The organism is Phyllobacterium sp. 22552, from assembly GCF_052044585.1.
In the GTDB taxonomy this organism is placed as follows: Bacteria; Pseudomonadota; Alphaproteobacteria; order Rhizobiales; family Rhizobiaceae; genus Phyllobacterium; species Phyllobacterium ifriqiyense.
Genome location: NZ_JBQENG010000001.1, coordinates 169,047 through 224,967, shown reverse-complemented (window position 1 = coordinate 224,967; position 55,921 = coordinate 169,047). Strand labels below are relative to the sequence as shown.

At 51.1% G+C, this 55,921-nt stretch carries 60 protein-coding genes and 1 tRNA gene (2 of these 61 only partly in view); 30 read left to right on the top strand and 31 right to left on the bottom strand.

Translation table 11 applies throughout. The annotated features are described in order from the left end of the window. The 6 genes from ACTJI9_RS01170 to putA form a co-directional block, all read right to left on the bottom strand. Positions 1-568 carry the 5' portion of an alpha/beta hydrolase gene (locus ACTJI9_RS01170; protein ID WP_307279618.1) on the bottom strand. Its footprint begins 377 nt before the window's first position, so the window shows 568 of its 945 coding nt (coding positions 1-568); the start codon lies at positions 566-568; its stop codon lies off the left edge, out of view. A gap of 286 nt (positions 569-854) precedes the next feature. Further along, entirely contained in the window at positions 855-1,436 is a 582-nt protein-coding gene (locus ACTJI9_RS01165) for an NUDIX domain-containing protein (protein ID WP_115052385.1), read from the bottom strand. Between the two features lie 24 nt (positions 1,437-1,460). Next, on the bottom strand, positions 1,461-2,390 hold the full coding sequence (locus tag ACTJI9_RS01160; protein WP_307279624.1) for a cation diffusion facilitator family transporter: 930 nt from the start codon (positions 2,388-2,390) through the stop codon (positions 1,461-1,463). A 15-nt stretch (positions 2,391-2,405) separates the two neighbouring features. Then, positions 2,406-4,589: an anthranilate synthase gene (locus ACTJI9_RS01155; protein ID WP_440805501.1), complete on the bottom strand. Its 2,184-nt coding sequence runs from the start codon at positions 4,587-4,589 to the stop codon at positions 2,406-2,408. Positions 4,590-4,823: 234 nt separating this feature from the next. Beyond that, positions 4,824-6,503 (bottom strand): formate--tetrahydrofolate ligase, encoded by a 1,680-nt coding sequence (locus tag ACTJI9_RS01150; protein WP_336439691.1) that lies wholly within the window; start codon positions 6,501-6,503, stop codon positions 4,824-4,826. A gap of 85 nt (positions 6,504-6,588) precedes the next feature. Further along, complete coding sequence (gene putA, locus ACTJI9_RS01145; protein WP_440805499.1) at positions 6,589-9,678, bottom strand: bifunctional proline dehydrogenase/L-glutamate gamma-semialdehyde dehydrogenase PutA; 3,090 nt, start codon at positions 9,676-9,678, stop codon at positions 6,589-6,591. Between the two features lie 109 nt (positions 9,679-9,787). Between putA and ACTJI9_RS01140 the strand changes: the two genes are divergently transcribed. Beyond that, the gene (locus ACTJI9_RS01140; protein ID WP_115052381.1) at positions 9,788-10,249 is read left to right on the top strand and encodes an Lrp/AsnC ligand binding domain-containing protein; all 462 of its coding nucleotides are present in this window, start codon (positions 9,788-9,790) and stop codon (positions 10,247-10,249) included. Between the two features lie 44 nt (positions 10,250-10,293). Here ACTJI9_RS01140 and ACTJI9_RS01135 read toward each other — a convergent pair whose 3' ends face one another. After that, positions 10,294-11,433, bottom strand: coding sequence for a DUF2333 family protein (locus ACTJI9_RS01135; protein ID WP_440805496.1), 1,140 nt, complete (start codon positions 11,431-11,433; stop codon positions 10,294-10,296). A gap of 220 nt (positions 11,434-11,653) precedes the next feature. Here ACTJI9_RS01135 and ACTJI9_RS01130 point away from each other — a divergent pair, with 220 nt between their 5' ends. Continuing rightward, positions 11,654-12,418 carry a M12 family metallopeptidase gene (locus ACTJI9_RS01130; RefSeq protein ID WP_440805493.1) on the top strand — a complete coding sequence of 255 codons (765 nt, stop codon included), beginning with the start codon at positions 11,654-11,656 and terminating at the stop codon, positions 12,416-12,418. Positions 12,419-12,456: 38 nt separating this feature from the next. Further along, positions 12,457-12,792, top strand: a complete 336-nt coding sequence (locus ACTJI9_RS01125) for a hypothetical protein (protein WP_440805490.1) — start codon at positions 12,457-12,459, stop codon at positions 12,790-12,792. Between the two features lie 57 nt (positions 12,793-12,849). Here the strand turns inward: ACTJI9_RS01125 and ACTJI9_RS01120 are convergent, their stop codons facing one another. The 5 genes from ACTJI9_RS01120 to ACTJI9_RS01100 form a co-directional block, all read right to left on the bottom strand. Next, a complete protein-coding gene (locus ACTJI9_RS01120) occupies positions 12,850-14,133 on the bottom strand; it encodes a DUF6638 family protein (RefSeq protein ID WP_440805489.1) in 1,284 nt (427 codons plus the stop codon). Further along, entirely contained in the window at positions 14,133-16,043 is a 1,911-nt protein-coding gene (locus ACTJI9_RS01115) for an AAA family ATPase (RefSeq protein WP_307279647.1), read from the bottom strand. Before ACTJI9_RS01115 ends, ACTJI9_RS01120 begins: the two co-directional genes overlap by 1 nt. Positions 16,044-16,056: 13 nt before the next feature. Continuing rightward, positions 16,057-17,208, bottom strand: a complete 1,152-nt coding sequence (locus ACTJI9_RS01110) for a hypothetical protein (protein ID WP_115052375.1) — start codon at positions 17,206-17,208, stop codon at positions 16,057-16,059. 3 nt (positions 17,209-17,211) lie between these two features. After that, positions 17,212-18,300, bottom strand: coding sequence for a hypothetical protein (locus ACTJI9_RS01105; RefSeq protein ID WP_440805486.1), 1,089 nt, complete (start codon positions 18,298-18,300; stop codon positions 17,212-17,214). A 149-nt stretch (positions 18,301-18,449) separates the two neighbouring features. Then, complete coding sequence (locus ACTJI9_RS01100; RefSeq protein WP_337354446.1) at positions 18,450-19,031, bottom strand: thymidine kinase; 582 nt, start codon at positions 19,029-19,031, stop codon at positions 18,450-18,452. Between the two features lie 187 nt (positions 19,032-19,218). Between ACTJI9_RS01100 and ACTJI9_RS01095 the strand changes: the two genes are divergently transcribed. The 3 genes from ACTJI9_RS01095 to choV all read left to right on the top strand — a co-directional run bounded on the left by ACTJI9_RS01095 (position 19,219) and on the right by choV (position 22,135). Further along, positions 19,219-20,160 (top strand): choline ABC transporter substrate-binding protein, encoded by a 942-nt coding sequence (locus ACTJI9_RS01095; protein WP_115052372.1) that lies wholly within the window; start codon positions 19,219-19,221, stop codon positions 20,158-20,160. A 95-nt stretch (positions 20,161-20,255) separates the two neighbouring features. Then, positions 20,256-21,098 (top strand): choline ABC transporter permease subunit, encoded by an 843-nt coding sequence (gene choW / locus ACTJI9_RS01090; RefSeq protein WP_115052371.1) that lies wholly within the window; start codon positions 20,256-20,258, stop codon positions 21,096-21,098. Then, a complete protein-coding gene (gene choV, locus ACTJI9_RS01085) occupies positions 21,095-22,135 on the top strand; it encodes a choline ABC transporter ATP-binding protein (protein WP_337354445.1) in 1,041 nt (346 codons plus the stop codon). Before choW ends, choV begins: the two co-directional genes overlap by 4 nt. Positions 22,136-22,174: 39 nt before the next feature. Here the strand turns inward: choV and ACTJI9_RS01080 are convergent, their stop codons facing one another. The 6 genes from ACTJI9_RS01080 to ACTJI9_RS01055 form a co-directional block, all read right to left on the bottom strand. Further along, the gene (locus ACTJI9_RS01080) at positions 22,175-22,444 is read right to left on the bottom strand and encodes a hypothetical protein (protein ID WP_440805481.1); all 270 of its coding nucleotides are present in this window, start codon (positions 22,442-22,444) and stop codon (positions 22,175-22,177) included. Positions 22,445-22,496: 52 nt separating this feature from the next. Further along, positions 22,497-23,330 carry an ABC transporter ATP-binding protein gene (locus ACTJI9_RS01075; protein WP_115052369.1) on the bottom strand — a complete coding sequence of 278 codons (834 nt, stop codon included), beginning with the start codon at positions 23,328-23,330 and terminating at the stop codon, positions 22,497-22,499. After that, positions 23,327-24,184: an ABC transporter ATP-binding protein gene (locus tag ACTJI9_RS01070; RefSeq protein WP_115052368.1), complete on the bottom strand. Its 858-nt coding sequence runs from the start codon at positions 24,182-24,184 to the stop codon at positions 23,327-23,329. The genes ACTJI9_RS01075 and ACTJI9_RS01070 overlap by 4 nt, the downstream gene beginning before the upstream one ends. Positions 24,185-24,186: 2 nt before the next feature. After that, on the bottom strand, positions 24,187-25,098 hold the full coding sequence (locus tag ACTJI9_RS01065) for an ABC transporter permease subunit (protein WP_115052367.1): 912 nt from the start codon (positions 25,096-25,098) through the stop codon (positions 24,187-24,189). 11 nt (positions 25,099-25,109) lie between these two features. Then, a complete protein-coding gene (locus ACTJI9_RS01060) occupies positions 25,110-26,114 on the bottom strand; it encodes an ABC transporter permease subunit (RefSeq protein WP_115052366.1) in 1,005 nt (334 codons plus the stop codon). Positions 26,115-26,229: 115 nt separating this feature from the next. Further along, entirely contained in the window at positions 26,230-27,837 is a 1,608-nt protein-coding gene (locus ACTJI9_RS01055; protein WP_115052365.1) for an ABC transporter substrate-binding protein, read from the bottom strand. Between the two features lie 314 nt (positions 27,838-28,151). Here ACTJI9_RS01055 and ACTJI9_RS01050 point away from each other — a divergent pair, with 314 nt between their 5' ends. The 5 genes from ACTJI9_RS01050 (at position 28,152) to ACTJI9_RS01030 (ending at position 32,025) form a co-directional block, all read left to right on the top strand. Further along, complete coding sequence (locus ACTJI9_RS01050; protein WP_115052364.1) at positions 28,152-28,913, top strand: 3-hydroxyacyl-CoA dehydrogenase; 762 nt, start codon at positions 28,152-28,154, stop codon at positions 28,911-28,913. A 127-nt stretch (positions 28,914-29,040) separates the two neighbouring features. Continuing rightward, entirely contained in the window at positions 29,041-30,237 is a 1,197-nt protein-coding gene (locus ACTJI9_RS01045) for a hypothetical protein (protein WP_440805477.1), read from the top strand. Further along, on the top strand, positions 30,234-30,824 hold the full coding sequence (locus ACTJI9_RS01040) for a protein-S-isoprenylcysteine O-methyltransferase (protein WP_336439681.1): 591 nt from the start codon (positions 30,234-30,236) through the stop codon (positions 30,822-30,824). The genes ACTJI9_RS01045 and ACTJI9_RS01040 overlap by 4 nt, the downstream gene beginning before the upstream one ends. Further along, positions 30,754-31,524 (top strand): hypothetical protein, encoded by a 771-nt coding sequence (locus ACTJI9_RS01035; RefSeq protein ID WP_336439680.1) that lies wholly within the window; start codon positions 30,754-30,756, stop codon positions 31,522-31,524. The genes ACTJI9_RS01040 and ACTJI9_RS01035 overlap by 71 nt, the downstream gene beginning before the upstream one ends. 114 nt (positions 31,525-31,638) lie before the next feature. Continuing rightward, complete coding sequence (locus ACTJI9_RS01030) at positions 31,639-32,025, top strand: DUF930 domain-containing protein (RefSeq protein WP_115052360.1); 387 nt, start codon at positions 31,639-31,641, stop codon at positions 32,023-32,025. 56 nt (positions 32,026-32,081) lie between these two features. Here the strand turns inward: ACTJI9_RS01030 and ACTJI9_RS01025 are convergent, their stop codons facing one another. Then, entirely contained in the window at positions 32,082-33,008 is a 927-nt protein-coding gene (locus ACTJI9_RS01025; RefSeq protein WP_440805470.1) for a cell wall hydrolase, read from the bottom strand. Between the two features lie 239 nt (positions 33,009-33,247). Here ACTJI9_RS01025 and ACTJI9_RS01020 point away from each other — a divergent pair, with 239 nt between their 5' ends. The 3 genes from ACTJI9_RS01020 (at position 33,248) to ACTJI9_RS01010 (ending at position 35,150) form a co-directional block, all read left to right on the top strand. Beyond that, positions 33,248-33,439, top strand: coding sequence for a hypothetical protein (locus ACTJI9_RS01020; protein ID WP_115052358.1), 192 nt, complete (start codon positions 33,248-33,250; stop codon positions 33,437-33,439). A 95-nt stretch (positions 33,440-33,534) separates the two neighbouring features. Next, positions 33,535-34,314 carry a HugZ family pyridoxamine 5'-phosphate oxidase gene (locus ACTJI9_RS01015; protein ID WP_115052357.1) on the top strand — a complete coding sequence of 260 codons (780 nt, stop codon included), beginning with the start codon at positions 33,535-33,537 and terminating at the stop codon, positions 34,312-34,314. A 23-nt stretch (positions 34,315-34,337) separates the two neighbouring features. Next, positions 34,338-35,150 carry a TrmH family RNA methyltransferase gene (locus ACTJI9_RS01010; protein WP_354344553.1) on the top strand — a complete coding sequence of 271 codons (813 nt, stop codon included), beginning with the start codon at positions 34,338-34,340 and terminating at the stop codon, positions 35,148-35,150. Here the strand turns inward: ACTJI9_RS01010 and ACTJI9_RS01005 are convergent. Together ACTJI9_RS01005 and ACTJI9_RS01000 are read right to left on the bottom strand one after the other, a co-directional pair. Next, complete coding sequence (locus tag ACTJI9_RS01005) at positions 35,118-36,167, bottom strand: hypothetical protein (protein WP_337354442.1); 1,050 nt, start codon at positions 36,165-36,167, stop codon at positions 35,118-35,120. The genes ACTJI9_RS01010 and ACTJI9_RS01005 overlap by 33 nt on opposite strands. Positions 36,168-36,285: 118 nt before the next feature. Further along, complete coding sequence (locus tag ACTJI9_RS01000; protein ID WP_307286202.1) at positions 36,286-36,819, bottom strand: DUF1134 domain-containing protein; 534 nt, start codon at positions 36,817-36,819, stop codon at positions 36,286-36,288. Between the two features lie 331 nt (positions 36,820-37,150). On the opposite strand from ACTJI9_RS01000, the gene chpT reads away from it, so the two are divergent. The 4 genes from chpT (at position 37,151) to ACTJI9_RS00980 (ending at position 39,319) form a co-directional block, all read left to right on the top strand. Then, positions 37,151-37,780, top strand: coding sequence for a histidine phosphotransferase ChpT (gene chpT / locus ACTJI9_RS00995; protein WP_115052354.1), 630 nt, complete (start codon positions 37,151-37,153; stop codon positions 37,778-37,780). 133 nt (positions 37,781-37,913) lie between these two features. Next, on the top strand, positions 37,914-38,282 hold the full coding sequence (locus ACTJI9_RS00990; protein WP_115052353.1) for a response regulator: 369 nt from the start codon (positions 37,914-37,916) through the stop codon (positions 38,280-38,282). Then, positions 38,283-38,879, top strand: coding sequence for a YdeI/OmpD-associated family protein (locus ACTJI9_RS00985; RefSeq protein WP_336439677.1), 597 nt, complete (start codon positions 38,283-38,285; stop codon positions 38,877-38,879). It begins immediately after the preceding gene. Between the two features lie 53 nt (positions 38,880-38,932). After that, the gene (locus tag ACTJI9_RS00980) at positions 38,933-39,319 is read left to right on the top strand and encodes a cupin domain-containing protein (RefSeq protein WP_440805466.1); all 387 of its coding nucleotides are present in this window, start codon (positions 38,933-38,935) and stop codon (positions 39,317-39,319) included. Positions 39,320-39,389: 70 nt separating this feature from the next. Here ACTJI9_RS00980 and ctrA read toward each other — a convergent pair whose 3' ends face one another. Beyond that, complete coding sequence (gene ctrA, locus ACTJI9_RS00975) at positions 39,390-40,091, bottom strand: response regulator transcription factor CtrA (RefSeq protein WP_008124398.1); 702 nt, start codon at positions 40,089-40,091, stop codon at positions 39,390-39,392. A gap of 489 nt (positions 40,092-40,580) precedes the next feature. Here ctrA and ACTJI9_RS00970 point away from each other — a divergent pair, with 489 nt between their 5' ends. Next, positions 40,581-40,967 (top strand): flagellar export protein FliJ, encoded by a 387-nt coding sequence (locus ACTJI9_RS00970; RefSeq protein ID WP_440805463.1) that lies wholly within the window; start codon positions 40,581-40,583, stop codon positions 40,965-40,967. Between the two features lie 51 nt (positions 40,968-41,018). Here ACTJI9_RS00970 and ACTJI9_RS00965 read toward each other — a convergent pair whose 3' ends face one another. Next, the gene (locus ACTJI9_RS00965; protein ID WP_115052349.1) at positions 41,019-41,315 is read right to left on the bottom strand and encodes a GNAT family N-acetyltransferase; all 297 of its coding nucleotides are present in this window, start codon (positions 41,313-41,315) and stop codon (positions 41,019-41,021) included. Positions 41,316-41,346: 31 nt separating this feature from the next. Then, positions 41,347-43,464 (bottom strand): carboxy terminal-processing peptidase, encoded by a 2,118-nt coding sequence (locus ACTJI9_RS00960; RefSeq protein ID WP_440805460.1) that lies wholly within the window; start codon positions 43,462-43,464, stop codon positions 41,347-41,349. A gap of 174 nt (positions 43,465-43,638) precedes the next feature. Between ACTJI9_RS00960 and ACTJI9_RS00955 the strand changes: the two genes are divergently transcribed. Next, positions 43,639-44,091 (top strand): paraquat-inducible protein A, encoded by a 453-nt coding sequence (locus ACTJI9_RS00955; protein WP_115052347.1) that lies wholly within the window; start codon positions 43,639-43,641, stop codon positions 44,089-44,091. Positions 44,092-44,185: 94 nt separating this feature from the next. Here ACTJI9_RS00955 and sciP read toward each other — a convergent pair whose 3' ends face one another. Next, positions 44,186-44,461, bottom strand: a complete 276-nt coding sequence (gene sciP / locus ACTJI9_RS00950; protein ID WP_008124404.1) for a CtrA inhibitor SciP — start codon at positions 44,459-44,461, stop codon at positions 44,186-44,188. A gap of 302 nt (positions 44,462-44,763) precedes the next feature. Between sciP and mnmA the strand changes: the two genes are divergently transcribed. Then, positions 44,764-45,954 (top strand): tRNA 2-thiouridine(34) synthase MnmA, encoded by a 1,191-nt coding sequence (mnmA, locus tag ACTJI9_RS00945; RefSeq protein WP_307279708.1) that lies wholly within the window; start codon positions 44,764-44,766, stop codon positions 45,952-45,954. 30 nt (positions 45,955-45,984) lie between these two features. Here mnmA and ACTJI9_RS00940 read toward each other — a convergent pair whose 3' ends face one another. Continuing rightward, positions 45,985-47,109 carry a DegT/DnrJ/EryC1/StrS family aminotransferase gene (locus ACTJI9_RS00940; RefSeq protein WP_307286208.1) on the bottom strand — a complete coding sequence of 375 codons (1,125 nt, stop codon included), beginning with the start codon at positions 47,107-47,109 and terminating at the stop codon, positions 45,985-45,987. A 164-nt stretch (positions 47,110-47,273) separates the two neighbouring features. Further along, the gene (locus ACTJI9_RS00935; protein ID WP_115053217.1) at positions 47,274-48,236 is read right to left on the bottom strand and encodes a Gfo/Idh/MocA family protein; all 963 of its coding nucleotides are present in this window, start codon (positions 48,234-48,236) and stop codon (positions 47,274-47,276) included. A 356-nt stretch (positions 48,237-48,592) separates the two neighbouring features. Here ACTJI9_RS00935 and ACTJI9_RS00930 point away from each other — a divergent pair. Then, positions 48,593-48,669, top strand: a tRNA-Met gene (locus tag ACTJI9_RS00930). 258 nt (positions 48,670-48,927) lie between these two features. Here ACTJI9_RS00930 and ACTJI9_RS00925 read toward each other — a convergent pair. Together ACTJI9_RS00925 and ACTJI9_RS00920 are read right to left on the bottom strand one after the other, a co-directional pair. After that, a complete protein-coding gene (locus ACTJI9_RS00925; RefSeq protein ID WP_440805457.1) occupies positions 48,928-49,605 on the bottom strand; it encodes a hypothetical protein in 678 nt (225 codons plus the stop codon). A 6-nt stretch (positions 49,606-49,611) separates the two neighbouring features. Then, positions 49,612-50,454, bottom strand: coding sequence for an AbiJ-NTD4 domain-containing protein (locus tag ACTJI9_RS00920; RefSeq protein WP_440805454.1), 843 nt, complete (start codon positions 50,452-50,454; stop codon positions 49,612-49,614). 238 nt (positions 50,455-50,692) lie between these two features. Here ACTJI9_RS00920 and ACTJI9_RS00915 point away from each other — a divergent pair, with 238 nt between their 5' ends. The 8 genes from ACTJI9_RS00915 (at position 50,693) to ACTJI9_RS00880 (ending at position 55,229) form a co-directional block, all read left to right on the top strand. Next, positions 50,693-50,992: a hypothetical protein gene (locus ACTJI9_RS00915; protein ID WP_440805451.1), complete on the top strand. Its 300-nt coding sequence runs from the start codon at positions 50,693-50,695 to the stop codon at positions 50,990-50,992. A gap of 14 nt (positions 50,993-51,006) precedes the next feature. After that, positions 51,007-51,363 carry a hypothetical protein gene (locus ACTJI9_RS00910; protein WP_440805450.1) on the top strand — a complete coding sequence of 119 codons (357 nt, stop codon included), beginning with the start codon at positions 51,007-51,009 and terminating at the stop codon, positions 51,361-51,363. A 35-nt stretch (positions 51,364-51,398) separates the two neighbouring features. Further along, a complete protein-coding gene (locus tag ACTJI9_RS00905; RefSeq protein WP_440805448.1) occupies positions 51,399-51,959 on the top strand; it encodes a hypothetical protein in 561 nt (186 codons plus the stop codon). Between the two features lie 165 nt (positions 51,960-52,124). Next, the gene (locus ACTJI9_RS00900) at positions 52,125-52,487 is read left to right on the top strand and encodes a hypothetical protein (RefSeq protein ID WP_440805446.1); all 363 of its coding nucleotides are present in this window, start codon (positions 52,125-52,127) and stop codon (positions 52,485-52,487) included. Continuing rightward, positions 52,480-52,833: an immunity 53 family protein gene (locus tag ACTJI9_RS00895; protein WP_440805443.1), complete on the top strand. Its 354-nt coding sequence runs from the start codon at positions 52,480-52,482 to the stop codon at positions 52,831-52,833. Before ACTJI9_RS00900 ends, ACTJI9_RS00895 begins: the two co-directional genes overlap by 8 nt. Positions 52,834-53,021: 188 nt before the next feature. After that, positions 53,022-53,333: a DUF2695 domain-containing protein gene (locus tag ACTJI9_RS00890; protein WP_440805441.1), complete on the top strand. Its 312-nt coding sequence runs from the start codon at positions 53,022-53,024 to the stop codon at positions 53,331-53,333. Between the two features lie 1,055 nt (positions 53,334-54,388). Next, positions 54,389-54,670: a hypothetical protein gene (locus tag ACTJI9_RS00885; protein ID WP_440805438.1), complete on the top strand. Its 282-nt coding sequence runs from the start codon at positions 54,389-54,391 to the stop codon at positions 54,668-54,670. A gap of 136 nt (positions 54,671-54,806) precedes the next feature. Then, complete coding sequence (locus ACTJI9_RS00880; protein WP_440805436.1) at positions 54,807-55,229, top strand: hypothetical protein; 423 nt, start codon at positions 54,807-54,809, stop codon at positions 55,227-55,229. Positions 55,230-55,317: 88 nt separating this feature from the next. Here ACTJI9_RS00880 and ACTJI9_RS00875 read toward each other — a convergent pair whose 3' ends face one another. Beyond that, positions 55,318-55,539, bottom strand: coding sequence for a hypothetical protein (locus tag ACTJI9_RS00875; RefSeq protein ID WP_440805434.1), 222 nt, complete (start codon positions 55,537-55,539; stop codon positions 55,318-55,320). Positions 55,540-55,685: 146 nt separating this feature from the next. Further along, positions 55,686-55,921, bottom strand: partial view of an Imm50 family immunity protein gene (locus ACTJI9_RS00870; RefSeq protein WP_440805432.1) — the 3' portion only. It continues 151 nt past the right edge of the window; the window shows 236 of its 387 coding nt (coding positions 152-387); the start codon falls outside the window, past its right edge; its stop codon occupies positions 55,686-55,688.

Below are 55,921 nucleotides of genomic sequence, written 5' to 3'. Positions count from 1 at the left end.
AACCAGCAAAGGCTTCGGCTTCTGACCGAATATCCGTCTGGTCGAAGCTCACTGGCGACAATCGGCGATACCAGCGATTTGACCCATCTTGGACGACACGGCCGCGAACGGCGAGCAACAAAGCGTCCGGTGCAATTTTGGAGGCGAATGATACCAGGCTGGTTTCATCCTGACCCGAGCCGTGCAAAAGCACCATAGTATCGCCGCTCGGCGTTTCCGGGCGGTAGATACGATATTTAAAGGACATATCCTCATGAAGCGAACCTTCGTTCTGAAATTGAAGTTCGCCTTTCACTGCCTTTTTCAAAATACCTGTACCACCAGTTGCTAGGATGTTGATGGGCTTCAATTTTTCCGGAGCCTGGGAGACAACCTTGCCCTTTGTTGGGCAGGCATCCGCGACAACATTCTTGCCCGCATCAGGCTGGTTATCAATATTTGCAGATAAAATTTCGGGCTTGCCCGATTGCAGCTTGTCGCAATCAGCAGTGCTACGTGCATAGGAAGGCTGTGCCAGAACGATCATCGATAGACCAGCAACAAGTGCATAGAAATAAGGTTTACCCATAAGCTAATCCTAGTGTTTAAAGGTTAACTAAATTTGTAAACAGCCGCGGTCGTCCGCTGGCACTGCCATGCGTGTTGGCTATCAGTTCCAGCCTCGGAACTGATGCTTTACCAAATGAACTTGTCCCCAACTTCGCGCTTTTACGCTTAATCCTGTTCGGAGAATTCGCATTGCTGGAGGAGGTTTCAACCAGCGCGTCTTCTATGTCAATATAATTGTAACAAAATCATGACGGATTGAAATATTACGTGACGCAATGTTGCACGACTGCACCGAAAAAAGCCGGTCAGCGCGATAATTGCTTCAATTTGAGATGCTGGAGCAGGATGATTGTCTTGGCATCGACGATACGCTGTTCGGCAATCATCGTCATGGCTTCATCAAGCGTCACCTCTAGGACCTCAATGTCCTCGCCCTCGTGTTCATGTCCGCCACCGGCGGAAACTTTATCCGTAGGATCGTAGATTGCGATAAAGAATGCCAGACGCTCGGTCACGCTGCCCGGACTCATAAACAGATCAAAGACACGCTCAATATCGCGAAGCCGGTAGCCCAGTTCCTCTTCCGTTTCCTTGCGGGCAGTGGTTTCAGCATCATTGTCATCAAGCAGGCCAGCACAGGCTTCAATCAGCATCGGCTCCTGATGGACCACGAAAGCTGGCAGCCGAAATTGCCTTGTCAGCAAAATTGTTCCTCGTACCGGATCATAGGGCAAAACCACCGCCCCATTGCCACGATTATAAACTTCGCGAGTTTGTGTTTCGACAAGCCCGTCACGACGTAAAAAATTATACGTATATTTGGTGAGAGTTCCCCAATTATCTGAAAGAAGCTCGGTCGATTTAACGTGAACCCGGGGTGCATTCATGAGAATTTCAATCCTTTCAACGGATCAGGCAAAAGGAACGGCAGCCGTGCCGATGGGCAGTTTTGCCTCATCTTCTGGCTCGACATGGATCACGACGCTGGCTTCAGGAATGTGGTGCATCAAAGCGTTTTCTATACGGTCGCAAATAATGTGCGCATCTCGAACAGACATGTTTGCGTCCACAACAAGATGGAACTCAATGAAGGTCATACGCCCGGCCACGCGGGCCTTCAAATCATGAACCTCCAAGGCACCTCCAGCATTTGCCGATATGATATCGCGGATGCGCATGGTTTCATCCGTAGACACCCCGCCATCCATCAATCCTTGGACGGAATTGCTGATCACGCGCCAGCCCTGCCAGAGAATGTTCACGGCAACGATAACCGCCAACAGCGGATCGAGGATTGTCCATCCGGTCGCAACCGCACCAACGAGACCAATGAACACACCAAGCGATGTCACCACATCCGTCATAATATGCTTGCCGTCAGCAATCAGCGCCGGGGAGCGATGCTTGCGCCCGCTTCTAAGTAGCAGCGAAGCCCAAACCGCATTGATCAGTGAGGCCCCGCCATTGATGGCAAGACCTAGCCAAGGTTCATCCAAACTTCTGGGTGTTTCCCAAGCCACCCAAACTTCACGCAAGATGAGCAAGGCAGCCAGAATAATCAGCACCCCTTCGATAACGGCTGAAAAATATTCCGCTTTGTGATGACCATAGGGGTGATTCTGGTCAGCAGGCTTATGGCTAAGCAGAATTGCCCAGAATGCTGCCAAAGCGGCAACCACATTTACAATCGATTCCAATGCGTCAGAATAAAGCGCTACCGATCCCGTAACATGATAGGCGGCATATTTCAGACCGAGCACGGCGATGCCGATAAAAATCGACCAGAATGCCAACCGGCGAACTGTCGTCTCGCCGTTAACTGCCGAGCGTGTATCTATCATGCTGAATTTCTCGCTCTAAGCCGCTCGTTCCTTCGCACGGCGCGGTAAATGAGCCACGACGTTTTCGATCATGCGCATACCAGCATTGTGCCCCAGTGTCATGATCGATTCCGGATGGAATTGCACCGCTGCAATGGGTTCGTGCTTATGCTCGATAGCCATGATGACACCATCTTCTGTTTCAGCTGTCACGATGAAATCATCCGGGAGACGTACCGGATCGGCAAAAATTGAGTGGTAACGGCCCACCGTCACTTCCTTGGGCAGCCCCGAGAAAATCCTGCCTTGTTTGGTGATGCGAATGCGCGAGGGTTTTCCATGCACAGGCACGTGAAGCTGCCTCAGACTTCCGCCATAGGCTTCAGTTAAAGCCTGCAATCCAAGACAAACGCCGAATATTGGCAAGTTGCGTGCACGAGCTTTCTTGATTGTCGCCTTGCAGTCGAAGTCGGTCGGCGTCCCTGGGCCAGGTGATAAAACCACAAGATCTGGCTTGATGCGGTCAAATATCTCTTCCGGCACGGGCGTTCTGACAGTGGTAACAATGGCTCCGGTCTGTCTGAAATAGTTCGCCAAGGTGTGCACGAAAGAATCCTCGTGATCGACCAGCAAAATTTGCAATCCTTCACCGACGCGAGCAACGGCACGCTCTTCAGGAACGATATTGCTCTTATGGGCGTCACGCACGGCCGCTATCATCGCCGATGCTTTCAGTTCGGTTTCAGCCTCTTCCTCTTCCGGTATTGAATCATACAGCAATGTCGCGCCTGCCCGCACCTGTGCGATGCCGTCTTTGATGCGGATGGTCCGCAGCGTCAGGCCGGTGTTCATATCACCGTTGAAATTGACCATGCCAATGGCACCGCCATACCATGCGCGCGGGCTGCGTTCATTTTCCTCAATAAATCGCATCGCCCATAGCTTTGGCGCTCCGGTAACGGTAACTGCCCATGCATGGGAAAGGAACCCATCGAAAGCGTCCATGTCCTCGCGCAGACGGCCTTCAATATGATCAACAGTGTGAATCAGGCGCGAATACATTTCGATCTGGCGGCGGCCAATAACGCGAACAGAGCCCGGCTCACAGACACGGCTTTTATCGTTGCGATCGACATCCGAGCACATGGTAAGTTCGGATTCGTCTTTCTTGGAGTTCAGCAGTTTGATGATTTGCTCGGCATCAGCTATGGCATCTTCACCACGTTTGATAGTCCCGGAAATCGGGCAAGTCTCAATGCGGCGGCCGACAACCCGAACAAACATTTCAGGCGAGGCTCCGACGAGATATTCGTTGTCACCTAGATTGATGTAGAACGAATAAGGCGAGGGATTGATCGCCTTCAGCCTTCGCGAAATTACCGATGGCTTGGTTTCGCAACGCTCATAGAAAGTCTGTCCCGGCACGACCTCAAAAAGATCGCCGCGCATGAAACTTTCCTTGGCTTTCTTGACCAATTCCGCATAGACGCCCGGATTATGGTCGCCCCTGCCTGGAATAATGTCGGTAGGTTCAAACGGCTTTTTGGCAGTGTCGCGTGGCAGCCCCTCCGTCGATTTTCCTTCATAAGCATAGTCGTAACGGTCCAGCCAAGCCTTGGCAGCATGGTGATCAACGACCAAAATCTCATCGGGCAAATAAAGCACGATATCGCGCTGATCGTCCGGTCGTTTCAGCTTGTACTCGATCGGGTCAAACTGGAAAGCCAGATCATAGCCGAAAGCACCATAAAGACCGAGATTTGCATCATCTTCGGTAAAGAACAGCGCAACAATGCCGCGTAGAACGGTGAACACCGAAGGAATGCGTGAGCGCTCTTCCTCGGTAAATGCGCGCGTCGGCAACGCAATCTCCAGCTCCAGCTTCGTCTCGCTGGTCGAGCTGATTGTTATTTCCTCAAGCTTTTCCATGGCTTGCTTAATGGGCAGAAGAAGCACTTCACCGCGCTTGTTCAGCGCCTCAATGGTCATGTGCCGTCCATTTGAGGTAATTACAACAGGAGGATCGATGATCGCTGTATCCCACCGCGTATAGCGGCCCGGATATTCATAATTGGAGGAAAAGACCGCGCCACGGCGCTCGTCCAACGCATCAATATAGCTATCAATAGCGCTGGCATAGGCTGTTGCCACCCGCGAACGGGTGATTGTCACCCCGCCCTTTGTATCGAATATTTCCAACTGGCCCTCAATTCTATGCATCGTCAAATCCTTTGTTGCATTCGGCATTCAGGGCAATTCAAGCGGTCAAACAAAAAGGCCGCCCGGAAAACCCGTTGCGGCCCTGTCCTTTTTCACAAACATGCAAAAGGCTGCGCGGCCGCTAAAAGCGAGCCCACCACCAGCCAGTTGAGAAAATGCATGTGTTCATAGCGACGATTGTTATCGTTACATTGGGCCGCTTGCAACTGCAAAAATCACTTGTGCGCCTAAGGTCTAAAATAGGCCCTCGATCAAGCCATCAGCGTTGAGATGAATACGCTCCGCCGATGGAGACTTTGGCAGGCCTGGCATAGTCATGATTTCACCGCATATTGCCACGACGAAGCCCGCTCCAGCCGAGAGCCGCACCTCGCGCACATGCACAACATGATTGACTGGCGCACCGCGTAAATCAGGGTTTGTTGAAAACGAATATTGCGTTTTTGCCATACAAACCGGAAGATGGCCGTAACCTGCCTCCTCCCAGCGGCGCAGTTGGTCACGAACGCTGGCATCGGCGTCTGCTTCTGCCCCGCGATAGATCCGTTTTACAATTGTTTCGATTTTATCAAACAAGGAAAGCTCATCTTCGTAGAGTGGCGAAAATTGTGCCGATCCGCCTTCTGCCAGTGCCGAAACTTTCTGCGCGAGTTCCTCTATGCCTGCCGAACCATGCGCCCAATGCTTACACAACACTGCTTCCGCACCGTGAGCAGCCACAAAAGCTTTGACCGCCTCGATTTCAGCCTCGGTATCCGCAGTAAAATGATTGATCGCAACGATCACCGGCACGCCAAACTGCCGGACGTTTTCCATATGACGCCCGAGATTGGCACAGCCGGATTTAACCGCCACGACATTCTCTTCCCCCAGATCGACTTTGGCAACGCCGCCATGCATTTTCATCGCCCGAACCGTGGCGACAATAACGGCAGCGGCAGGCTTCAAGCCAGCTTTGCGGCACTTGATGTCAAAGAATTTTTCAGCGCCCAGATCCGCGCCGAACCCTGCTTCTGTGACAACAAAATCAGCCAGTTTTAGAGCCGTTGTCGTTGCAACAACCGAATTGCAGCCATGCGCAATATTTGCGAAGGGACCGCCGTGCACGAAAGCTGGATTATTCTCAAGCGTTTGCACAAGATTGGGCTGTATCGCATCTTTCAGCAGAACGGCCATAGCCTTGTCCGCCTTCAAATCCCGAGCATATACAGGGCTTCGATCAAATCTGTAGCCGATGATGATATCGCCAAGACGCTTCTCAAGATCGGCAAGATCAACGGCAAGACATAGGATTGCCATAACTTCCGAAGCAACAGTGATATCAAAGCCGGATTCGCGAGGAAAGCCGTTGGCTACACCGCCCAAGGATGATGCAATGCCGCGCAGGGCGCGGTCATTCATATCCATCACCCGGCGCCATGTGATCCGGCGCGTATCAATATTGAGGTCATTGCCCCAATAGATATGATTGTCGATCATTGCCGCGAGCAAATTATGCGCGGAAGTTATGGCATGGAAATCGCCAGTGAAATGCAGATTGATATCTTCCATTGGGATAACTTGCGCATAGCCACCGCCTGCTGCGCCCCCTTTGGTACCAAAACACGGACCGAGCGAAGCTTCACGGATACAGACGATCGCTTTTTTGCCTATGCGGTTAAGGCCATCGCCAAGACCAACAGTGGTGGTGGTTTTTCCCTCGCCAGCGGGCGTTGGGCTAACGGCGGTTACAAGAATGAGCTTGCCATTCTTCCCCTCCTTCTTGGAGCGGATAAACTCTGCCGACAGTTTGGCCTTGTCATGGCCGTAGGGCACCAGATGTTCCGGCGGAATGCCGATCGTTGCACCAATCTCTAAAATCGTTTTTTTGGTAGCGGAGCGAGCAATCTCAATATCGGACTTGACGGTGGCCATTGACGTTTCCCCAATGTTTAACAACGTCAATAGCATTCTGTACGTGAAATGGGGATAGGCCGAACACGCCTATCCCCATTTGCTGCTATTCCCCCATGGCAATAAGGCTGGCATTTCCACCAGCAGCAGCCGTGTTAACGGAAACGACTTGCTCAAGTGCAAACCGCGTTAAATAGGACGGCCCACCAGCTTTCGGCCCGGTGCCGGAAAGACCCGATCCGCCGAAAGGCTGAGTTCCTACAACAGCGCCAATCGTATTGCGGTTCACGTAGATATTTCCAATGTCGAGCCTGTCGATGACTTTCGCGACCGTTGCTTCGATACGTGTGTGCAGCCCGAAGGTCAGGCCATAACCGGTCGACGCAATCTGGTCGAGCACCTTATCCAGATCCTTTGCTTTCCAGCGGACGACATGCAGAACGGGGCCGAATACCTCGCGCTGCAAGGCATCGGCTCTATCCAGCTCAACAATATGCGGCGCAAAGAACAAGCCATCGCTCGGCGCCTCGCCCGCAAAACGAACCTTCTGAGTTTTGCGCATTGCCTCGATGTGATCGCGCAGCATGTTGCGTTGGTCGCGGTCGATAATTGGTCCAACATCAGTAGATGCCAATGCCGGGTCACCGAGAACCAGCTCTTTTGCAGCTCCCTCGATCATATGGAGCATATTGTCCGCAATATCCTCCTGAAGGTAGAGAATACGCAGCGCTGAACAGCGTTGGCCTGCCGAACGGAAAGCTGACATGACGACATCATCAGCCACTTGCTCTGACAGAGCCGTTGCGTCAACGATCATAGCATTGAGGCCCCCTGTCTCTGCAATGAGCGGTACAATGGGTCCCTTCTTTGCAGCCAGCGTGCGGTTGATAGCCCAAGCCGTGTCAGTAGAGCCCGTGAAGGCAACCCCGGCAATGTCCACATGAGATGTCAGTGCCGCACCAACCGAACCATCACCCGGTACGAACAGAAGTGCATCTTTCGGAATGCCCGCTTCGTGCAGGATTCTGATCGCCTCATAGGCTATAAGCGGTGTCTGCTCCGCCGGCTTGGCAAGCACACTGTTACCTGCGGCAAGCGCAGCCGTTACCTGTCCCAGGAAAATTGCCAGAGGAAAATTCCACGGGCTGATACACACAAATGCACCGCGTCCCCGGTGGCGAAGCTTATTATCTTCGCCCGTCGGACCAGGCATTATTTTGTCCGCTGCGAACTGGCGGCGGGCCTCAGCAGCATAGTATCGACAAAAATCGACTGCTTCTCGGATTTCTGCAATGCCATCATCAAGAGTTTTGCCAGCCTCCCGCGACAAAAGATCAAGCATTTGATCACGATTGCCTTCAAGCAGATCAGCCGCCTTTTCCAGTGCCTTTGCGCGTGTTTCAACCGCAGTGCGAGACCATGAAACAAAGCCCTTGCGTGCAATGCCGACAGCCTTCGCTGCCTCTTCGGCGGTTGCAAAAACAACCGAACCGATCGTTGCACCATTAACCGGAGAAATCACGTCCTGCATGTTTCCCGATGGTTTTCCGTCGATCAATGGAACGGCCTTAACGCTTTTCGATGCCTTGGCAATGCCCGATAACAGACCTGCCAATGCTTTCCGGTCGCCAAGTTCGACACCGGCCGAATTTGTGCGTTTGCCGTAAAGTTTCAGAGGCATCGGAATGTTGGGATGACGATAGCCCTTGCCGTCATTCAGCTTCTCGGTAGGACGAACCAGAAGATCGGCAATCGGCACATTATTGTCGCCAACCACCGAAACAAATGAGGAATTTGCCCCGTTCTCAAGCAGACGGCGCACGAGATAGGCTAGAAGATCGCGATATCCACCTACTGGCGCGTATATGCGGCAAGCAATCTTGTCATTCTTTTCGGTGATCTGCTTATAAAGACTTTCGCCCATGCCATGCAGGCGTTGAAACTCAAAACCAGTCTTGTCGTCTCCGGCCATTTCCAGAATCATTGCGACTGTTAACGCATTATGGGTCGCAAACTGAGGAAAAATCCGCGGTCGAGCATCAAGCATACGCTTGGCGCAGGCCATATAAGAAGCGTCAGTCGCAGGCTTGCGTGTAAATACCGGATAGTCGGCGAGACCGCGCTCCTGGGCTCGCTTCACTTCAGTATCCCAATAGGCGCCCTTGACCAACCGCACCATCATCTTGCGGTTATGGCGGGCGGCAAGCTTGTCAACGTGATCAATGACCGCGAGAGCACGCTTCTGATAAGCCTGAATGGCAAGGCCGAACCCGTCCCAACCATGCAGTGACGGATCAGCAAAAACGCGGTCAATCACATCCAGAGACAGCTCAAGCCGGTCCGCCTCTTCCGCGTCAACCGTGAAGTTCAAATCATAGGACTTCGCTTTTTGCGCCAGAGCCAAAAGATCAGGCACCAATTCAGCCATGACCTGATCATGGTGTGTTGCAAGATAACGCGGATGCAGCGCTGACAGTTTGACAGAAATCCCCATACGATCCGGCAACTTCTTATTACCCGTAGCGCGGCCAATGGCATCAATCGCGTCTGAATAGGATTTGAAATAGCCCTGCGCATCTTTACGTGTCCGCGCGCCTTCCCCCAGCATATCGAAGGAATGGCGATAGCCCTTGGCTTCGTTTGTACCGGCACGTTTCAAGGCGTCCTTGATGGTTTCGCCCAGTACAAAGTGATGACCAAGATAACGCATAGCCTGTTTGGTGGCGGTGCGAACAGTTGGCAGCCCGATCCGCTTGACCAGTGACGATAATACACCCTCCGGCGTTTCACCTGGCTTGATAACTTTAGCGGAAAGGCCAAGTGCCCAAGCTGAGGCAGAAACGAACCACGTATCACCGCTCGGCTCATGCTCGGACCAGTGGCCCTGCTTGAGTTTGTCCTCAATCAACTTGTCTTGTGTGGCAGCATCCGGCACGCGCAAGAGCGCTTCGGCAAGCACCATCAAGGCCAAGCCTTCACGCGTCGAAAGTCCGTACTCGCGAAGAAAGTCTTCGACACCGCCAATGCCATTCGCTTCTTTGCGGATCGTCGCGATATATTTACTGGCACGCTCGTCGATACGCCGGTTTACCGGTTCGGAAAGCGCAATGGTGTGCAGCAAATCAGCAACCAATTGCTGATCATCGACAGCATAGGGCGCGGAAAAATCTTGGGTGGATGGCGAATGGTTAGTCATCAGGCTTCCCCTTATTGATTTTTTCCATATAATCTATTCCAGCTGGTTATTCTCACCAATAAAAACAGCCTAATCAGAGTAAAAAACTAAAATGGGGAATTTTTTAGAGATGAAGAGTTTGGACAGTCTCGATCGCAGGATTCTGCGCGAGCTGCAAAAAGATGGAAGGCTATCCAATACTGAATTATCCGAACGTATCAGCCTTTCCCAAACAGCGACAACCGAAAGGGTGAAACGCCTATCCCGTGACGGCTATATACTTGGGTACACAGCAAAATTGTCGCCGAAAAAGCTCGATCGCGCAATGCTGGTTTTTGTCGAGATCAAGCTGGATCGCACCACACCGGACGTTTTCGCAACTTTCGCCGCTGCAACGCGCCGTAACCCGGACGTGATGGAATGTCATATGGTCGCCGGCGGCTTTGACTATCTGATCAAAGCCCGTGTCGCCGATATGGAGCATTACCGGCGTTTTCTTTCCGATGCGCTGCTTTCGCTACCGGGCGTTCGCGAAACCCATACTTATGCGGTCATGGAAGAAGTTAAGGAAACATCGGCCCTGCCGGTTTGATTGAGAAGAGACGGGGTAAGCCCGCCTCACCTATCAAAGCCCGCTTATTGTTGCAGCACCTGCTTGATATCGATCAGGTTCGAGCGGACGCGCAAAATATAAAAACCCATGGTCGTTAGGTGGTTTGGCAACAGCCAGCCTCCTTCACTGCCATTGGCGATGATCCAGGGCTGAATAGCCAGAGCAGAGCGCAATTGGCCGTCCATACCATCCCATAGCGGCGTAAGATGCTTTTCATCCAGCACCTGCCTAAAATCGACCTGTGCAGCATTCATCAAGCCGTAATAAGCGTAGAGCTGACCATAGGCGAACCAGAAACGATCATCGGCACGCGTATCGAACCAGCCATTATTATGATTTTCGGAACGATCTTTCAGGATAGCTGATGTGGCACCGATATCATTGGCGATACGATCGATAAACTGAATCAGATTATCCGCACGCGCGTCGAAGATCGCGTTGCAGTTTTCCAGCTTTGTATTGAATGTGCGCAGATCATTCACAGCCGAGCGGTAATAGCTTGGCGTCGGCGTTTTCGGACCAAATGGATTGAGGCCGAAATACCATGCATCCTCGGTGAACTGCAGATTACCGCGAGCCTTTTGCAGGTCACCATCGATCTGTGAGGTGCCACGAACGCGCCCCAACGTATCGACCAACTCTATACCCGTTCGGCGGACGGCTGAATTGATACCACGTTGAAAGGATGCCTTGTTATCAAGAAATGGCGTCCTGTCCCAATCCATACCGAAAAATCCGAGCTTGTAGAGCAGCATCGAGGAAATCCAGGCATTCTGGTTGACGTTGAAATCCGTCAAATCCGCAGTGACTGTTACAATTGCGGAACGAGCACAGGTCTTGGAAACATTTGTGCCCGTCGTCGCAGCTGCAGCGGGCGCAGCCAATGGCTCACCAGCAGGCGCTGTCTGATTCTTGAAATTGTAGGACGCAACATAGTCCGGATTAAAATTGGTCCAGGCCTGCGTGTTGTAAAAGAAATAACCGTAAAGACCCAGCCAGAGGAGAAGAGCAAGACCCACCACAATTTTGAGAATAAACCCCCTCTGCGTATACCAGCTGCTCGCCCACATGAATGGCCACAGGAGGATACCGACAATAAACCCGATACCACGTCCGATATAGGTGAATATTCGGCTGAAAAAATTAACTACGGGCTCGAGCATCCTGTTTCCTTCACTGGTCAAGTCCATAGAGCCGCTTTCGCAGCCCATCCTTGTCCTTCAAATAGGTTGTTTTGAGAATATCGACAATGCAGTCTGAAATAAATTGCTCATTTGCGACTAAAGTCAAATTGACAACCTCAATACATACTGCTGAAATCACAGCATAACATATTGATATTATAGTTTTTTTTCATTTTTTCAATCACACTTGGGAAGACCCATGAGATTGTATCCCGTTTTTCAAATCCATGTTCTTATATTGTCATTAGCTAGCTTCAGTGGCAGCTCGGAAGTACTAGCTCGCGATAAATTACAGCACACTTCCAGAAGCGGGAAGGTTGAAGGATTTCCACTTGAAACATCCATCTGGCCCACCAAGAATATAGCAACGTGCTGGAAAATGGATGACACCACTTACAATAGGTACGCCGCGCAACGGCAGGTCGTGCAGAATGCAGTTGCAGACACATGGGAAGCAGTATCACAGGTACGTTTTACCGGCTGGCAACAGTGCTCTGGTCAACCGATTGATGGCCTCAGAGTTGCGGTGGTGGACGATACAATTATTGGAAACAGCGACGATGCACCAGGCACTTATGGCCTCGGAACACAGCTTAAGAACAAATCCGTTGGCATCGACTTAAATTTCGAGTTTACGACTTTCAGCACCAGTTGCCAGCAAACAAAAATCGAATGCATTCGCAAAATTGCAGTGCATGAATTTGGCCATGCTCTAGGTTTCGCCCATGAGCAATTACGTGACGATAAACCTCCAATTTGTACCAAAGGACAGCCAGTCGGAGATACTGCTGGGGACAAAAAATTTGGTCCATGGGATGCAGAATCCGTCATGAACTACTGCAATCCAGTATGGAACAATGGTGGCATTCTAAGCGCTGGCGATATTGCAATGGTGCAGCATTATTATGGAGCGCTCAAATCCAAATTGGAAATGAGTCCTGTTACTTTTCTCCTTTTCGATTAGCCGGTTAATATAAATTCACTAATGGAGATTATATTGATATGACATTCTTGAAGTATGTCCTTGTCGCGGTAGCAATGGTTTCTAGTTTCTCCGCTTATGGAGGCGAAGGATCAGGTCTTGTCCGCAGGATTGCTGTCATCGGCGACGGTAGGGTAATATTTAGTGTTGATACCCATAACAACGTACCAGTCTGCGGCAAAAGCGTCACCGGAGAGTTTGATTTTGACGGCACGACAACTGTAGGAAAAAATATGCTTGCAATCCTGATTGCAGCTGCAAACACCAACAAACCTATTTCAATAGACGGGTCCTCGAAGTGCCTTACTAGATGGCAGGATCGAGAAACCGCCCTACACGTCACAATTGTGTATTGAAAGAGGAAAGGGGCGGAGCATGAAGTAGAAAATATTTCAGACCAATTTCAATCCACACTATCCTAGTCCAAACAACCGCTTTCGCAGCCCTTCCTTGTCCTTCAAATAGGTTGTTTTGAGAATATCGACAACGTGTTCCTGATAAGGAAGACTCCAGCGTTGATAATCGGCATAAAAACCGGGCTTGTTAAACACATAGCGCGACAGAAAATCCCAAGGCACAAAATCACTGATCAGCTGATTCACCAACCATGCGTCAGGATGCTTGGGCAACGCTCGGACAACAAGAAATCGCCGCGACGGATCAGTTTCAGATATATTTAACTGGCCGGATTGTCCGATCTCCCGCTTCACTGCGTTGAGAAATGGCCATGTGCCATCATGATTGATCAGGCTAGCATTGGCATGGATCCATGTTTGCAGCCAAATCCGGTCGATATTCTTTAAATCACGCTCCGGCTCCAGCGTTTGGATCAGGTGACGGATAATCATCTCGCCGCGATTTTCCAGATAACCCGATTGCTCAATCCACGATGCACGCGGCAATTCAATACGCGACGTCGTGCTCAGGAACTGGAAAACCTGCTCGGCATCCTTGATCGAAATATAATTGACCTGCCAGGGACGCGAGCGCCGGAAACCCGGTGCCTCAGGATTCCCGATAACAGTGGTCGTATTGTCATCGACAAAAATATAGACCCCGCCAAAATGACTGGTCCAAAAGGCGCTATGCCTGAAAAGCACCTTGTCGGGAACCAGCGAGTTTTCGCGGATATCACCCGTGACTTTGGCAAGCTCGACCATACGCTCCAGCATTGCATTGTCGCGCCATGCGTCAGGCTCATCTTTGAGGCGGTCGGCCAGCAAGCGCAGCTCAGACGCCTGCGCCATAACGTTTTGCGCTGAAAGCACGCGAAACTCGACCTGATTAATGGAAAGCAGATCTTCGATATCAGAGACAACCGAAACCGAATCTTCGATCTCGCCGTAAAGGACATCCTTGATAGTCAGCGCATTGATCGCCCGGGCATTGCTCGAAAAAAACTCGTACATCAATTGCGACGTATTGGAGAATTGCGTGTGAACAACAGGCAAGTCAGCTTGCGACGGCGTGAGGATAATGAAGCGCCTGTTCACGCCATTCGGATCAAGATAAGCGGGATCCTTCAGTTCTTCGGCGATCTGTGGCGAGAATCCTGTCCTGTCAATGTCGAACTCATTCAGCTTGCTAGCTGGAAAGCCAAAGGATTGAAGCGCTTTATTGTACCGCTCAACAAGGTGCGGCTGGTCAATTTTCAACAACCGCCCATAAATCAGATCATTCTGGTAGAGCAGTTCCATCAGGCTTCCCATTGCCCCTTGGCTTTCAACGCCTCGACTTCCTTGACAGCACGCTCGCGCAGCCTTGCATCACGCACCATTTTGTCGATGGCGGCATCGTCGGACTTGTCGGCATAGCGGAATTCCGAATCCGCATAACGATTGATTTCCTGTAACACCATATCCATCGTGAACGGTTTACGCAGCGCCTCAATCATCGCTTTCTTATCATCATAATTCTTGTGCATGAACGTTTCGGGTTTTTCAAACCACTCGTCCGGCAGCTCGACATCCATTGCCCGCATCTTGATTGCATCGGTGACGTTTTTGATCGCACGTCCCGTGAAGCGTGGTTCGCGCTCTTTGATCATATGGAGATATGTGCCAACGTCGGACAATGTTTCGGGTTGGCCATTATCCTTTATGAAACGGTCATAAACGACTTTCAGCCCATCTTCTTGTGGCTTCGACAATTCCTCATATGCAGTCTCCACCGCACGTTGAATTTGCTGTGCTTCATAGAGCTTATGGTCCCCAAGCGGAATCTTGTGGTTCTTACCTGCCAGCAGCGCAAAGATGTCAATATAGTCGTCGCGTGTCTGCGGACCATCAACCAGCCAACGCGCACCAGCGCGCTGGCGCAGCGCATCATCGACATTCTCCGGATAGTTGGAGAACATGCCGAAAGAGCAGTTGCCTCTCACAACAGTCGAAGCACCTGCAAAAGCTTCCATCAGAACGCCGGTTATCTCATGCTGGCCCGATGAAGCCCGGTCATCCGAGCGCTTGGCGGCGACCTGATCAATATCGTCGATCGTACCGAAACCGATGGTACGCGGATTGAGAACATTGGTAACGAACTGCTTACAGTTCTGACCCGATTTGCCTTGATATGAGGATATCTGGTCTACACCAAAGTTTTCGTAATGAAAGGCATAGCCAGCAACCTGACAGTAATCATTGACGAGTCCCGCTATCATCTGGATCAGTGTTGTTTTACCCGTCCCCGGCGCGCCGTCGCCAATGAATGTGAACAGGAATCCACCGAGTTCCACGAACGGGTTGAGCTGTCTGTCAAAATCATAAGCCATCAGCATTTTGGATAATTTTAACGCCTGATATTTGGCGATGTGATTGCCGACAACTTCGCTCGGCTTTCTGAACGTCATGACCAGCGGCGTGCGTTTTTTTGACGGCGCTACGTCGAAGCCATCCAATGTGAAATCGTCGCTATCCAGCCGCAGGTGCATGTCATCAAAACTGCCCAGCCCTTCAAATCGACCCTTTCGCTGCAAAAGCCCGTCAATACTGAGCGCTGCAAAGGCCTTGGCTCGAGCCAGCATTGTCTGTTCGTCCTTTACCCCGCTTATGGCGCGATCCAGTCCAGCGATTACTGACTTCAATGCATCCTGCGACGTGTCAAACAGGAAATCCGGCTCGGCAATATCATTTGCAGGCTCCCCGTCCGCTTCGATTAATTGGGCCAGATAGGCAGACAGAGAAAATGCCGCAATGTAGGATGCCGCTGATAGGAGACGTTTGAAATGGCTGGCCTCCTCACCCTGCAGCGGCGCAGAGGCATTGCGCGCCATCAGGCTTTCAAAGTCGCTCTGCCTTCCAAAGACATCCGCTACGGCAAGAGCAATAGCGACGCCGCGTCGCGCTCTGAACAACAATGTGTGCTGGGCGATCGACAACATCGGGTCATCCGCCCGCACAGATTGCACAGTTTTGGCAAATTCGACCTCACGCGTCTTGCGTAGCCCGCCAGTCGAGACTGTCGAAACGAAACGACGGCCAGTGCCCGCGATCTCGGTGCCCGACTGCCCCTCGCTGGTTTCCAGCGAAACAAATCGCGTCACCATTGCGTTCGCAACCGGAAGGTGTTTGTCGATATCTTTTTCTTCAATCGTCGTCAGGCCGACATCCATGAACTCAGTCCTTTTAAATGCCGCTGATAACCTGCCCATTCGACAGGATATGCGTTTCAAAGCCGGTAAAAATCCGCGATGCTTCCCCAGAGGCGTAGAGCGCCTGATATGCTTCATGAGGAACCAGAGCGTGCTGCTCGTAGTAACTTACACCCTGTCGGGTGGCTTCCAGATCGTCAGTATTAATATGAAATTCTTCGCGAGACGGTTCTGAAGACCAGATGCCGCGTTTTCCCGGTTTCTCGGCTGTCGAGAACACTTCCTGCATAGTCCAGGTCAACAGCCACGCGTCTTCAGGCCGACGGACACGCTCAAGCACATCTGCAACTTTCTGGTTATGCTCTGTGATCCCCGCCGTATAGAATGGGCCTAGAACAATTCGGCGCAATTGCTTGGGGTGCAATTCTGGGAAATCCTTGTCTAGGCTCATCGCGATTGTTACGGGGGATAGTGAATAGGCGGAATTTTTCGCCGCAAAATCATCGAAACGGCTTGCCAGATCGGGGTTCAGCAAACCACCCACTGGAAGTGGAATTTTGACTTTGGGATTGAGCTTTCCATCCTTCTGGACCAGTGTTTCGACGATGTCTTCCGAAGAATCCTCAATGACTGCCATATAGATCAGCGGGAGGTTCGAAGCACCATCGAAGGCTCCCCAATGCACGACGTAAAACGGGCGCATTGTCTTTGGATTTACTGAAACACGGATCGTTGTGGGAAGTACGAATGGCGAAAAAACCTCGCCTTTCAAAACTGTCTCCAGATAGATGCGCTCAGCTATGGATTTTTGTAAATCACGCGGAAACTCGCGGTGGCGCAGGATGAAATCCACCATCTCGCTGCGCAATGTTTCCACCGGCGATATGGCAGCAAGTCGTCCCTTTGCTTCCTTCTTGTCATTTTCCAGTTCCAGCACGTTCTGGAATACAGGAAAGCCGCTTTCCGCCTTGGATATGCGGAAGCGCTCTGTAAAGCCAAGCCTGTTACGCCAGCACTCAAATGATGCGTCCAACCGCTCGAGATATTCTGCAACGGTCTGAGCAACCAGATCATGCTTGTAAAGCGGCGAGTCTTGATTGTTCAGGAAAACTTCAAGCCCATCCAATGCTGCACGGATTGCACCGAAGTAACGTTCCGCCGCCGCCAGATCTGCATTCTCCGCCATGAATTAACTCTGAACGTAATCGGCAGAATTATGTTTTTTGAGCACTTCAGAGAACCTGCGGGCAAATGCATCATCTGCAAGCTTCTTGCGGCGCTGAATATCTTGTGAACTGACCATATTCTTTTCGTGCATCTCAAGAAGATCGCCAATGTGTTTTTGTGCAGCGGCACCAACACCAGCCATGGTTTCCTCGGCCGCCTTGTCCACCTGACTGCCAAGCGTGTTGATCTTGTGGGCAACGTCCTGTTGAGCCGCAGTCTTGAGAGAGTCCTCCAGAGCCTTATAAAGCACAATGCGCTGTTCGGTATCGATAGCCAGCTTGTTGATCAGCGTGCTTTGAGCGGCGATCTGATTGTTGAGCGAGTCAACAAATGTCTGGAACATCGAGGTATAGCGTTCAAGAGTCTGGCTCTCAGCCAGCAGTTCCTGTTCCTTGGCCTGACGCTCATTATACTCGGTGGCAAGCTTGGAGCGCTCTCCCTCAAGTTGCGCCCGTGTCCCTTGATCGGTCGACGCGGCAATGCGGTTTTCGATGTCAAGCAATAGCGGATTAAGTTCTTCGATACGCTTTTGAGTCGCTTCAAGCGTAGCAATAGTGGTCTTGCGGCGCTCAATCACTGTTGCCAGGCTGTTTTCCGAGGTTTTGTACCGGGCATCGAGAACAACTTTTTGCTCTTTCAAAATACGGACGATGCGATCTGATTTGGTAAGAAGCTCCTGAAGATTGCCCGCGAGCGACATGTTGCGCACCCTATCGGAGCGCAGACGCTGCATCTTGTCTTTTGAAAACACGCCAATAAATTTTTCCCAGCCCGAATAGCCCTTCATACTTTCGAATTCTGTACCGAAAATGTTGGTGGCATCCTCCAAGCCGATAATCAACTCGGCAATATTGCCTTCCATTGCCTTTTGCTGGCGCAACACGTCGTCGATGCGCGCATTCTCGATGTCAAAGTCGGCGGCGCCAATCTTTGCATCTGCTTTGGCGAATTTATCGAGAACAACGCTGGACTGATCAATCTTCGCACGCATGTCGTTGACCATTGTTTTGGTCTTTTCAATCTCAGCGTCGAAATCTTGCAAACTCGCCATTATAAATCTCCCCTATTGCGTAATTGAAATATCAACCATGATCCCAATTGCATATAGCAATTACATCTTGTCAAACAATGCCTGCAGCCAGATGACAACGGCGGGAGCGGACTTGCAAGCGAAGAATATCGGCTAATTATACGGTTGCCCTATAAAGAATGTCCGGTTTCATCTTCCCAATGTTTACGGCAGAGCGAAACATAGACAGACTTTTCGATGGCAACCTGATTTCCTTCAGTGAGCGCCTTGCCGGTTTGGTCCTTACGCACCACCATGGTGGCCTTGGCTCCGCAATGGCAGATTGTCCGGATTTCACGCAATGTATCGGCAATCGCGAGGAGTTCAGAGGAACCAGGAAAGAGCTTTCCCTGAAAGTCGGTACGAAGACCAAAACACATAACTGGAATGTTCAATCTGTCAGCTACGCGGGCAAGCTGCCACACTTGTTCCTTGGTCAGAAATTGCGCCTCATCAACAAATGCGCAACTGAGCGGAGCTTCATCATTCGCATCCTTGATTCGTGCAAACAGATCGTCATCGTCCCAATAAAGTTCGGCAGGTGCACTGACGCCAAGCCTTGATGTTATTCTCCCCACACCATTTTCTGCATAATGACCGGCAGTGAACAGTATGGTTCGCATACCCTGCTCTCGATAGTTGTGAGAAGCCTGCAGGAGAAGTGTCGATTTACCGGCATTCATTGCCGAATAACTGAAATATAATTTTGCCATAACCGCTTTAACCAGACTTGCGTTCTGGCTTGAAGCCACAGCATGAGTACAGCGTTCACTTTTTGTGGAATATCAACAACTGTCGCTATTTGACCGGATTTATGCGCGCCTATGCTTGAATGGCTGCCCGTTTGATGCTTGGTTCAGCAGATTGAATGCCGGGAAAAGCCGGAAGGGGAAAACAAATATGAAAACTCTGTCCAAATTGACTGTTACCTTGGCTTTGGTGCTTTCGGCGGGCACCGCATTGGCTGCCGAACCTGAGAGCTGTAAAAACGTACGCTTTGCCGATGTCGGCTGGACTGATGTGACCGCCACAACCGCAACAACAGCCGAAGTGCTTAAGGCGCTTGGCTACAGCACCGACATAAAAGTCCTGTCGGTGCCTGTGACCTATGCCTCCCTCGGCAAAAAAGACATTGATATTTTTCTTGGCAATTGGATGCCAACGCAATCAGCTGATATCAAACCCTACATTGAGAACAAGACCGTTGAGGACCTCGGTCCGAACCTGACCGGCGCGAAATATACGCTTGCCGTGCCACAATATCTTTATGACAAGGGCCTGAAGGATTTCAAGGATATCGCCAAATTCAAGGATGATCTCGGCGGGAAGATCTATGGTATCGAGCCTGGCAATGACGGCAATCGCCTCATCCTTGACATGATTTCGAAAGACCAGTTTGGCCTGAAGGGTTTCCAGCTTGCCGAGTCATCCGAGCAAGGCATGCTCGCCCAAGTTGCGAAAGATACCAAGTCCGAAAAGCCTGTGGTGTTCCTCGGCTGGGAACCGCATCCAATGAATGCCAACTTCAAGCTCGCCTATCTCTCTGGTGGCGACGACGTGTTTGGCCCTAATTTTGGTGGCGCTGAAGTCCATACCAATGTTCGCACCGGCTACACAACCGAATGTCCGAATGTTGGCAAACTGCTTGCCAATCTCAAATTTACACTACCCATGGAAAACGAGATCATGGGCAAAATCCTGGATGACGGGGAAGATGCTGCCGACGCTGCAACGGAATGGTTGAAAGCCAATCCGGGTGTTCTCGATGCGTGGTTGGCTGGTGTCACTACCTATGACGGCAAAGATGGTCTCCCCGCTGTCAAGGCAGAGCTCGGCCTTTAAGCCGGTGCAACAAGAGCATTGAAACAAGTGCCGCCCGGCCAACCGGCCGGGAGGCTTTTTCCGCTTAATGATAGAACGACAGAGGGATAGTTCGGTTGGACTGGCTGACACAAGACAAGATTCCAGTCGGCAAGACGGCTAAGGCCGTCGTCGATTGGCTCACCACCAACTTTGCCGGGTTCTTTGACGGACTTGCAATGGTGATGCAAAGTTTCATTGACGGACTTATGTTCGTGCTGAAATACCCTCACCCTTTGGTTATGATCGCCATATTTGCTGCCGTTGCCTATGCCTTGCGGCGTTCAATTGCGGTCACCATTCTTACGATTGTGGGGTTTCTCTTCATTGTTAACCAGGGCTACTGGGACGAGACGATGGAAACCCTCACCCTGGTGCTTTCTTCCTGCATCCTTTGCATGGGTATCGGTGTCCCTATTGGTATCATTGCCGCGCATCGACCCAAATTTTATTCGGCAATTCGCCCTGTGCTGGACTTGATGCAGACATTGCCAACCTTCGTCTATCTTATTCCCGCCATCGTGTTCTTCGGCATTGGCATGGTGCCGGGCCTGCTTGCCACCGCAATCTTTGTACTACCTGCCCCCATTCGCCTGACCCATCTTGGCGTCTCATCGACCCCGCTGCATTTGGTCGAAGCTGGGGAAGCCTTTGGCGCTTCGTCGCGGCAACTATTGTGGAAGATTGAATTGCCCTATGCCATGCCGCAGATTCTGGCAGGCCTCACCCAGACCATTATGCTGTCGCTTTCCATGGTTGTTATCGCCGCGCTGGTTGGCGCCGACGGTCTTGGCGTTCCGGTTGTCCGTGCCCTTAATTCGGTCAATACCGCTCTTGGCTTTGAAGCCGGTCTCGTCATCGTGGTCGTTGCCATCGTGCTTGACCGCATTTTCCGCCCCGGCAAGGAGCAAGGTGAATGACTGCTATTACACTTGATCAAGTCTGCATTATTTTCGGCAAACGGACCGACGCGTCACTGGCCTTGGCTGACCAGGGAAAAAGCAGGTCGGAGATTCAGGCTGAAACCGGTCATGTTCTGGGCGTTCACAACTGTTCGCTGACCATTGCCGAAGGCGAAATACTGGTCCTTATGGGCCTATCCGGTTCTGGCAAGTCCACATTGCTGCGCGCTATCAACCGTCTCAACCCTATTTCACGTGGTTCAGTCGTCGTTCATAATGACGGGCAGTCAATCGACGTAGGCAAGGCGGACAAGACGACTTTGCGCAACCTGCGCAAACATCTGGTGTCGATGGTCTTCCAGCAGTTTGGACTTTTGCCTTGGCGTACCGTTGAGGAGAATGTCGGTTTCGGACTGGAGCTTTCCGGAGTGCCGAAGGAAGAGCGCGCGCGCGCCGTTCAACAGCAACTTGAACTGGTCAATTTGAAAGACTGGGCCAAGCGAAAGGTTGGAGAGCTCTCGGGCGGCATGCAACAACGTGTGGGCCTTGCCCGCGCATTTGCGACCGGAGCTCCAATCCTGTTAATGGACGAACCGTTTTGCTCCCTTGATCCTCTCATTCGCAACAGGCTGCAAGACGAGCTATTGAGCTTGCAGGATCGACTGAAGAAGACAATCGTGTTTGTCAGTCACGACCTTGATGAAGCGATGAAAATCGGCAATCGCATTGCCATCATGGAAGGTGGCCGCATAATTCAGTGCGGAACAGCGCAGGATATTCTTCTAAACCCGGCAGATGATTATGTGGCGGATTTCGTTGCCAATATGAATCCACTTGGAGTGCTTACAGCGGCCGACATCATGGTTCCACTTGACCGTTCACGCGGTGACCGGCCATTCGCGGCCACTGCCCGGCCCGATACACCTGTGCGGGATGTGATGCAGGCAGTGGCCAAGAATAGCGGTGATGTCGGCGTTGTCGAAAAAGGCGCTATTCTTGGCATGATTTCCGCTGACGATATTGTTCGCGGTCTGCTCAAACATCAGAAGAAATAGTCAGGTCCGTCCTAACTTCCGGACTTAGCGCCGCTCTTGCTATTCTTCTTCGTTTTCTTCGGACTCATCCGATTTGCCAGCAGGCATCCATCCCGTTGGCGTTACCTTTTTCTGCGTGCTGGAATCGGTAAATACCCACCATCCGGCATCGTTCTCATCCCACTGACCGCCAGTAACTTTGAGGCGATCCAACGAACGATACTGCCCGATGGATTGGTTTTCCTGCCCATCTTCATCTGTCCAGAAAATCTGCACCTTGCTACCATCTGTCGGGGCAGATGAAATCGACTGCTTTTTGCTCACGGGCATTCCTCCTGTTGAAGCTCAATGAGTGAATGCCCGATTGCAAATCGGGCTTCGCTCAGGCGGCAGCTTTCTTCTTTGCAATACGCGCCCGGATGCTCTCCACGTCAGATTTCGGCGTCGCCGCAAACAGCGTCTTGGTATAGCTGTGTTGCGGGTTTGAAAACACCTCGTCGCGCGTACCGTATTCAACCACCTCACCATAATACATGACCATAACGTCATCGGCGATATAACGAACCACCGACAGATCATGACTGATGAAAACATAAGTCAAGTTGAACTCATCCTGCAGATCCGCAAGTAGATTGAGAACCTGCGCCTGCACCGAAAGATCGAGCGCAGAAACAGGCTCGTCCAGAACAAGCAGGCTTGGGCTCAACATCAGTGCGCGCGCAATAGCGATACGCTGACGCTGGCCGCCGGAGAACATATGCGGGTAGCGATTATAGTGTTCAGGGCCAAGGCCTACTTTTACCAGCATCTGCATGGCAAGTTCGCGCCGCTCTGCAGCGGTCTTCTTGGTATTCAGCAGCAATGGTTCGCCTAGAACTTCACCAATCTTCTGACGTGGATTCAGCGAACCATAAGGATTCTGAAAAATGATCTGCACCTTGCGGCGCATTTCGGTCGTCACCTTGTCTTTGGCAATATTGATAGGCTTGCCGTCAATGAGCAATTCGCCGGATGTCTGCGGATCGATCAGCGTCAGAATACGACCAAGTGTCGATTTTCCGCATCCGCTTTCGCCCACTATTGCAAGCGTCTTGCCCTTCTCAACAGTGAAATTCACGCCCTTTACAGCCTGAACGGTCTTTGCCTTTCCAAACAGGCCACCGCCAACGTGATACTCGCGTACGATATTGCGGCCTTCGAGTACAATCTCGCTCATGATGCAGCTCCTGCATTGGCTGCTTCGTTTTTCATGAAATCAGCCACGGTCGAAAGTCGATCGCCGGTCGCATTTTCGGGAAGAGCGGAAAGCAATGCGCGGGTATATGGGCTCTTGGGCGCCTCAAAAAGCGTCAGCACATCGGCCTCTTCCATCTTGGTGCCCTTATACTGAACGATTACACGATCAGCAGTTTCAGCCACTACGCCCATATCATGCGTGATCATAATCAATCCCATGCCATGCTCGGCTTGAAGACGAACAAGCAAATCGAGAATTTGCTTTTGGATGGTAACGTCAAGCGCGGTCGTTGGCTCATCTGCGATCAGCAGCTTTGGATTGCACGCAATCGCGATAGCGATCATGACGCGCTGGCACTGCCCGCCAGACATCTGATGCGGATAAGAGTTGAGCCGCTCTTCCGGGGTCGGGATACCGACCTGTTTAAAGAGCTCTATGGCACGGGCTCGCCTTGCCTTTTTGTCGAGTTTCATATGAACCCGCAGAACTTCTTCCAGCTGGAATCCAACAGTGAAACACGGATTAAGGCTCGCCATAGGCTCTTGGAAGATCATCGCAACGTCGCGCCCGATGATTTCACGCCGACGTTTGCTCGTCATTGTCAGCATGTCGTGACCATCAAATGTCATGCTATCGGCAGTCACTGTTGCTGATTTGGGCAGCAGCCCCATAACAGCCAGCATCGCAACGGATTTTCCAGAACCGGATTCACCGACAATTGCCAGGACTTCGCGAGCTTCGACCGATAAATCAATGCCTTGGACGGCCATAAACATGCCATTGCTGGTATCGAAGCCGACAGAAAGATTTTTGATTTCGAGTAGCTTGCTCATGTTCAGCTCCTCTTCAGTTTTGGATCAAGCGCATCGCGCAATCCGTCACCGACGAGATTGATAGCAAGCACTGTAATCAGAATTGCGAGACCGGGCAGCGTTACCACCCACCATTGACCGCTTGCGATAAATTCACGTGCATCGGCCAGCATTGTTCCCCATTCCGATGCCGGTGGCTGAGCACCGTAACCCAGGAAGCCCAGTGCTGCAGCGTCAAGAATCGCATTGGAAAATGAGAGCGTCGCCTGAACAATCAAAGGTGCCATGCAGTTTGGTAGAATTGTCTTGAACATCAGACGCAGCGGACCAGCACCGGCAACCTTTGCGGCTACCACATAATCACGCGTCTTTTCGGCCATCACCGCAGCGCGGGTCAAACGCACGAAATGCGGTTGATACACCAGCGCGATGGAGATCATTGCCCCGGTCAATCCCGGCCCGATAATTGCTACCAGAACCAGAGCAAGCAACAATGAGGGAAAGGCCAGGATGACATCCATCAAGCGCATAATAACTGTATCGACCCAACCGCGGAAATAGCCAGCGATAACACCTAGAAAAATACCGCCGACAAGCGCGATACAGGTGACGACAATGCCGATAAACAGTGAATAGCGCGCGCCGTAAATCAGACGCGAGAGAATATCTCGACCAACGGCATCTGTTCCAAGCAGATAGCCTGCACGTCCGCCTTCCTGGAAGATTGGTGGCAGGAGTACAGCATCGCGGTACTGATCTGCCGGGCCGTGCGGGGCAATCCATGGTGCAAAAATAGCCGTTATAATCAGCAATATGAAAACTGCCAGGCCGATGACGGCACCACGATTTTCCGAGAAATAATACCAAAACTCGGCAAGCTGCCGTCGAAGAGATGAATCGGTGGAGGTTCCACTTTGAATATTTGTTTGGGCCATGATCTATCCCCTCAATGTCGAATGCGCGGATTGATCAGGCCGTAGAGCAAGTCGACAGCGAGATTGACCAACATGATGGTGGCGGCGATGATGAGCAAAGCGCCCTGAATTACCGCATAGTCGCGGCGGCTGACGGAATCGACCAACCATTTTCCGATACCCGGCCAAGAGAAAATCGTCTCTGTCAGGATTGCTCCGGCCAGCATGACGCCAACTTGGAGACCGATGGTTGTAACAACGGGGATCATGGCATTTCGCAGCGCGTGAATACCGATAACGCGCAATGGAGCCAGGCCTTTGGCACGAGCGGTGCGCACATAATCCTCGGACAATACCTCGAGCATTGCGGAACGAGTTTGACGCGCGATAACCGCCAGCGGAATAGTGCCGAGCACAATCGTTGGCAGGATCAAGTGGCTGACGGCTGACTTGAAAGCACCCGACTGTCCAGAAATCAGTGAATCGATCAGCATGAATCCGGTCACTGGCGGGAAAAAGAACATCAGTGAGATGCGGCCAGATACGGGCGTCCAGTGCAATGTGTTGGATACGAGCATGATCAGCAGCAGGCCCCACCAGAAGATGGGCATCGAGAAGCCTATCAGGGCAGTTCCCATGATTGACTGATCGAGAAAGGAACCGCGCTTGATCGCTGCGAAAACACCAGCTGGAATGCCAAGCAAAACCGCAAAAAGAATTGCGCAAATTGAAAGCTCAAGCGTTGCTGGAAACAGATTGAAAAACTGTTCAACAACCGGCTGCTTGGTTACAATCGATGTCCCGAAATCACCGTGCAGAATACCCCGAAGATAGTCGAAATATTGAACGATGATCGGCTGGTCGAAGCCAAGATCGCGCGAAATAGCTGCATGACGTTCTGGCGACATGACACGTTCGCCTGAAAGTAACGCAACCGGATCGCCCGGAAGCATGCGAATAAAGGAAAAAGCGATGATGGATACCCCGACAAAAGTCAGGGCCATAACCGCCACGCGTCCCATAATAAATCTGAACATATCGAACCTTCCAGCCACAATCGGTGGCGGTGCTTCCGGCTGCCTTAACGCATTTTTGCTCGGAAGAAAAAAGGGCGCCCGCCTGACGGACGCCCTTCCTACAAGTTTTCAGCTCTTACTCGGTAATGTCTACGCCGTCGAAGGCGAAGTCACCAAGCGGGCTCTGATGGAAGCCTTCAACACCCTTGCGCATCGGTACGATCGACAGGGAGTGATCAAGCGTGTTCCAAGGAGCTTCCTTTTTGAACACGACCTGCGCCTCTTCGTAGAGCTTTGTGCGCTCTGCAACGTCTGTTGTAACCTTGGCTTTCTTCACCAGGGCATCAAATTCCTTGTTGCACCATTGCGCACGATTGTTACCGCCGACGGCTTCGCAACCAAGCAATGTATCAAGGAAGTTGTCTGGATCGCCATTGTCACCGGTCCAGCCGAGAATAGCAGCACCGTCGCGGTCTTTTGCCTTGGACTTGTTCAAATATTCGGCCCACTCATAAGACACGATCTCGGCCTTGACGCCGATCTTTGCAAGATCAGACTGCATCAATTCCGCAGCGCGGCGAGCGTTGAGCATATAAGGGCGTGAAACTGGCATCGCCCAGATCTTCATGGAAAGATCCTTTACACCGGCATCTGCAAGCATTTTCTTGGCTGCTTCAGGATCGTACTTGTCGTCCTCAATGGCGTCATTATAGGACCACATTGTCGGTGGGATCGGGTTTTTGGCAGGTGTTGCCAGACCCTGGAATACGCCGTCAACGATTGCCTTCTTATTGATGGCCATGTTGAGCGCGTGGCGTACTTCAACCTTGTCGAACGGTGCGATCAGCGTGTTGTACGCGAGGTAGGCAACGTTCAAGCCTTCCTGCTCCATCACCTTCAACTCTGGATCCGCTTTCATCGCGGCCACATCGCTTGGGTTTGGATAAGGCATCAAATGGCATTCACCAGCCTTGAGCTTCTGATAGCGAACCGAAGCATCGGTCGTGATGGCGAAAACCAGATCGTCGATCTTCTGCTTGCCATTCCAGTAGTCAGGATTTGCCTTGAAACGGATAACGGCATCCTGCTGGTAGGCGACAAACGAGAAAGGACCGGTGCCGAGAGGCATCTGGTTCAGCTGGTTCATCTTGCCTTCAGCCTGGAGCTTGTCGGCATATTCCTTGGACATGATCGAAGCGAATGGCATTGCAACGTTTGCGAGGAACGGAGCCTCTTTGCGCTTCAGTGTGAACTTCACTGTCATGTCGTCGACTTTTTCAATCGACTGCAGGAGCTCAGGGAAGCCCATGCCGGCAAAATATTCCCATGAAGTACCTGTTACATACTTGTTCCAGGGACTGTCTTCTTTCCACTGGCGCTCATAGGAGAAAATCACGTCGTCAGCGTTGAGTTCACGTGTCGGCGTGAAGAATTCTGTAGTCTGGAACTTTACGCCCGGACGAATCTTGAACGTGTACTGCAAACCATCATCAGAAATTGTCCAGCTTTCGGCCAGACCTGGTTGGGTTTCTGTCGTACCAGCCTTGAATTCCAAAAGGCGATTATAAACCGTATGCGCCGAAGCATCATAGGTGTTACCGCCCGTATAGAGGCCGGGATCAAAGCCTTCCGGCGATGCTTCCGAGCAATAAACGAAAGTTTTAGCTGCGGCTCCACCTGCCATCAGCCCACCCGTCAACATTGCAAGCGCTGTCGCCGCAATGAGTTTCTTGTAGGTCTTCATGTTTTTCCACCTTCAGAGGTTTTTTTGTTGCCGGCCCCCTTGCCTGCAACCGAAGCTGCATGGAAGCCTTTGCCATGTCGCAATGCAAGCAGATTTATTCGCAGTCAACCCATCCGGAGAACCATAATCCACGATTCTGGGGAAACTCGACCACATAAATGCAAAAATAGTGAATTTCACTACAAAACCGTCCATTCACATTTCTGACAGTCAAAGGCACGTAGTTACGCACATGAGCAAAGGGCGCGACTATCGGCGTCACACTTGCCATGGTAAGCGGCTGAGGAAATCGTTGCACTGGAAGGGAGCAAATTATGAATCTTGAAGGACATACCGCTATTGTAACAGGCGGGGGATCTGGACTTGGAGCAGCGACGGCCCGGCTTTTTGCGGAAAAGGGCGCCAAGGTGGCACTTTTCGACATTAATTTGGATGCTGCCCAGAAAGTTGCGCAAGAAATCGGCGGCATTGCACTCGGCTGCAACGTTTCCAGTGCAAGCGATGCAGAAGGCGCAGTGCGTCAGGTCACCGAAAAATTTGGCACACCGCGTGTTCTCGTCAATTGCGCTGGCATAGCAAATGCCGGACGTATTGTCGGACGAGATGGCCCGCATGATCTGGAACTTTACCGGCGCGTGATCGAGGTCAATCTTATCGGCTCGTTCAATATGCTGCGCTTGGTGGGAGATGCAGCCGCCAAGCTTGATCCCTTGGAAACAGGCGAGCGCGGTGTGATTATCTCTACCGCTTCGGTCGCTGCATTCGACGGTCAAATCGGACAGGCTGCCTACGCCTCTTCCAAGGCCGGCATTGCAGGCCTTACCCTGCCAGCAGCGCGGGAACTTGCTCGCTTCGGTATTCGCGTTATGGCTATCGCTCCTGGTATTTTCGCAACGCCAATGCTGCTGGCAATGCCGCAGGAGGTTCAGGATTCACTTGCAGCATCCATTCCCTTCCCTTCAAGACTTGGTAAGCCAGAGGAGTATGCATCGCTCGCTGTGCATATTATCGAGAACCCAATGCTAAACGGAGAAACGATCCGGCTTGACGGAGCTATTCGCATGGCACCAAAATGAAGTTGCATTACCAATTATTGCAACTTCTTATCGCTGACGACGTTCTGTTAACGCTGATCATCTAAAATCCTTGTTAGCGAAGTAAGGTAGATCGCAATCATCGGTAAGCGATGAGGAAAGGATGCGGATGACGATCGTCAAGCGTCTGGTGATTTTACTGCCAGGCTTTGAGCATATGCCTGTAGAGGCTCACCATCGGCGCTTTGTCCGCGAGGCAGGCAAAACTGCGCCTGTTTACGACATGACCGTCTCGGAGCCTTCCCCCCTATCTGTCAGCGCTGTCGAAGACGGCGTTGCCATGGGTCGCTTCAGTTTGAATGCCAAGGGTGATGACTGGGCGGCTCATACCGATTTCGTGCTTTACGGGCTTGGCGATATCACGCTGTTTTACGCCTCCAGAAATCCGGCCGTCCGTCTGCTCAGCGGACTGCTTGCACTGCTCGACTTTATCGTCAGTGGCACATTTTTCCGCTTCATCATGACAAGCTGGCGCTATGCGCTGTTCTTTGTTTATCCACTGCTCGTGCTTGCAGCCATTTTGATTGCATCTATTGGCATGGGATACTTGGTCGACGATGCCTTTCCGAACAGCCCATTTGTTTTGGCAGGGACAAGTCTTTTGGCTGGGATATGTCTATTGTGGTTTTCTGCTGCAAAATTACATCTTTTGCTGCTCATGGACGACTGGACATTTGCTCGCGACATGGCACGCGGAAAGCGCTCAGACGTTATGACGAAGATGGAAAAAGTCGTCGGTCATGCCGCGTCATTGATCAGTGAAGCTCCAAGCGATACCGAGGTTATTATTGCCGCCCATAGCTTGGGCGCAATTTGCGCACTTCCGATTATAGATGAAGCGGTGAAGCGCAATAAATCGCGACGCTACGGACTACTTACCGTAGGCTCCAGCCTGCTCAAAGTCGCACTACATCCTGCTGCATCTCGCTTGCGAGATTGTGTGGCCAATGTCGCACAAAGCAATACGACCTGGATTGATGCCCAATCGCTGACTGACCCAATGAACTTTTACAAATCTGATCCGATCAGAGATCTCGATATTGCAAAAGGAAAATCACCTGTTCTTATGCAAGTGCGTTTCAGACACCAGCTTTGCGACGAGACTTACAAGGCAATCCGGCGCGACTTTTTCCGCGTGCACCGCCAGTTCGTATTTGGTGTAGATAAACGGACACATTATTCCTGGCATGCAATTCTTTGTGGGCCTCAACGTTTTGCAGATATCGCCGCCCGCGGCGGATTGCCCTGCGAGAAAACTCTCTGTTCCAAGGACAGCCTCAAGATCGTGGGGCCTGCCATTACATGATAAGCCTTGCTTTAGCTGGAAAGGCTCTGTGGGCGTTTCTGGTCGTTGGTTGGTATTTGTTGCGCCGGCCCTTTGATCGCCGCGCTCGCCGAAGCCGGCTCACCGTTGATCGCCGGCCGGGAGCAGATACCCTACGGATGGCCATATCGCTGACGGGACTTGGCATCATACCAGGCATATACCTTGTTACCGGATTCCCGAGATTTGCATCCTATCCTGGGCATCCAATGCTGCTTGCACTCGGCATCATCGTCGGGATAATCGCGCTTGTGCTTTTCAGGCTTACGCATAAAGCGCTCGGAAAAATGTGGTCAGTATCATTGCAACTGAAACAGGATCACAAACTCATCACAACAGGAATCTACAAACACGTCAGGCATCCGATGTACACGGCATTCTGGTGCCTTGCCATTGCACAAGCACTGCTCTTGCCTAACTATATTGCAGGATTTGCAGGGATTGTTGGATTTGGCTATCTGTTCTTCTCACGGGTGGGTCCAGAGGAAACGATGATGAGTGAAGCCTTTGCAGAAGAATACGACGTCTATCGTGCACGCACCTGGCGTGTCTTGCCCTACATCTATTGATTGGCTGAAAGTTTTCATCGTGCGTAAAATCAAGCTGTCCTGTTCGTCACTCGCAAAAACACTGCCGGTTCTGGTGCTCTCACTGTCGCTTGCGGCGTGTCAATCGTCACCGCAGCCGACCGCTGCAAGCAATGTGTCGGCATATGCTGCAGAGATACCGCAATTGACCTGTGCTGCGCATGGCAGCGTCAATGGCAACGCTGTGAAGCTCACCGCCAATCGCACTAAGACCGGTGATCCCGCCTATATCGAGTTTCGCCAACGTCTTTCGCCGGGAATACCGAGCGGCCATCTTTATGTGGTCTTTGGACGTCTTGACGCGCAAGGCAACCCGGTAACACGCCAGTATAATGGGCTGTTTCCAAAAGGCAGCTTGATCGGGCTTTACGGCGGAGCAATCATTCCGATGCCGGCCGAACTGAAGCCAAGCTATGCGGACTGCCATTTTTCAACCGGCGCCGCTTATCGCGTTTCATTGACTGAAAGCCAGTATCAACAATTGCTGGGCAAAGTACGTTACAATCTCGCCAATCCACCGCTCTGGAGAATGTTCGGCTTTAATTGCAACAATTATGCAGCCTCGCTGGGCAGCGTTGCAGGCTTGGTTGAACCGGCAAATCGCGCTCAACCATCTTTCTCCTATATCTATTCCTTTATAGAAGCGAATGGAGACAAGGGACGAAAATCCCCCACTTCATGAAAAAATTGTAATGTTCCAATGGTTTTGATTTCCACAATTCCGTCTTAAATGCAGCGGTATCTCACAGAACTTTGACCCGCAACGGGCCATGCGATTACGCCGGAAAGCAAATTGATGAAAATTATTGGTGCTTTTCTGCTTGCCATTGCGGTTTCCGCTCCAGCCGCAGCAATGGATAAAAGCGCAGCCGACGAGCTAGAAAGGCTGGACCCGCAAACAAGGCTTGAGCAGCGCTGTGATCTGGAAGCAATGGAACGTATCCACAAGGATCCGGCCAAAATGGTTCCGGATGAATTGGTGGCCTATGCTTTTGCCGAGCCCAAGATCAGCGGCGACAAGATTCGCTCCACGGGTGCGGCCTTTCGCAGTAAGGGCGAATGGTATCACCTGTCATACACATGCTCGACATCGCCCGATCATATGACCATTCTGACATTTCAGTATGCGATTGGGCAGTTGGTTCCCCACAATGAGTGGGACCATCATTTTCTGGTACCCTGAAGAGCTATTGTAGCAGGGTACAATAATAAAAAAGCACGCCGGAGCGTGCTTTTTTATTAGTTCAAGGCGTTAGGTCTGTCCTGAGCCAGGAGCATTTGACCAATAGCATCTACGCTTTTGCTGGTCGGAGCCTCATAGGCCAATATTCCAGCCGGAGCGGCGCCTGGTGTCGTCTGTGCGGCCTGCTGCTGTGCCTGCAATGTGTGCTCCATGGCCCCAACAGGCGGATCAACAGGAACAGCAACCTTCTCGCTAGCAAACGCCATCTGCGGTGGAACGATGTCAGCCTGCGCAACCAGCACGGGTTGCTGCGTGGCCACAACGCGACCAGAGGTCGGTGTGGAGGTGGTCGTCGCTGCGCTTGCCACTTGCGTACCATTGCCTGCACCGGAGGTTCTCATGCTTGCAATATATGCATTGGCAATGGCTTGGCTTGCTTCCTTGGAAGCAATTTCTGCCGAATTATAACGATCGCGCTTTTCGTAAAACGCATTTCCGCCAGCAACGACGGTGTAATGCATGTTCTTGTAAGGGAACCGCAAACCGGCAGTGTGAAAATACATTGCGTTCTTGACCTGAGGGTTACGCTTGCCCTTCAGCACAGCGTCTGCCGCAGCCTGAACGTCCGGAAGTGCCGATGACGTCATCGGACGAGACAAGACGCCCGGGGCGAACTGTCCCTTCTGTCCAACAACGCTGCATATGGAGTTTCCCCATTTGCCCGCATCAAGTCTGTTCATAACCACTGTTCCAACAGCCACCAGACCATCTTGGCTTGAACGGTTGGACTCAAAGAACATTGCCCGTTCAAGGCATTCTTTGTCCTTGGGCGTGTAGGCGTAATTACCGGATGTAGTCTGCGAGGTTGCCGCTTGCGGCTTGATCTTGCTGGTCTGCGCGTTCTGTGTTGTGCAACCGCTGATGAGCGCCGCCGCCGTTACAATTCCCGCTACAGAGTGGATTTTCCACTTACCGCCGATCACGAAGCAATTCTCATCGCTGTTTTTCCTGCTGGTGAAGTTGAGCACAGAATGATGTCATTTGGGGCCAAACAATGGCAACAAAATACAATTCTGGATATCCAACATCTATCTAATTGAAATTATGCGTTTATTTTATCCAATGCAATAGCACGAAAATCCTAATAATGGCATAATTAAGAATTTGTTTACCACTATCGAGTTAATCTTGGGCAACTAAATGAGGTCCGAAGGGCAAGCTCATGCGTTCTCCTCCACCACGATATGATACGCGCGAATCACTCATGGACGCACTGCGCGAATTGATGTCATTGCAGGTGGCAGCCGAGGATGTCGCGCCAGTCCTTTGCACGATCGGACCGGTCGATCTTGATCTGCTTGCCGACTGCATGAGAGATGCAGGGATCAATGATAATCAGGCAATCGCCGCCTGATATAAGACTTCGGGACTTGTCCCAATTCGCTGCTCCTCTTATCAATCAGATATTCCCAGAGCAAAAACTTGCTCCTGACTGATTGAGGATATGACGTGAGCGAAAAGATGGACGTTTTGCGTGAGATGGATGACAGCGCGATCCGGCTTATACGCCGTTTGATGCGAAGCGCCCGACATGCAGTCATTGCAACGCTGGAACCAAACACCGGCAACCCCATCGCAACACGTATCGGCATTTCCACAGACCATGACGGCACTCCAATTACCCTGGTTTCTGCCCTTGCTGCTCATACGCCTGCTTTGCTGGCCGACCCGCGATGCTCGCTCTTGGTTGGTGAACTTGGCAAGGGAGATCCCCTCGCCTATCCGCGGATGACAATTTCTGCAAAAGCGCGGGAAATAGTCAAAGGCACTCCTGAACACGCCCGTATTGAATGGCGCTACCTTTCACACCTGCCCAAATCGAAACTCTATGTCGGCCTTGGCGATTTCCGGTTTTTCCGGCTGGAACCGGAAAATACCAAATTGAATGGTGGTTTCGGACGCGCTTACCAACTGGAAGCAAAGGATTGGTTGAGCTTAAGCCCTGTCAACCCAGAACTTGCTGAAGCAGAAAAGAACGCTGTCGATCACATGAACGAGGATCATGCTGAAGCGATCGCTTTATATGCCCGTTATTATGCCAAGCTACCGGATGGCAAATGGCGGATAACCGGTATTGATGCGGATGGGTTTGACATTGCGGATGGCGATGAAGTGGCTCGTATATTCTTTGAAAAGCCGCTGGAATCTGCAAAAGATATGCATATGACATTGGTGCGCATGGCTGGCCAGGCACGCGCCGGTCTAGCAGCGGAACAGGCCCCGGTGTGAGCGACGCTAATCCGGACGTTTGGCTGGAGCAGCGGATTACCCGCATTGCTGGTCCTGAGGACGAGCGGCTTGCGCCCTATAGAAATGTCAGGGAACGTGATCTGGTGGGGCGTGAGGGGCGCTTTATTGCAGAGGGTAAGGTCGTCCTTAATGTGCTCTTGGCCAACAGGTCGTTCGCCATTGAATCTCTGCTGATCATTGAAAACAGGTTGGTGGGCCTCAAAGACCAAATCCGCTTATGTCCAGCAGATGTGCCGATTTATTGCGTCTCTCGCACAACGATTGATGCGATTGCGGGTTTCCCCATGCACAGGGGAATCTTGGCTGTTGGCAGGCGAATGAACCCGCTATCCGTGCAGGCCCTTATAGATACGCTTTCCCCAACGGCTTTGGTCGTTGTGCTCTGTGGCATATCCAATCATGATAATATGGGTTCGATTTTCCGCAACGCGGCAGCCTTTGAAGCAGATTGCGTCATAATGGACGAGACCAGCTGCGACCCGCTTTATCGCAAGGCGATAAGAGTGTCGGTCGGGGCAACACTCAAGGTTCCTTTCGCGCAGCAGGGCCCTATTGAGGCGATCATTGAGACATTGCAGGATGCCGGCTTTACACTTTTTGGCCTCAGTCCTTCCGGATTAACCAGCATTAACTCTGTCCAGCCGGCACAAAGAACAGCGCTTTTGCTCGGGACTGAAGGCGAAGGTCTTCCTCCTGCCCTTTTGCAACAACTGCAAACAGCCAGAATCCCCATGTCTTCGGATTTCGACAGTCTTAATGTTGCAACCGCATCGGGGATTGCCTTATCGCGGCTCAGCCGCTTTGCCAGCTTGTGACGCGGCCTGCTGAAGCGCGCGTATACGATCGCCAAGACTTACAATAATCTTGCCATCCGCATCACGCACTTCCGAACCATTGCTGCTCGTACCCAGCAAGTCGTTAATCAGCGACTCTGAGCCCTCAAGCTTCGCAGTCATTGCTATAACTTGCGCAGCCAGATCGTTCATCTGGTCCCGCAAGACATCGCCTTCTTGCGCCTGGACAAAGGCCTGTTTGCCCCGGGCCACCTCGCCCGTTACTGCAGGCTGCTTTCTCTCTGCCGCAAGGACCTTGCGCAAACGCTCATTTACACGCTCGATATCTTTTTCACGTCGCGCAAGTTTGGCTTCACTATCTGTAAGCTGCCGCAAAAGAGCGCTGGCTTGTTTATCCAGTTCAGACCTTTGCCTGATTTCCTGCTCAAGCGAGCTGCGTAGCGCTTTCAATTCTGTTTCAGCCTTACGTTTCTGTTCGTCGCTTTCTCGTTTGTCTTTGCGTGCGGTCTTGAGGTCATCAGAAAGATTATCGATACGGGCCGATTGAGCGGCCAAATCTATCTTGAGACTATCCGCATTCGTCGCAAGACCAGCCAACCGGCGATGCAACAGTTCCAGTTCTGCCGCACGCTGTTCCAGCAGTTTTTCTTGTGCCGCGCTTGCTGCTGTCAATTTATTGAGGTTTTCCTTATCCGAAGCCAATATCGCCTCTAGCTCGGAAATTCGTTGTTCGCGCTGCTCCAGCTCCTGCGCAAACTTTGCTGCGAGCCTGTCCTTTTCGCTCACATCCGCAAGCAGCCGTCCCGCCTTTTCCTTGGCATTCTCCAGCATAAGTTCAAGCTTGCGGTTAGCCAGTGCGTGTTCAGCCCGCAAACCATCACGCTGCGCCTGTATTTCATTCAGGGTAAGGGGTATTTCAGCTTCAACGCGTCTGCGAGTTAAGTAAGTTGCACGGCGCCAGATTGGCGGAACTACCAGCAATGCCAATAATACGGCAGCCAGAAATCCAAGAGCAAAATAAAGCGCGGTCTGGATCACTATAGGGTCCTGTCAGAGGTCTTCTCGACACAATCTTATTATCAGTCAGGTGTTAAAAATACAAAGGCGCGAACTGGGTTGCCCGCGCCTTGGCTTTCAAAACGCCGTTTTCAAGAAATCAAAACGGGTTCCACGTCGCTGAAGGGGTAATCTTCAAATAGCCGACATTGACACCCAGGCGCGCTCCAACACCGGTCCGGATCGGTACCAGCAAGACCTGATTGCGCTTAAGAACATTGAACCCGACACCTGCAAAGAGATAGGCAGAGCCGGCCACGCCAACGAAACGTCCATAGAGACTTTGCACATCGTCAAGATTATAGACAAGCATCATGACGCGCGATCCCTGACCACCAAAATCCCAACCGATGGAGGGACCTTGCCAGAAGGTTTTGTGGTCACCTGCGTTCTTCGTATAGAGCGAGCCTTCGCCATAGGTCAGACCGCCGATAATCGCTCCTGAACCTTCTTCGCCGAGGACATAGCCATTCGGCAGACCATAACTTTGAAAAACCTTCTCGACGGCCGTCGCCAGACCGCCAGAGGTCGAACCGAAAAATCTCTGACCGGAATTGACGATTTCGTCCATCGTATAAGTATTCTGAGCATGCGCTGCTTGCGCTTGCACAAAAAACAATGACACCACGGTCATGAGAAGGAGAAAGCCACGATTCAAAGACAAGAGTAGAGACGCCATAATAATTCCTTTTGGTGTTCGCTCATTGTCCGACGCCTGATTCGCAAATCTGTGTTTGCGTTAACCCTATTTAAGACAGCAAACCTTGTATAAAAGTTTATGAATTGATCTTGGCATTTCAATGGCTCGTTAAAATTGCATTTTTTAGGCATTTTCATCCTGCTGCATGACGTTCTTGCCCATCCGCACCGCCCTCTATATCCAGAAGAGCACGAGAACCAAGTGATTCGCGGCTTTGATTCGCGGGGAACTTAGAACCATAAAGCTCATTTTCAGGAGACCCCTTATGACATTGCCCGTCATCCTTTCGGCAACTGACCTTGGAGCGCTCCTTTCCAGCCGGATATGCCACGACATTATTTCGCCCGTTGGAGCCATAAACAACGGTCTTGAGCTGCTCGAAGAGGGTGGCGCAGACGAAGATGCGATGAACCTTATCAAGTCCAGCGCACGCAGTGCCTCTGCCCGTCTGCAATTTGCCCGCATCGCTTTTGGTGCTGCCGGATCGGCAGGAGTACAAATCGATACAGGCGACGCTCACAATGTTGCGGAACAATATATGAAGGGCGAAAAAGCGGAACTGAGCTGGGAGGGCAATCGCGTTCTTTTGCCCAAGAACAAAGTTAAGTTGCTGCTGAATCTCATCCTGATCGCCAATGCGGCTCTGCCACGCGGTGGTACCTTGTCGGTTTCCCTGCAGACGCCGGAAACCGAACCACGCTTTGTTCTGACCTCGCGCGGACCGATGCTGCGCGTGCCACCGAAATTTCTTGAGCTTCACAGCGGCAAAGTTCCTGAAGAAGCAATCGATGCGCACGCGGTTCAACCTTATTATACGCTTTTGTTGGCGCAAGAATCCGGCATGACCATTTCCATCCATGCGACACCGGAAGAAATTATCTTTACCGCCGCTTAAGTCTCATACGGGTTGCCGCCGGTAAATCCGGCGGTATTTCAATATTTACCATTCCGCTTGCCTGTTTATTCACGGGCGGCCTATAGGTTCACCACCGGAATAGCTGAGATGGCTGTCTGGTTCGGGGGAACTTATGCTGCGTTGTATGATCGTTGACGGCTCACCTGTGGTACGAAAAGTCGCTGGCCGTCTGATCTCCAGCGACAAAGTCGTTGTGACGACAGCTGATACTGGTTACCAGACCGTGGCCGCATGCAGTGTCGAAATGCCGGACATGATCATTCTGGATGACGGGCTCATCGATATGCCCGCAACAGAAATAATCCAAACAATTCGAGCACTGCCTGGCGGCGACAGCACGAAAATCTATCTCTGCCTGCCGGAAATGGATATCACCAGAATCATGCGTGCAAAACGCGCTGGAGCAGCAGGATACTTGCTGAAACCGTTCAACCGCGCATCGCTTGCAGAAATCATGCCGCCGATTGAAGTTGGAACCTAAATGCCAGCGAAATCTGAGCTTCCGATAATTCAGTTTGACTCAGCTGCACAGTTTGAAGCTTGGCTGAGTGAACAGCCACGTACCTCGCAAGGGCTTTGGCTCAAGCTTGCCAAGAAGAACGCCGGTATGGCGAGCATTTCCCATGCGGAGTCTATTGATAGCGCATTATGTCATGGATGGATCGACAGTCAGAGCGACAAATTCGACGACGATTTCTGGCTTTTGCGCTATACGCCGCGCAAAGCTCAAAGCAAATGGTCTCAACGCAACTGCTCAAAAGCCACCGAGCTGATCGAACAAGGCAGGATGACGTCAGCAGGATTGGCCGAAGTCGAACGGGCAAAAGCCGATGGCCGATGGGACGCCGCCTATGCTCCCCCAAGCACTGCACAAGTCCCGGACGACCTCCAATTGGCCCTTGATCTGAATCCGGTTGCAAAGGAGTTCTTCGAACGGATCAACAAAACCAATCGCTACGCCATTCTTCACCGGATATTTACTGCAAAACAAGCAAAGACACGTGCCAGCAGGATTGAAAAATTCGTCGACATGTTAGAACGGGGAGAAACTATTTATCCGTCCAAGGCGAAGATCTGACCAACGCCGGAAACGCGCTACGATAATGTCCCGTCAGCCAGAGAGCCTCCACCATGAGCAATGACACATCATTACAATCCCGCCAAGCAATCAACTTCAGTCACAAGTTCGAGCTGTTTTCCGAACAGTGGCAACCCAAAGTCATTGCTGAAATGAATGATTACCAGTTCAAAATCGCCCGGCTGGAGGGAGATTTTATCTGGCACGATCATAAAGATACCGATGAAACGTTCATCGTGCTTGAAGGCGAGCTACGCATCGATTTTCGCGACGGCGCAGTCACATTGCGAGCGGGCGAGATGTATGTTGTCCCAAAAGGCGTAGAGCATAAACCCTACGCGGAAAAAGAAGTGAAACTGGTGCTGATCGAACCGCGCGGCGTGCTCAACACCGGCGACCTGGACAGCCAGCGCACAGCGCAGAATGACGTTTGGATTTAATAGATTGAGCGCGCATCAAAAATAAAAAGGGCTCCGCTTTTCGCGGAGCCCTTTTTTTAAATTATAGTGATCAGGCGATTTCGCGAAGATCAGCGGCATCCGGTTCACGAAGAACATAACCGCGACCCCAGACCGTTTCGATGTAATTGATACCACCGGAGGCGTTGTCGAGCTTCTTGCGCAGCTTGCAGATGAAGACGTCGATGATCTTTAATTCCGGCTCGTCCATACCGCCATAGAGATGGTTGAGAAACATTTCCTTGGTAAGTGTCGTACCCTTGCGCAGCGAAAGAAGCTCCAGCATCTGGTACTCCTTACCAGTCAGGTGAACACGCTGGCCTGTGACTTCTACAGTCTTTGCATCCAGATTTACGATCAGATCACCTGTTGTGATAACCGATTGAGCATGGCCCTTTGAGCGGCGCACGATTGCATGGATACGAGCAACCAGCTCATCCTTGTGGAATGGCTTGGTCATATAGTCGTCAGCGCCGAAGCCGAGACCACGCACCTTGTCCTCAATACCAGCCATACCGGAAAGGATAAGGATTGGTGTTTTTACCTTCGACAGACGCAGGGTCCTCAGGACTTCATAACCGGACATGTCCGGCAGATTGAGGTCGAGGAGGATAATGTCATAGTCGTAGAGCTTGCCGAGATCGACACCCTCTTCGCCCAGATCCGTCGTATAAACATTGAAGCTTTCCGACTTGAGCATCAATTCGATGCTCTGGGCCGTTGCACTATCATCTTCGATTAAAAGAACCCGCATATCATTCCCCTTTTCCCGCCGCTGAAATGGGTTGCCCAAAACCCTAGGTCAGGCAATCCCGAGTCAGGTCGCGAAACAAGCCGTTTCCATAACGTTAAGATTGCCACCGAATGGTTAACAAAATCTAATTCCGCTTTGCAAGTGTCTTTGACTCATAAATTAAAAATCGCAGACACTGCATTGATTCATAAGGTCAACTCGCCGCCAAAATACCATCAGCCAAAGCATCAGGTTTTCCACCTAAGCGATTCATTCGACTCAATAAACTTGCCGCTTCAAAACTTGATGCATCAGTTTACAGAGCTTTAAGTCTTAAGGCGTATGATTAATGCTGAACGTAAAGGAAAGGTTACCAAGCGGGCCTGTCTTTAAGTTTTTGTTTCATTTTACCCAAGTGATTCGGGTCGAATGGGGCTGGATGAGCGCCAGGAAGGGTTTCACAGCACTCAGAGTACCAGCTTTTGGTGAAGCGTTACGGGGGTAGTAAATATGAAGTCGCATGAAGGTTTAGTACGATTGAAGCTGTTTCAGGTTAAGGAGAAGCGCCGCCAACTCGGCCAACTGGACCTGATGATGGGTGAATTCGAACGTATGGCTGCCGAACTAGACGCACAGATAACGTCTGAGGAGACGAAAGCCGGCATCACCGACACAACGCATTTTGCCTACCCGACCTTCGCAAAAGCTGCACGTCAGCGTCGCGATAATCTTTTTGTATCGATCAGAGACCTGAAGAATCAGAAAGATGAGGCGGAGGCTGCGCTTGTGGAATCGGAAAAAGAATTGGCAAAGGCCGAAGCGCTCGAGCAGCGTGATGGCAAACCAAGAGAAGCCGAGGAAGCTGTCGTGCCCGACCGCCGTGCAATGATCGGTTGACGGAGACATTTTGATAGAATTCGGCAGCCCGCGCGCATCTATCAAAACGTCTCATTTTTGCTGAATGACATCAGCCCATTCTTCGTGCCTAAGCGACTGGGCGCGCATGAATGGGCATAGCGGAATGATCTTCCAGCCGCCAGCCCTTGCATCTTCAACTGCGTGTAAAGCCAAAGCCTGCCCCACGCCCTGCCCACGCAGTGCATCGGGCACGGCCGTATGGTCAATAATGATGAGCTTGGGACTTGCCCGCGAATAGGCCATTTCCGCTTCATGGCCGGACAGTGTGGCTACATAGCGCCCGCCGCTTCCAGCCTCTTTCTTTTCAATCTTGATATTTTCAGACATTCAAATCTCCGAGGGTCTCGAGCGAGCGCACCTATTGCTTTACCGCTTTTCCTGCCGTGCTTGAGGAGCCATTCGTAAGCGCCGTCACGTCCACGAGTATGTGAGCAGATTCTTCGAGCAACACGTCCTTGGCATTTTTCAATGCTTTCTCACTTGCAATGTCAGCGCTCAGGCTGCGCTCATTGGCCTGAAGTCCGTCTTCCTGAAAGGCCGCGTCGAGCGGTGTCACACCATCAGCCTTCTCGCGGGCTTTGATACGGCTCAACTGCTGCTCGCGCTCATTACGTCGTTCTGTTTCGTTCAGCGAGATCGCTTTTTGTTTCCGACGACGTTCGAGTTCAGCCGCATCTTCCACGAGACGTTGGAAATCCTTATCCTTTGTCACGCGCTCATTATGTAACGTCTGCACCTGGGGCAGCAGGTCCTTAATGTCACCGAGCTGCTTATAATCAGCCTTTTTAATCTGAAGCCATGGCAGAGCATTGTCATAGCTCGCCTCACCCAAATTTTCGAGATCGGAAAAACCCGGCAAACTAATATCGGGTACGACGCCCCTTAGCTGCGTAGTGCCGCCATTTATGCGAAAGAACTGGGCGACCGTCATTTTCAATTCGCCGAATTCGGGCTTGGGATTGTTGGCCTCTTCGTCAAGATTGACCACGGTTTGTACGGTGCCTTTGCCAAAGCTAGGCTCACCAATAATGATGCCACGGCCATAATCCTGTATTGCTGCTGCGAAGATTTCCGATGCGGAGGCCGATCCGCGATTGATCAGAACGCCAAGCGGGCCTGTCCAGGCTGCTGAACGCGTGTCGGAACCATTCACCTTGATCTGGCCTTCATGGTTGCGCTGCTGAAGGACTGGCCCCTTGCCGACAAAAAGCCCTGTCAACTCGATTGCTTGCGGCAGCGACCCACCGCCATTATTACGCAAATCGATAATCACACTATCGACCTGCTCTTTCTTCAGTTCAGTCAACAGTCTGGAAACATCTCGGCTGGCGCTACGGTAATCCTTGTCACCTCTGCGGCGGGCATCGAAATCTTCGTAGAAAGTCGGTAGGGTAATGACGCCTACCTTATTGGTCACATCACCATTCTTTACCTGCAATACGGTCTTCTTCGCAGCCTGCTTCTCCAGGTTAATGGTATTGCGAACAAGGCTGATCTCGCGATGTTTGCCATCAGGTCCGGCGTCGGATGGAAATATGCTGAGACGAACCACCGTGTCTTTTGTGCCCCGGATGAGTTTTACCACATCTGGAAGCGGCGTTCCGACAACGTCGACCATTTCGCCGTCCTTGCCCTGTGCAACGCCAACGATTCTGTCACCCACGCCCAATTGCCCGGATAGCTGAGCTGGACCACCTGCGACCAGCTCGCGAATGGTTGTGTACTCTTCGCGCTCCTGTAGGACAGCGCCGATTCCGACCAGCGAAAGACGCATGGAAATATCAAAATCCGACGCCGCCGTAGGTCCAAAATAGTCCGTATGAGGCTCTATCGAGTTTGTATAGGCATTCATGAATATCTGGAAAACATCTTCACTTTTGTATTTGTAGGCGCGGGAAAGCGAATTGGCGTAACGCTTTTCGAGCGTTTTGCGGATGGTTGCATCATCATTTCCAGCCAACTTCAAACGCAGCCAATCATTCTTGACGCGCTTGCGCCATAGATCGCGACTTTCTGCTTCGGTCTTCGGCCATGCCTCATCGTCACGAACAATTGGAAAATCTTCCTTAGTGCTGAAATCGAAATTTTGCTTCAGCAAGTCGCGAGCATAGTTGAGACGTTCCACCACGCGCTGTTCGTAAAGGTTGAAAATGGTAAAAGGAATCGTCAGATCCTCACCATAAATACCGTCATCCAGCTTGTCTTTATAGGCATTGAAGACATCAATATCCGCTTGCGAGAAGAAAAATTTCTCCGGATCAAGCGATTTGATATAGCGATTGAGGATTTTCTCGGAAAGCTCGTCGCCCAGTGGCACAGTCTTATAGTGATATTGGATAAGGAATTGCGCGCTTAAATGCGCAGCTTGCGCCTGCTCAGTCAAAGGCTTCAGTACCGGTGGCGCACCGCTCTCCAGAGCAAAGGCAGAGGTTACCAATCCAATGAAAACCAGAAAAAAGCCGATTTTAGTACGCATATGATTTTCTATCCAATATCTGTGCTTATCGAGACTGTATTACGTCTGTATCGCGTTTGTTCACGTCCGGCCAGAAATTAAAGGCGCAGGCGTTACCAAAAATTGCTTTGCTCTGGATAGATGCAACCATCCTGTGCCATAGCCCTGACAGGCTAACTGGAAACTCTGTTGTCAATGCGATCAATTGTTCCGTTACTTCTGTTTATTGCTACATTCACATTGGCACTCGGTCTGACCATGCCCCTGATGAATGTCAGTAAACTGTATTTCTTTGAAGAAAACCCGTCACTGCTCGGTATCATACAATCCCTGTGGGGCGGCGGCGATCAACTGCTTGCAATAATTGTCGCACTCTTTTCCGTCGTTTTGCCAATCACAAAGCTTGGAGTGGCTCAAATGACGGCTCTGCAGACCACCCCCGCAAGACACAAATGGCGCCATTCCGTTGCGTTCCTGTCGAAATGGTCAATGTTGGACGTGTTATTGGTGGCTTTGGTGATTTTCGGCGCCAAGACCAGCGGCCTCGCCACTGCTATTGCTCAACCTGGCCTGTGGTTTTTCACCATATCCGCCATACTTTCGGCTGTTGCCACCCATTTCGTTGTGCGCAAGGATGCCGAAAACTAGCGACTGACTGCCCCTACGATACACAAGCAAATCGGTCAAAAAGGAAAAGGCTGATCCGAAGACCAGCCTTTTCCACGTTTATAGGCACCATCATCTAATGACGATATTGCTGTATCCGGGTCGTTCGAAGACCTGCCAAGCCGTGATCCGAGATCGACGACTGCCAGGACAGGAACTCTTCCACCGTTAGTGTATAGCGTTGGCAGGCTTCCTCAAGACTGAGAAGACCGCCGCGTACAGCGGCAACCACCTCGGCCTTGCGGCGAATTACCCAACGCCGCGTGCTAGCGGGTGGAAGATCGGCGATGGTCAGCGGGCTGCCATCCGGGCCGATTACATATTTTACTCTCGGTCGAACAAGATCGGTCATTGTACTCTCTACACTTAACTTCAAGACCTATCGCAGCTGACAATACATGCAGGGCTTTAATAATTGACTAAACACGTAGTCACTCTCTGGTAACTTCGGTTAATGGAATCATATTGTTTTTGTTAAACTTTAGCCGAACCCGCCAAGCAGCTGATCAAAGTTCCGGACAAGCAGGCGAAACAGACTTCGCGGGAAAAAATAGTTGTGATGCCGGTTCTTGTTGGCAGGCTCTCCCATTTCACCTATATAGAGCGGACATCAGCCATGCGCTTTTATGCCGCTGCATCCAATTGGAATTGCTTATGACACTGAACAGTCTCGATCTACCGGCTCGGCCGGAAGACACTCGTATCGTCGTTGCCATGTCCGGCGGCGTGGATTCCTCTGTTGTCGCAGGCATTCTTAAACGCCAGGGCTATGACGTTGTTGGCGTAACCTTGCAACTTTATGATCATGGCGCCTCGACTCACCGTGCTGGTTCCTGTTGTGCCGGCCAGGATATCGAAGACGCGCGCAGGGTTTCCGAGCGCATTGGCATCCCCCACTACGTACTCGATTACGAAGCGCGCTTTCGTGAAGCAGTCATTGATCCCTTCGCTGCCAGCTATGTTAGCGGCGAAACGCCGATTCCATGCGTGTCCTGCAATCAGACCGTGAAGTTTGCCGATCTGTTGCAAACAGCCCGTGACCTCGGTGCCGACGCCCTTGCAACGGGTCATTATATTCGCAGCCGTGCAAATGGTGCGCATCGCTCGCTTTTCCGCCCCGTAGACACCGATAAAGACCAGAGCTATTTTCTGTTCGCCACAACGCAGGAACAAATCGATTATTTGCGCTTTCCACTCGGTGGACTGACCAAGGCGGAGACGCGTGCCATCGCCGAAGAACTTGGCCTGACCGTTGCCAATAAGCAGGATAGCCAAGACATCTGCTTTGTCCCGCAAGGCAAATATTCCGACATTATCTCGAAATTAAAGCCGGAAGCGGCAAATCCCGGCGACATTGTCCATATAGATGGCCGCGTGCTTGGGCGGCATGAGGGTATTGTCCATTACACTATCGGTCAGCGTCGCGGAATTGGCGTCGCCACAGGCGATCCATTGTATGTCGTGCATCTCGACGCTGCCAATGCGCGCGTGGTCGTTGGGCCACGCGAAGCGCTTGAGACCCGAAAAGTCTATTTGCGCGACGTCAATTGGCTCGGCGATGAAGCATTGACCGACATCTCGGAAAACGGTGTCGAAATTTATGCCAAAGTGCGTTCAACACGCCCGCCCCGCCCTGCAGTTCTACATCATCAGGCTGGTGAAACATGGGTGGAACTGGTTGATGGCGAAAGCGGTATTGCACCGGGCCAGGCCTGTGTTCTTTATTCCGACGACAGCAACACAGCCCGCGTTTATGGCGGCGGCTTCATCGGCCGTTCGGAACGCGCTCCACAGGCCGAAGCCATGCTCAAGAAGCTGGCCGCACAGAGCAGTCTGCACGCCTGATCACATCATCATATTTGAGAAATTGGGGCCTCAGGCCCCTTTTTCATGAAAGTCCCGGATTGTAGCAATGATCCTGTCTTGATCATCCGCGCTGAGATAAGGATGCATCGGCAGGCAGAGTATATTCTTCGGCAAAGTTTCTGAAACCGGAAGCCCGCCCGGTGCGCGGCCATAATGCTTATATGCATCCTGCAAATGCAGAGGCTTCACGTAATAAATAACCGAAGGAATGCCGTTCGCTTGCAGATGTGCTTTCAGCCCATCACGGTTTTCAGTTTCGATAGCATATTGTGCCCAGGCTGAACGCGAACCTTCCGGCATGACAGCAACCTTGGCAATATCCTTCAAGCCTGCAGCATAGCGCTTGGCAACAACCTGCCGCGTTTCCATCTCATCTTCAAGAATTGCCAGTTTTTCGATGAGGATCGCCGCTTGAATCGTATCCAGTCGCGAGTTCAGGCCGATGCGCACATTGTCATATTGGGTTTCGCCTTTGCCGTGGAAAAGCACGGACCGCATTATTTCGGCCAACTCGCCATTATTGGTAAACATCGCGCCGCCATCGCCATAGCAACCAAGTGGCTTTGCCGGATAGAAACTGGTTGCGCCGACGTCTCCAAAGGCACCGCACATGGCATTGTCACGTTTGCCGCCAATAGACTGCGCAGCATCCTCGATAACAAACAGGCCTTCTTTGGCGGCGACTGCCGAAATGGAGGTGTAATTCGCAGCCAGGCCAAACAAGTCAACGGGAATAACCGCCTTAGGCTGCAACCGGCCTTCGGCCCGGACCGCATCAACCGCTGCCTGCAATTGCTCAACATTAATGTTGTAGGTGTCGGGATCGACATCGATAAACACCGGCTCCGCACCGACCAATGCAACAACTTCGGCTGTTGCAGCAAAGGTAAAGCTTGGAACAAACACCGCATCGCCAGGACCAATGCCCTTGGCCATCAGTGGAATTTGCAGCGCATCCGTGCCGTTAGCGCAGGCAACGACGTGTTCAACGCCGATATAATCGGCCAGGCGTTTCTCAAATTCGGCGACTTCCGGACCGAGAATATATTTGCCTTCACGCACCACTTTAGCGATGGCCGCGTCAAGTTTGCCGCTAATCCGTTCACGCTGTGCGCCGAGATCGATGAACTGCATCATTGCTCCAATAAAAGTTTCCCGCGAATCCATTGCGGGCGAGATCTAGGCAACTCTTTAAAAGGGCGGATCGACAACCGCCAGATGTTGCCGTTCAAAGTTTGCCTCTTCTTGTAACAAGGCGTGGCCGTTCTAACAACGCCGATCCCGGAGGGCAAGGAAGGTTAGCCGGCCTTGTTGTGAGCCACGGTGCCTGCCGTCAGGATACGCAAGACGCGAACGGCCTCTTCGCCATCGGTTTTCGGCTCTTCACGCGTTTGGATGCTGTGAATGAAGCTTTGGCATTCGCGCGTCAGCGGCATTCCTTGCGCGACCTTGATATAGCTCGGCTCTTCCGTGGTCGAAGCCCACTGGCCATTATCCTGCCAGATCGAATGTTTGTAGACAGCCAGCTTGCGGTCCCACGGCTCCATATCGTCGAAAACTGCCATGGCCTTGGTCCCGACCACCGTCAAGCGGCGCTCACGATAGGGATTAAGCCGCGAGGCAAACAGATGTCCCCGCACATTATTTGGAAAGCGCAGATGAAGATGGGCGAAATCACTCAAATGATCCAGAACCGCTGCACCCTCGCCCCGCACTTCCAATGGCTCCGTACCGGTGATTGCAAGAATCATCGACAAGTCATGCGGCGCAAGATCCCATAGCGCATCATTTTCCGTATGAAATTTTCCAAGACCCAGTCTGTGCGAGTGGATATAGCGAACATCACCAAGATCGCCGACCTTGATCAATTCCAGCAACTTCTCAAAGGCCGGATGAAAACGAAGAACATGGCCAACCATGAAGATGCGATTATTATCGCGGGCAGCCTTCACGGCTGCCTCCGCATCAGGCACGGTCAAGGCAATCGGCTTTTCGACAAGAACGTCTTTACCGTTGTTTACGGCGCGTATTGCGGCTGCAGCGTGAAACTGCGGCGGCAGTGCCATGACGATGGCATCAACGTCAGGATGAGTGAAAAGGTCTTCGACCTCAATATGCAATACACCCTGCTCGGCAGCAAAGCCCGCAGCGCGATCGCTATTTTGATCAGCCACGGCGTAAAGCGCGCCGAGGCTTTTCAATGTACGGATATGATTGCTGCCCCAATAACCACAACCGAGCACTGCAATTCGTGGAGCCATCTTTTCAGCCTTGTTCATGTCCGCATGCAATATCTGGAGCAACTAACGAACACAAGTGTTGCAAACATGGCTACCAAAGAATTCAACCCATACAGTGGACAAGCATGGTAAATATTGTTGTGACCAACGGCGAAAAGGAACGCGATTGGATAGATTTTCCCGGTTTTTCATAGACGGTAACTGTGATGAATCGGTTTTCGGACAATTTCTGGACTTGCTGGTAGAGAAGATTGCTTGACAGGCCCATTCCACCCACATATATCCGCCCACGTCCCTGTCGCCCGTCTTCGGCGAATGACAGTGCGCTCCCAGGTCAGCTTTATGAGGCAGCCATTTACGGATCGCAAGACATATGGGGCGAAGTAGCTCAGTAGGTTAGAGCAGAGGAATCATAATCCTTGTGTCGGGGGTTCGAATCCCTCCTTCGCTACCATTCTCCTAAAGAGGAGGTATTTCAATGAGCTATAGTGAAATGACTGTGGTGCACCTGTAGCGCTGTAGCGCGCCGCGCGATTCTGAAAATTTGCCACCCGATTTTAGAATAAACCATATTTTTTGAAGGGCCTTAAAACGCTCATCAAAGGCCCTTCAAAGGAACTTTGATTCTCACAGATTGCAGCGAGCCACGTTTTTGTCGCCGCTATAGGGTGACCTGATTGCAGCTCCCAGCCATCATCAAAGGTCTATCATGTTATTTTTTACCGAGATTCAAATGCCGCATGATTCGTTGCTGTACCTTACTTCTGAACGAGCCCTCAGGTTCTAACTTGACACCATGGGAGTTGGGATGATCAGCAATTCCAACGACTACTTCGAGAAAGTCTGGATAGTTCCAATCCAGCTCAACCTTTGGTGCGCCAAATTTTGATCGAAGATTAGCGGCGGTGTTTAACGCATCAAGTCCGAGTTTTCCTACAAGACTCACAATCTCGCGCTCGACTAAATTACCTTCTGATTCAAGAATGAAGTCTACCATTTCCTGAGCGCTCGCAACCCTACTCTCGAAACCCAATACCTTGCTAAATAGCGGCCGCGGCAATGCGCGCCACCCCTCAGTGTCATCAGCAGGAAGTTCTGGAAACTTTGGCAGTTGAGTTTTGATCGCAATACCGCCATCACTCTCGGGTTGACGACGATTGCGAATGTTATCCTGGATTAGCTTTGCACAGTTTGTGGCAAACCCTTCCAAGAGTACGGCTATTCGAATTGCCAGATAAGCGCCCTTTGCATCTCGATCTCTTCGGTGTTTGCAATAATCCCGTATTATTTCGAATATGATAGTTCCACAGCCAGCTGCCAAAAATGTTTGCAGGATTGCCCCCCATTGAATGGCAGCCCAAGTATTAGCTATGAAAGATTCAGCGCCCATGTGCATTCACACCTTGGCTTTATTTATCAGGTACGAAACAAACGCAGCGCACGCTCCCAGCATAAACAGTGCATCAGTTTGATCGACGCTCGCCGCATCTTTTTCTAGAAGCGCATGGCGAATACCTTTTTCATCACTCGTAAAGCCGTAAAGATTGCCAAAACCCTTCTTTAGTGCAGAATGTAATCCGCCGCCTTCTTCAAGTTTGGCCAAGGCTGGTCCCAACTCTTTTACATCTGGCACGATCGATTTTGCAGTTGATTCGACCGCATGCATGCTCTCGCGAATGGAATCGGCCCATTTGCCTTCTGTAGCTCGGTCTGCGGCTAGTTTTAAATGTTGTCGCGCTCCATTATACTCAGTCGATGCCAAGTCGTAGAAGGCGCGGTCCAGAGTTTCCTTCTCTTCTACGCTCGATATCGGAACAATCGTGTCTTTATTCACCACGCGATAGGCAGCTCGACAACTCTTCAAAGTTGCATCTATCCGCCTCCAAAAATCATAAGGCGGTTGAGGTTGACGCATGACCCATTCCAAGAATCCGAGAATTCCGATGTGGTTCTGACTTGTGAATATCTGTTTAATCTCTTTGATGTGGAAACTGTATGATGGGTTATATTCGTCAATCATCCTATGGTATCGCTTGACATGCATATCTTTAAGAACCGTACTCCAATCGCCGGTTACATTGCTGTAATGATCAGGGCGAATGCTTTGATAGACCACGGCAAACAGCTGCGCGCGCAATTCAGGCGAAATCTCTTCCAGTTCTAGCTGTCTAGGCAGAGGAGCAGCGCCCATGGCCTGTTCGAAAGAAATATCCGAGCGATCATACTCTTTGTCGACCATATCATTCCGCCCCATTTAGAATCATCTACGTGTTCTATCCCGGATAGTAACGCGCCAACTGTTTCACATGGCCCATACTCCGGGATTCTACGAGCTTCCCTCGATTTTATGCTCGCCGCAATGCTCCGGCCGAGGAAGCGCTACAGTTGCAACGGCCGCTGCCCGAAAATGATTTGATTGTTCTCGCCCCATCAAAGAAGATCGAGGAAGAACCGCTTTTGCTTTAGGAGGACGCCAAATGCACTTTCGAGATCGACTCATAGGAAAGAAGTTCAAGCGCTTCGTAACAATGGAACTCAACCAGTTAAATCTGGATTTTGCTGATGGGAGTCGCTTCGGGATTTACACGGATACCACTATTAAATGGAAAGCCGAGCAACTGGATACTTCAGTCTCCGACTTTATTGAAGCGCCAGACACATTCACGATAGCTTTCGACAATGGTTCAACGATTGCCATTTCGCGTGAGCCTATTCCACCATCGCCTGAAATTTTTCTATTCAATGACGTCGATGGAACGACGGTCGTTGAGAACTAATCGGAGAAACCGCTATGCCTTGGAAAGTCAGATTTCGCGGAAAAACCTACAGCATCGAGAGCTATTTCGATGAAGATTATACGGCAGAAGTCGAAGCGAACATGACTGATGTCGAGGAACTGCCAGGTTCATTCGATATCGCCTCGAACGGCGAGGAAATCGTAGAGAATATCACCATCGCGGAATCTGCCGATCCTACCGAGTTTCCTTTTGAGGCTGTCCGGGCCAATCATCCCGAACTTGGCGAGATTTACATTTTCACAGGCGTGCCGGATGAAACCGAGGGTGAACTGCACGTTCTCTATACCAATGCGGCTGCGAACGATCCCGTTTACAACGAGACAGCATTTGAGGGTGATGGCACATGGTAGTTACAGTCTGACAATGCACCAAGGAGCAGATGCCCGTGGCCGAAATGAAATTTGTGATTTCTGAAAACAAACTGCGTTCGTTATTTTCTTATATTATTGTTGATCACTGCGATCTTATACGACCCACGTTAGATAAAAACCCAGACAAAACAATCAAGCACCTATCGAGCGTGTGGGAGGACGTTCAAAACAGAATGTGTCAATTTTTTCTGAAGAACCCGTCATTTGCATCAGACTCGTTCAAAACTACCATCACTAACAATGTACACATGGGGCAAATTCACACAGTGTCATCGTTTTCCGGCGATGGACACATCACATTCGATACCTTCCCAATTCGCGGAGCAAACCTTCCCGCATTTGAACTATCTATCGGATATGGCTCGTTTTTTATTCGAGAGAATAGAGAGCACATTAGCCCATCAGACGCACTTAAAGCCTATTACAAGTCGCTCGTAAAATTCATCAAATCCGACACGCGAAGGTTTGAGCTTATAAAGGGTTACTCGCCTTGGTTTGAAATACCACTGCTGGAAAAGGATTCGTCTGTGGTCGAAGCACTGAGGCATCGTTACCGGATAGCGAAACCCCATTAGCAATGCTAGCAGGCTCCTGTTACCCACGATAAAATTGTTGGCGGGTTCATACTCACCAGAAGGTGACAGCTATAACAGACGTGGCAGACAACACATCGCTTGCTCTAGATGAAACCGCGGCCGAGCGGTTCAGAATACCTATTTCGAAATTGATTAGGAATCCCGATGGCTGAAACCAAAATTCGCAATGATTGTGCTGCTTTTAACGCCCTGCGGACGGTCGATTTCTGCTTTTTAAAATCGTTGTCATTTGAACGTGAGACTATCGGCGCTGATCTATCCGGCAGCCTGTGTGTCAAAATCATTCTGACTGATAAACTTGACCAGCGGCTGTCTTTAATTTGCAATGGTGTGGTGGATACCAAAATCGGGAATGTAGATGCCTTTGGTGGCATCATGTTGGCAATTAAAGACGTTCGCTCGTGGCAACGAGAGGATATCAATTATGAAATATGCGATGCCGAAGGATTAACGTTTTCATTTCAATGCAACGACTTCGAAATTGACATAGGATTGACTAATGGCTGACCAGTTGAATGCGACCGCCAAAAGAGCAACTCCCGATGGGACTGAACTAGCAAAGCTGCAAGCTTGGTACAAAAGCCATTGCGACGGCGAGTGGGAACTCCATCAGGCAATAAAGATCAGTACGCTGGATAATCCCGGCTGGCACGTACAAATAGACCTTCGATCTACCTCATTGGTAGATGAATATCATCGATTTGAGCCAAAACAAGTTGACTACGAACATGAAACCAACTGGTACACGTTCAATATCGAAAACGATATTTTCACAGCCGCCGGAGGGCCCGAAACTCTTTTGGAAATTCTCAGAGAGTTTCTAGACTTCGCGGAACCTGACTCAAAAGTCTGAAACACCGACCTCGCCTAAGCCCGAGTATCCCGCACATATGGAATCCGCACCTGCCGGGTTGTTCGAGAATTGGTGCGATCATAAAGACTGCAAGCAATGGGGTAGCTTTGGTTTCTCAGGCCGATACGGTATTAGCTGGTACTGAGGAGAACATAAGAGCGAGGGAAAGGTTTAAAACCGGAGGGGATATGACTGACAAAGATGCGAAGAAAGCACTTCTCAAAAACTGGAAGGCTCAAGAAGCGGAGAAGGCAATCAATCAGTTTCCGTTGAATGACGCTCAGTTGGATCGGTTTTTCTCGGAACTGGATAACCTGATGTCGGAAGTGAGCTGCTCACACGACCAGCGCCACGCTCACAGCGTAATAGCCAGCATGCGGTTGTCACCAGAGCAATCTCGTACTTTGCTTGACTGGTGCAAAGTTAATGGCGGCTATTGCGATTGCGAGATACTGGGCAACACTTACGATCACTGGGATCAATATCGAGGGCGATCCTGATCAACGGAACTGATTTGCTGCAAGAGTCGTTCACCGACTCATGGGAGATAAACCCTTCAAAAAAGTAACCGTGATGACCCGCCAGCTCGGCAACCATAGCGCAATCGGTGCCGAGCACAACGACGAGTATACTGACAAAATCTTCTGTAGTTTGACGAACATGCGCCCCCCAAGTCTTTTCTGGCACTACTCCTGTTTCCTTGAGGATCAATAGTCACAAAAAACCCGGCATCCGTGAGGACACCGGGGCTCCTTAAATCTATGTTCAGACGTTTCACGTATTGACTAGCTTCTAACGCTGGACCTGCCATGAAACCAAGTACCCTCACTGCGTTCGCTATGTTGATCTTGTTTGCAGCATGGATATTTTTTCGATTTACCCTTCCGCTAAATTGGGCACTTCTAGCAATGCTCCTTTCCGCATGGGCATTCACATTTTTCTTAGGTTTCAGGAGAATAGGATTTCAGTTTGGGCTTAAATTTAGTTCAGCAATGTTCGTGCCTATTCTTATCGGGACTTATGTCCATTTCTATGCCGGTGTCTTCCTCATACTGCTTGTTGCGATCTACGCGTACAAGACCCAGTTTTTATGTCGGCTCGCAAAGGCTCAGGTTGGTAATTGACGTGCTAATCAAGGCTGAGGAATGCTCTGTCGCCGCTTCCGGGGTTGCCGCCGATCGCGCTCTATTCGCTCCAGCCGATCAGACGATGGCCAGCTAAAGTCGGAATATGTCTGACCCAAACGCACGAAGGCTTGATTTCGACCGATCAGCAACGGTTTGTACCACTATAGACGGTGGGGGTGGCGATGCCGCGGTGTTTTCTCGTTCTGATAGCTCTTTGCATTACCTCACCTGCTATGGCAGACAGCTCGTGTGCTCAGGTGAACAAGATCTACGACGATAGCCGAAACGTTAGCCGATATCAGGTTACTCTGGTGTGGACGCCGCCGGGTGGGACATCAGATCGTCTTTTACTTGCACAAAGATTCAATGGTCGTGACATGTTTGAAAGTGACACGAAAGGCAATTGGTTCCGATATCCCAGACCCCTAATGATCGCTCACTCCGACCCGCCCACCTTTTCAAATTGCGTCCGCCAGCCAGACACAATCGTCGATGGTAAAATGGTCGTCTCATTCAACGGGCAATGGCAGCGGAATCGTAGCAGTGCAGTGTTCGGAGTGAGGATATGGGCCGAGACGGGCCGCGCAATTGATTTCACCAGAAAAATGACTGTCGTCGATAAGGGCGAACCCTTCGATGTGGTCGGAGCAATTGTGGTAGATAAATTCACTTATGATCGTTCTGTGCCAAATCCGACTTCCTATCGTTAGAAATACTTATTGCGAAACAGCGGTTCTCCTGTCTCGCTCTCCCCCTCCAGCCGATCTAACACCTGCATGGTCGAACAGCGGCTTGATCTAATCAAGTTTGCCCGACAAATTCCGGACGCGCGCAAGGAAATCTTTAATGAGCTTAGACATATTCATTAACTGCTTCGAAGCCGGAGAAACCGGGTATTTCCGTTTAGATTTGATTGACGAGATTTTTGGTCCTTTTGTCGTCGGGCGGGATAATCAACATAGACTCTGGAAGCTCGATTACGGTCAAAATAATACTTCGGACTTGTATTTTTCCCTCAAGGAGGGTGATGCATCACTCTGCTCAGATCTTACAATAAATCGACCATGTTCCGACCCGAGGCTTTATGATGCTCTTCTCAGCGTCCTCAGGCAATCTAACAGCGTTCTGTTCTATCCGACGGATGACGATCCTCCCCTAATCGGCAAGGAAACAACTCGGCCACATTTGCCTGAAGACATGGTGACTTCGTTGGGAACTCCGGTGATCGCCCGGAGCGGCACTGAGATAATTCAAACAATCACTGATTAGGTAAAGAGTATTTGATTTCGTTCCCCGGCATCGCGAGACACCGGTGCTTACTGATAGGATGGCACTAATGCCCGTACCGAAGATTTTGTTATCCCCGTGCGTAAAAGCCACTAAGCAAATTAGTGGCAGCAAAATGGGTGACTGCTCCGAAGGCAAGGCAAACCAGTGCGGCAACCATCCATTTATACGCTGAACCATTACTTCTCGTCATTGCTGCAACAAACCCAAGAATGATGGCCAAGCCATACAAATAATAAAATCCGCTAAAGACAGAGAACAAATAGAATACTGTAAAAAACACGTCATTCATTAGCTGCGTCATCCCCCTGTCTGAGAATTGGTACACTTAATTGGAAGGTTGCGCTATTCGCCGATCCCGCTCTATTCGTTCCAGGCGGGCCAACACCTGCATGTTTAAGTCGCGCTGGTCGAAGGAAAGTGGATGTGTCCTAATTCCTAAGCGTCTGACTCAGTATGCTGGTAACCTGTTATCGTAACTACATCCAAATACTTTGCCGAACAAAACATGGTAACAGCGCCTTCTACTTCGACGTTTAGAAAAGCGCCGAGTTTCTCGATTCCAATTCGAGAGAACCCTGCTCTGCCAAACTTGGTGACGGACAAGTTCCTGATGTCAAACAAACGTATTCGAAAAGTGACCCTATCGAATTCCCCCCACTTCACTGGAGGGC

What these genes read in the sequence shown, in the direction of transcription:
- ACTJI9_RS01165 (WP_115052385.1), bottom strand. Translation starts at nt 1,436, where the DNA reads ATGAATGCACCCCGGGTTCACGTTAAATCGACCGAGCTTCTTTCAGAT.
- ACTJI9_RS01160 (WP_307279624.1), bottom strand. Translation starts at nt 2,390, where the DNA reads ATGATAGATACACGCTCGGCAGTTAACGGCGAGACGACAGTTCGCCGG.
- ACTJI9_RS01155 (WP_440805501.1), bottom strand. Translation starts at nt 4,589, where the DNA reads ATGCATAGAATTGAGGGCCAGTTGGAAATATTCGATACAAAGGGCGGG.
- ACTJI9_RS01150 (WP_336439691.1), bottom strand. Translation starts at nt 6,503, where the DNA reads ATGGCCACCGTCAAGTCCGATATTGAGATTGCTCGCTCCGCTACCAAA.
- putA (WP_440805499.1), bottom strand. Translation starts at nt 9,678, where the DNA reads ATGACTAACCATTCGCCATCCACCCAAGATTTTTCCGCGCCCTATGCT.
- ACTJI9_RS01140 (WP_115052381.1), top strand. Translation starts at nt 9,788, where the DNA reads ATGAAGAGTTTGGACAGTCTCGATCGCAGGATTCTGCGCGAGCTGCAA.
- ACTJI9_RS01135 (WP_440805496.1), bottom strand. Translation starts at nt 11,433, where the DNA reads ATGCTCGAGCCCGTAGTTAATTTTTTCAGCCGAATATTCACCTATATC.
- ACTJI9_RS01130 (WP_440805493.1), top strand. Translation starts at nt 11,654, where the DNA reads ATGAGATTGTATCCCGTTTTTCAAATCCATGTTCTTATATTGTCATTA.
- ACTJI9_RS01125 (WP_440805490.1), top strand. Translation starts at nt 12,457, where the DNA reads ATGACATTCTTGAAGTATGTCCTTGTCGCGGTAGCAATGGTTTCTAGT.
- ACTJI9_RS01120 (WP_440805489.1), bottom strand. Translation starts at nt 14,133, where the DNA reads ATGGAACTGCTCTACCAGAATGATCTGATTTATGGGCGGTTGTTGAAA.
- ACTJI9_RS01115 (WP_307279647.1), bottom strand. Translation starts at nt 16,043, where the DNA reads ATGGATGTCGGCCTGACGACGATTGAAGAAAAAGATATCGACAAACAC.
- ACTJI9_RS01110 (WP_115052375.1), bottom strand. Translation starts at nt 17,208, where the DNA reads ATGGCGGAGAATGCAGATCTGGCGGCGGCGGAACGTTACTTCGGTGCA.
- ACTJI9_RS01105 (WP_440805486.1), bottom strand. Translation starts at nt 18,300, where the DNA reads ATGGCGAGTTTGCAAGATTTCGACGCTGAGATTGAAAAGACCAAAACA.
- ACTJI9_RS01100 (WP_337354446.1), bottom strand. Translation starts at nt 19,031, where the DNA reads ATGGCAAAATTATATTTCAGTTATTCGGCAATGAATGCCGGTAAATCG.
- ACTJI9_RS01095 (WP_115052372.1), top strand. Translation starts at nt 19,219, where the DNA reads ATGAAAACTCTGTCCAAATTGACTGTTACCTTGGCTTTGGTGCTTTCG.
- choV (WP_337354445.1), top strand. Translation starts at nt 21,095, where the DNA reads ATGACTGCTATTACACTTGATCAAGTCTGCATTATTTTCGGCAAACGG.
- ACTJI9_RS01080 (WP_440805481.1), bottom strand. Translation starts at nt 22,444, where the DNA reads ATGCCCGTGAGCAAAAAGCAGTCGATTTCATCTGCCCCGACAGATGGT.
- ACTJI9_RS01075 (WP_115052369.1), bottom strand. Translation starts at nt 23,330, where the DNA reads ATGAGCGAGATTGTACTCGAAGGCCGCAATATCGTACGCGAGTATCAC.
- ACTJI9_RS01070 (WP_115052368.1), bottom strand. Translation starts at nt 24,184, where the DNA reads ATGAGCAAGCTACTCGAAATCAAAAATCTTTCTGTCGGCTTCGATACC.
- ACTJI9_RS01065 (WP_115052367.1), bottom strand. Translation starts at nt 25,098, where the DNA reads ATGGCCCAAACAAATATTCAAAGTGGAACCTCCACCGATTCATCTCTT.
- ACTJI9_RS01060 (WP_115052366.1), bottom strand. Translation starts at nt 26,114, where the DNA reads ATGTTCAGATTTATTATGGGACGCGTGGCGGTTATGGCCCTGACTTTT.
- ACTJI9_RS01055 (WP_115052365.1), bottom strand. Translation starts at nt 27,837, where the DNA reads ATGAAGACCTACAAGAAACTCATTGCGGCGACAGCGCTTGCAATGTTG.
- ACTJI9_RS01050 (WP_115052364.1), top strand. Translation starts at nt 28,152, where the DNA reads ATGAATCTTGAAGGACATACCGCTATTGTAACAGGCGGGGGATCTGGA.
- ACTJI9_RS01045 (WP_440805477.1), top strand. Translation starts at nt 29,041, where the DNA reads ATGACGATCGTCAAGCGTCTGGTGATTTTACTGCCAGGCTTTGAGCAT.
- ACTJI9_RS01040 (WP_336439681.1), top strand. Translation starts at nt 30,234, where the DNA reads ATGATAAGCCTTGCTTTAGCTGGAAAGGCTCTGTGGGCGTTTCTGGTC.
- ACTJI9_RS01030 (WP_115052360.1), top strand. Translation starts at nt 31,639, where the DNA reads ATGAAAATTATTGGTGCTTTTCTGCTTGCCATTGCGGTTTCCGCTCCA.
- ACTJI9_RS01020 (WP_115052358.1), top strand. Translation starts at nt 33,248, where the DNA reads ATGCGTTCTCCTCCACCACGATATGATACGCGCGAATCACTCATGGAC.
- ACTJI9_RS01000 (WP_307286202.1), bottom strand. Translation starts at nt 36,819, where the DNA reads ATGACCGTGGTGTCATTGTTTTTTGTGCAAGCGCAAGCAGCGCATGCT.
- chpT (WP_115052354.1), top strand. Translation starts at nt 37,151, where the DNA reads ATGACATTGCCCGTCATCCTTTCGGCAACTGACCTTGGAGCGCTCCTT.
- ACTJI9_RS00990 (WP_115052353.1), top strand. Translation starts at nt 37,914, where the DNA reads ATGCTGCGTTGTATGATCGTTGACGGCTCACCTGTGGTACGAAAAGTC.
- ACTJI9_RS00985 (WP_336439677.1), top strand. Translation starts at nt 38,283, where the DNA reads ATGCCAGCGAAATCTGAGCTTCCGATAATTCAGTTTGACTCAGCTGCA.
- ACTJI9_RS00980 (WP_440805466.1), top strand. Translation starts at nt 38,933, where the DNA reads ATGAGCAATGACACATCATTACAATCCCGCCAAGCAATCAACTTCAGT.
- ctrA (WP_008124398.1), bottom strand. Translation starts at nt 40,091, where the DNA reads ATGCGGGTTCTTTTAATCGAAGATGATAGTGCAACGGCCCAGAGCATC.
- ACTJI9_RS00970 (WP_440805463.1), top strand. Translation starts at nt 40,581, where the DNA reads ATGAAGTCGCATGAAGGTTTAGTACGATTGAAGCTGTTTCAGGTTAAG.
- ACTJI9_RS00965 (WP_115052349.1), bottom strand. Translation starts at nt 41,315, where the DNA reads ATGTCTGAAAATATCAAGATTGAAAAGAAAGAGGCTGGAAGCGGCGGG.
- ACTJI9_RS00960 (WP_440805460.1), bottom strand. Translation starts at nt 43,464, where the DNA reads ATGCGTACTAAAATCGGCTTTTTTCTGGTTTTCATTGGATTGGTAACC.
- ACTJI9_RS00955 (WP_115052347.1), top strand. Translation starts at nt 43,639, where the DNA reads ATGCGATCAATTGTTCCGTTACTTCTGTTTATTGCTACATTCACATTG.
- sciP (WP_008124404.1), bottom strand. Translation starts at nt 44,461, where the DNA reads ATGACCGATCTTGTTCGACCGAGAGTAAAATATGTAATCGGCCCGGAT.
- mnmA (WP_307279708.1), top strand. Translation starts at nt 44,764, where the DNA reads ATGACACTGAACAGTCTCGATCTACCGGCTCGGCCGGAAGACACTCGT.
- ACTJI9_RS00940 (WP_307286208.1), bottom strand. Translation starts at nt 47,109, where the DNA reads ATGCAGTTCATCGATCTCGGCGCACAGCGTGAACGGATTAGCGGCAAA.
- ACTJI9_RS00935 (WP_115053217.1), bottom strand. Translation starts at nt 48,236, where the DNA reads ATGGCTCCACGAATTGCAGTGCTCGGTTGTGGTTATTGGGGCAGCAAT.
- ACTJI9_RS00925 (WP_440805457.1), bottom strand. Translation starts at nt 49,605, where the DNA reads ATGGGCGCTGAATCTTTCATAGCTAATACTTGGGCTGCCATTCAATGG.
- ACTJI9_RS00920 (WP_440805454.1), bottom strand. Translation starts at nt 50,454, where the DNA reads ATGGTCGACAAAGAGTATGATCGCTCGGATATTTCTTTCGAACAGGCC.
- ACTJI9_RS00915 (WP_440805451.1), top strand. Translation starts at nt 50,693, where the DNA reads ATGCACTTTCGAGATCGACTCATAGGAAAGAAGTTCAAGCGCTTCGTA.
- ACTJI9_RS00910 (WP_440805450.1), top strand. Translation starts at nt 51,007, where the DNA reads ATGCCTTGGAAAGTCAGATTTCGCGGAAAAACCTACAGCATCGAGAGC.
- ACTJI9_RS00900 (WP_440805446.1), top strand. Translation starts at nt 52,125, where the DNA reads ATGGCTGAAACCAAAATTCGCAATGATTGTGCTGCTTTTAACGCCCTG.
- ACTJI9_RS00895 (WP_440805443.1), top strand. Translation starts at nt 52,480, where the DNA reads ATGGCTGACCAGTTGAATGCGACCGCCAAAAGAGCAACTCCCGATGGG.
- ACTJI9_RS00890 (WP_440805441.1), top strand. Translation starts at nt 53,022, where the DNA reads ATGACTGACAAAGATGCGAAGAAAGCACTTCTCAAAAACTGGAAGGCT.
- ACTJI9_RS00885 (WP_440805438.1), top strand. Translation starts at nt 54,389, where the DNA reads ATGATCGCTCACTCCGACCCGCCCACCTTTTCAAATTGCGTCCGCCAG.
- ACTJI9_RS00880 (WP_440805436.1), top strand. Translation starts at nt 54,807, where the DNA reads ATGAGCTTAGACATATTCATTAACTGCTTCGAAGCCGGAGAAACCGGG.
- ACTJI9_RS00875 (WP_440805434.1), bottom strand. Translation starts at nt 55,539, where the DNA reads ATGAATGACGTGTTTTTTACAGTATTCTATTTGTTCTCTGTCTTTAGC.